Raw genomic sequence first — 51,158 nt, forward strand, 5'->3', positions numbered from 1 at the left:
ATGCAGGTCATTCAAAACGACTGTCTTTTACCTTACAAGGTTTTTCGTTTTTGGGCTTCTTTCGAGAGGGAAATATTCTTAATCTTTTCATAGCGTAAGAAGCGTTGAATGAGGCGTTGGTCGCTTACATCTGGTTTCAAATCAACCACATAGTCCAACTTGATAAACTTATTGTCAACTGACTGGACAGAGGTCAACTCAAAGCTTTTGCAGGCTGTTTCAAAGATTGCTTCAAAAAGAACTTCATAGTCTAATTCAGCAGGAATCTGAATTTGAACATAACGTCTGGTTTGACTAACCGAACTAAAGCCCATCTTTTCAAAGAGCAACCAAAAGAAGGAAATGAGGAGCGTGAAAAAAACTCCTAGAGCTAAGAAACCCATTCCTGTCGTAATCCCAATCGCTGTCGCCATGAAGATGGCTAAAAGTTCCTTGGATCCTCCTGCGGCTGATCGGAAGCGAATCAAACTGAATGTTCCTGCTACCGCGACACTGGTTCCCAGATTTCCATTTACCAAGAAAATGATAATGGAAATAATGGCTGGCAAAAGAGACAGTGTGATGACAAACTCCTTGGTATAAATAGTTTGGTGCTTATAGACCTTGGCTAAAATGATTCCCAAAATCAAGCCCGTCACGAGGGAGGCTATTAGGGCTAGGGGGTTAACCTTGATTTCAGCCGAAGAATAGATACTGTTAAATAGTTGTGTAATCATTGTTTCTCTCCTTAAACCTTGACGGCTTGAGGAACCAATTCTTTAGATTTTAAGTAGGCTTTGCCGTATTTTGAGAAGGACTGATCTTCAAGGCCGTATTTATTCAAAATTTCAGACATCCACTGAGGATATTCCCCTGGAACCTTGATCTCCATAATCACCATATCGTCCTCTAATAGAGGATAGCCGTGGCGTCCTGAGGTCAGGTCCACATCATAATCACGGAAGCGGATATTTGAATCAACGGTCACTCGAACTTTTTTGTCCTCTGAGCCTTTCATCGAGTAACGATCATAACTAATCACCATTTTCGGTTTTAGGCCCGCATAACGCTCCTGCAACAGCTCCACTTCTGTCTTGACCCGCTCATCGGAAATAGTCTGGTCTGCAAGTCCCTTCTCAATATAATTAACGACCGAAGTCAGATTTGAAACCAGTCGATACTTGAAACCAACGTCCTCCGACCTCTTCTTTATTTCCAAAAATACCTGACTATCCTTTGCTGGCTCCGCTGCATAAGTCCGCATCCGTAGCTTTTCACGACCACCTCTTCTAGCAATCGAATCCTGGATCATTTGAAAATCATCATTGTCAAAATAGACATTTGAAATGGTTGAAATCGCATAATCATCTGGAATGAGGTAAGCATGCATTTCAGCTTCTAAGCGAGCCAAGGTCGCACGGTCTAAGATGTATTTTGTTTCAACACGTTGGAAGTTCGTTTGGATTTGTTTTTGTTTCATTTTAATTCTCCTTTTATTCTACAAATGTCGTTTGAAGTTTCAAAAGAAAGAGAGCCCTTGCTCTACTACTCTCATACTTTCCGGACAGTATTTTCAAAACCTTATTCTACTTTTGTAGTTTATAATCATATTCTACAATTGTAGTTTTTAAAAGTCAAGAGAAAATTACTAAAACTTTAAAATTGACCTCAATTTATGAGTTGAAGACTAGATTCTACCAAAAATAAAGATAAAAAAATTCTACCAATCGCTGCTTCTATCAAGAAATCTTGATTGGTAGAATCTTTTATCTAATCGTCATCATCATCGTCGTCATCGTCTTTGTCATCATCACGATCTTTATCCTTACTCTTTGAAGAGCTAGTTTGAGCAGGAGGTTGGACAGGTGCTGTACTAGTGTTTGTATTTGAATTTGTCACATTATTGGTCGCAAGAGTCGGCGAGCTAACACTTCCCGTCTGACCCGCATTCACATTCCCACTTTCACTATCAGCTGGAGTCGCTGCAGAAGACGATGACGGCGGAACTTCTTTTTCAACTGTCACTGTCTTTTCGACAATGGTATGCTGCTTGGATTGGACGACTTTTCCAATCTTGGCATTGACAAGCATCTCATGAACCGTCTGTCCGTGTGAAAAGAGAATCTTATAATTGCCTTTCTCATGTGAAATCTGCACATCCTTAATGTCCTTTTCAGCAAGAGAAAGTTCCTTCAAAACTGTTTCTAAAACCTGACGCTGACTAAGTCCTTCCACTTTCTTAGACTCTAAGACAAGTTTACTATCTTGTGCGACAGGATTTTCTAAGGCAAAGACCGAGCTAGTCAAAAGCAGAAGTAGAGGAACTGCCACTACAAAAGAAGCAGACAGAAACTTTTTCGGCAGGCGGCTGTCCATGATACCAATAATCCGTCGCTTAAGATTAAACTTATCCGAGTAAAAGCAAGTCGTCAAAGCAATCCGAGTCTTCTTACTGCGGTCAATCATCGTCAGAATAGTCTCACCATAAAAAGTTCGATAAGCTGTGTCTTTTCTACTCAGAACATCGTAATCACAGTACATTTCTCCTGCTTCCTGAGTTTCCCGACAAGCGAAACGAACTACTGGATTAAACCAATGTAGGCTCTTGGCGAGAATTGCAAAAAGATTAATCAAGACATCATAGTGCTGATAATGAGTCAGCTCATGCTGGAAAATCAGCTGCAGCTCCTCCTCCGTATAGTCCAGCTCCGGTAGCACAATCAAAATATCCCTGAATCCCAGCAACATTGGGCTCTGTGTCATAGGGTAGTGGAGCAGACGAATCTTACTTTTAACGCCCATCTTTTCTTTGATCAAATGCAACTGGAACACAGTCTCTTCGTCCTCAACCTCTGTCCCCCAACGTTGCAACATCTTTTTGAAACGGATATAAGAATAGGCATATTTACCTAGGTTAAATGCACAACCAAGCAGCCAAATGGCAAAGAATATTTCAAACCAAGGTAGACCCAGAAAAGCCTCCCAGAGATTGGCCTGGGTTGCTTTCTCAGCTACTTGAGAAACAGCTTGCCCTCCACCTGTCTGGCCAGCTCTAACAGCTGTCTGAACAGTCGCCCCAGTACTCAGCCGAATCAAACCAGAGCCAAACTGAGGACGGAATGGGAATAGAAAGCTCAGCAAGATTAAAAACCAGACAAAATACTTGACCTTGACTGAAATCTTGGTCTTGAGGGCTGCAAAAAGAAGGCTCAAAAACAGAACCAAAATCGAAGTGGAAAGACTGGTTAAGAGGAAAGACAAAAGGAACTGTTTCATGGATACTACCTCATCTTACTCTTTCTGATTCAGTAAATTACGCAACTCATCCAGTTCATTTTCTGAAAAAGAATTAGATGAAAAGAGAGTCTTGACAAAGCCTCCCATGGAATGTCCGCTGTAGCGCTTCAAAAAGTCTGACGTCTCTACTTCTAAATATTCCTCTTCCGAAATTAAGGCCGTATATTGCCTTTCGCGTCCCTTTCGAACACTTTCTAAGAAACCCTTTTCCGTCAAGCGAGCCAGAACTGTCAACAAGGTCTGAGGCTTCCAATGGTTATCTTCACCTAGCTTTTCCATAATTTGAGCAGAAGTCGTTGGATTTGGCAGGTGCCAAATAATCTTTAAGATGGCAAATTCACCATCTGGTAAACGTTTAATTGAATGATTCATTGTATTTCCATCCTTTCTAAAGTCTTCTTCTAATTTTATTCTACACATGTCTAATAAAAAAGTCAATCATTATGTAAAAAAGAGCTGGGAATCACTATTTCCCGCTCTTTCTAGAAAAATAAACTCAGCAAAGTCAACATTGCCAAACCACCCTGCTTGAACAGGATTTTTGGGTCACTGGTAACTGCACCGTAAGCCGCTACCAAGATGATATAAACCATAAAAATTCCCAGCCAAACTGGATTAGGCTGCACAAAGGCCGCAATCAAGACCAAAACAGCTATAAGCCCGTTGTAAACACCTTGGTTTTTGAAAAGGGTATTGACCGACTTCTGCTCCAACTCCTCTTGTGACATACCAAAGACCCGTGCTGTCGCTGCAGAAGTCGTTGCGATAGTCTCTAAGTACATAATATAGAAAAATTCCAAGGCAACCACACTTGCCAAAATCAGTGTAAAAATAGACATTTCTTCTCCTTATAGAAATTTATGACGAAAAAAGTATAACATAGAACAAGAAAAAGCGCTAAAATTTGGTTCTAATAAAATGGACAAAGTGTATAAAGACGTCTTAAATTACATTTTTAAAATAGGCGTAGCAAAACTCAGCATTTTCTGACTAGATGTGATACAATCTTTTTGAAAAATGGAGGTAAATTATGTTAACCTATGATTTAATTGTCATCGGCTTTGGTAAGGCCGGTAAAACATTGGCAGCCAAAATGGCGGCCCAAGGAAAAAAAGTTGCTTTGATTGAGCGAAGCAAGGCTATGTACGGGGGAACCTGTATCAATATTGCCTGCATCCCAACCAAGACCCTGCTTGTCGCAGCTGAAAAAGGCCTGGCTTTCGACCAAGTCATGGCTGAAAAAAATGCTGTAACCAGCCGTCTCAACGGGAAGAACTACGCAGCAATCAGTGGCGCTGGTGTCGACATCATCGATGCGGAAGCTCATTTCCTTTCCAATAAAATCATCGAAATCACAGCTGGCGATGAAAAAGAGGAACTGACTGCTGAGACTATTGTCATCAATACCGGTGCAGTTTCCAATGTCCTGCCAATTCCAGGACTGACTGAGACCGAGCATGTCTATGACTCAACTGGCATCCAAAATCTGAAAGAACTTCCTAAACGCTTGGGAGTTCTGGGTGGCGGTAACATCGGCCTAGAATTTGCTGGACTATACAACAAACTGGGCAGTCAGGTAACTGTGCTGGATGCTGCTCCTGTCTTTCTCCCTCGAGTTGAGCCTTCTATCGCTGCTCTAGCTAAGCAGTACATGGAAGAAGACGGAATCCAGCTCCTGCAAAATGTACAAACCAAGCAGATTAAAAATGATGGTGATGAAGTTGTGGTTGTGACAGAGGATGGAGAATTCCGCTTTGATGCCTTGCTCTATGCTACTGGCCGCAAGCCGAATGTTGAGCCACTTCAGTTGGAAAATACCGACATTGAGCTGACAGAGCGCGGAGCTATCAAGGTTGATAAACACTTGGAAACAACTGTACCTGGTGTATTTGCAGCGGGCGATGTCAATGGCGGTCTGCAGTTTACTTATATCTCACTGGATGACTTCCGTATCCTTTATAGCTATCTAGCTGGCGATGGCAGCTACACACTGGAAGACCGTAAAAACGTCCCTACCAGCATGTTCATCACACCGCCTTTGGCTCAAATCGGATTGACTGAAAAGGAAGCCCAAGAGCAAGGCCTGCCGATTGCAGTTAAGGAGATTCCAGTCGCAGCAATGCCTCGTGGACATGTCAATGCTGACTTACGCGGTGCCTTCAAGGCCGTTGTCAACACTGAAACCAAGGAAATCGTCGGAGCAACAATCTTCTCAGCAGGGGCTCAGGAAATTATCAATATCCTGACTGTAGCCATGGATAATAAGATTCCTTACACCTACTTGAGCAAGCAAATCTTCACTCATCCAACTCTGGCTGAAAACCTCAATGATTTATTTGCTATCTAATGTTAAGCCCCTAATGGGGCTTTTACAATCCCTACAAAAATTTAACTACATTTCAACCTATTTTTGTGATACAATAATCCTAGTTTATTTTAAAAAGATTGAGGAAAATTATGTCTGAACTGTATGATATTACGATTGTCGGAGGCGGTCCAGTTGGCTTATTCGCTGCTTTTTACGCCCACTTACGCCAAGCCAAGGTGAAAATCATTGATTCCCTACCTCAGCTGGGTGGTCAGCCGGCCATTCTCTATCCAGAGAAGAAGATTCTGGATGTGCCAGGCTTTACTAATTTGACTGGCGAAGAGTTGACTCAGCGTCTGATTGAGCAGCTGGAGACTTTCCAGACTGAGATTTGCCTCAATGAAACGGTTCTGGATATCGTTAAATCTGATGATGACTTCACTATTACGACTTCTCAAGCCCAGCATCAGACCAAAACCATTATCATCGCCATGGGAGGTGGCGCCTTCAAACCGAGGGCTTTGGAGTTAGACGATGCTGAAAGCTACAGCAACCTTCACTATCACGTTTCAAACATCAGCCAGTATGCTGGCAAAAAGGTTGTTGTTCTGGGTGGCGGCGACTCGGCTGTTGACTGGGCGCTAGCTTTTGAAAAGATTGCGGAAACCAGTCTGGTTCATCGTCGGGACAACTTCCGGGCTTTAGAACATAGTGTGGAAGAACTCAAGGCTTCTAGCGTTGAGATTAAGACACCGTTTGTACCGAGTCGATTGGTCGGCGAAAATGGCAAGATTACCCACTTAGAAATCAGTCAAGTCAAGGGAGAGGAAAGTCAGCTTCTGCCTCTGGATCATCTCTTTGTCAACTACGGTTTTAAATCCTCTGTCGGCAATCTCAAAGATTGGGGCTTGGAGCTCAATCGTCACAAGATTTTGGTCAACAGCAAACAGGAAACTTCTATACCAGGTATTTATGCTGCTGGTGATTGCTGTTCCTATGAAGGAAAGATTGATTTAATTGCAACGGGTCTGGGCGAAGCTCCTACCGCTGTCAACAATGCCATTAATCATATCTATCCCGACCAGAAGGTCCAACCCAAACATTCTACAAGCCTATAAAAAAACAGCTGCCGAGCTTAAGCTCAGCAGCTTTTATAATTCATCTGCGATTTTATTGATTTTTCTCAAGCGATGATTGACACCACTCTTAGTCAGAGGCCGGCTCAGACTATCAGCTAGCTGCTGGATCGAATAGTCCGGATGCTGAATACGAAGTTGAGCAACCTCCTGCAGGTCTACAGGTAAACTCTCAATGCCGATATTATCGCTGATTTTGGCAATATTATTGATGGTTTTCATACTGGCTGTGACCGTGCGAGCAATGTTCGCTGTCTCCGCATTATTGGCACGATTGAGGTCATTGCGCGCTTCCCGCATGAGCTTAAGAGACTCAAACTCAGCCATGGCTTCCATAGCCCCAATGACAATGAGAAAATCCATAATATCCTCAGCCCGCTGCAGATAGGTGACAGCTCCCTTCTTGCGCTCAATGGTCTTGGCATCCAGCAGAAAACGTCGCATCAAGGCAGCTAAATCCTCAGCATGATCCAGATAAACGGACAGAATTTCCAGCTGGTATTTGCCTGAGTCTGGCTCCCGCATGCTGCCATTTGAGAGAAAGGCCCCCCTCAGATAGGCTCGGCTGGCTTCGTCATCTGACAAAATGGCCTGGTCAATACCTGCCTCAATACCAAAAAAGGAGTCAGCCAAGTGCAGGTCAGATAAGATTTCTTCCACTTTCTGATCCAGAAATACTGTATAAACGCGATTCTTGCGCAGATTAGTCTTCTGATGATGGCGAATTTCTGACTTGACCTGATAAAGATCCAACAGCAATTCATAGAGATGGCGAGCAATCTTGGCATTTTCTGTTGAAATGGATAAGGTAAGGCCAGTCGAAGAAATTCCCAAACTACCAGCCATCTTGATCATGGCAGCTAACTCATTTTTGTCTTTTACAGATAAGCTCAAAAGCTCTTCTTTTACTTTTACTGTAAAGCTCATTTGCGCACCTGTATAATCTGCATCAATTCATCAACAAGTAACTCTCCATCATGAAAAGCTCCGCCATTTTCCAAACGAAGGAAATTCGATGAAATGACACGCGGAACTTGCTCTTGCAGCCCTCGAAAATTATGCTCAACCTGAACCAGATATTCATCAAATTTATTGCTATTCATATACTCGCGCGGAACTGGCTCGATATTGACCAAGACAGTATCAATGAACTTTTTACCCAAATGACGATGCAGTACTTGAACGTGGTCGCTATCTGAAAAGTGCTCGGTTTCGCCACGTTGAGTCATAATATTGCAAACATAGGCTACTTCTGCCTTAGTATCTAAAATAGCTTGTCCGATTTCTTCGATTACGAGGTTTGGCAAGATGGAGGTAAAGAGAGAACCCGGTCCCAGCACCACCATATCGCTATCCAAAATACTCTGGACTACCTTTCTACTAGCAACAGGCTTTACATCATCATAGGTATTAGTCACATAGACCCGCTCAATCATACCAGCCTTACTGGCCAGATTACTTTCACCAACAACTTCTGTTCCATCTGTAAACACAGCATGCAGAGTCAGCGGAGTGTCGCTTGAAGGGTAGATTTTACCTGTTGTATGGAAAAACTTAGTCAGAAGCTGCATAGCATTATAGGTCGAACCCTGCATTTCGGAAATGCCTGCAATAATCAGATTCCCCAAGGGATGACCTGCTAGAACACCATCTCCTTTGGCAAAGCGATACTGGAAGACCTTCTCATAAAACTTTGGCATATCAGACATGGCGACCAAAACATTTCGCAAGTCACCCGGCGGTGTCAGCTGCTGGATGTTTTTCCGCAGCTCACCAGAACTGCCGCCATCATCTGCTACTGTGACAATGGCTGTGATCTCCACATCCTTTTTCCGCAGGCTGTTTAAAATGACTGAAATTCCTGTACCGCCGCCGATAACTGTAATTCTCGGTTTTCTCATGAGCGGTTCACCGTTTCCTTCCGGCGATTTTTGTCGCGATGACTGGCATTAACTGGCCAGTTTTTCGCTAAATCATTCGCCAAACGCTGTGCAAAAGCCACACTGCGGTGTTGTCCACCTGTACAGCCAACTGCGATAGTCAGTACAGATTTTCCTTCCTTTTGATATCCTGGCAAAATCGGCTCAATCAGGCCCAGCAAATGCTGGTAAAACTCTTCTGACTCCGCATGGTTCATGACATAGTCAAAGACATCCTTGTCCAAGCCTGTCTGGTTACGCAGCTCAGGTTTATAGTAGGGATTAGGCAGGAAACGCACATCAAAAACCAAGTCTGCATCCAGAGGCAAACCATATTTGAAGCCAAAACTCATAACCTCAATGCGGAAACTATGCAGATCAGCCTGGTTTGAAAATTGTTCAGAGATGGTCTTTCTTAGCTCCCGTGGTGTCAGTTCCGTCGTATCTACAACGTTTTGACTGAGATTTTTCAGAGGGGCTAAGAGTTCGCGCTCCAGTTTGATTCCATCTAAAATTCGTCCGTCGGCGGCCAAAGGGTGACTACGTCTTGTTTCTTTATAGCGAGCCACCAATTCCTTGTCAGCCGCATCCAAAAATAGAATTTTAAAATCAATTTCCGTGCTTCTTTCCAGCTCATCCAAAATATCCTGAATCTCCAAAAAGAAGGAGCGACTCCGCATATCAACAACCAGAGCCAACTTATCATTGTCCTTTGTTCCTTCGACCAACTGCAAAAACTTTGGTACTAAGGTCGGCGGCATATTATCAATGGTAAAATAACCCAAATCCTCAAAAGACTGGATGGCGACAGTCTTTCCGGCACCGCTCATTCCTGTCACAATCACTAATTGAATCTTGTGTTCAGCCATTCTTTCTCCCTTCATCTAACATTTTATTTCTAAAAAAGGACGGGAAACTTCTCCCGGTCCCAAACATTTATTCTACAATCTCAGCAATGACTTCGATTTCGATTTTTACATCACGAGGCAAGCGAGCCACTTCCACTGCCGAACGAGCTGGAAACTCACTCTTAAAGGCTGTTTTGTAGACCTCATTAAATGGCACAAAATCATTGATGTCACTTAGGAAACAGGTTGCCTTGATCACATGGTCAAAATCTGTTCCAGCTGCTTCCAAAATAGCTCCTACATTTTTTAAAACTTGCTGGGTCTGCTCTTCAATCGTTGCACCTACAATTTCTCCCGTCTCTGGTGACAAAGGAATCTGACCACTTGCAAATAAAAGGTTGCCAACGATTTTTCCTTGAACATATGGTCCGATTGCTGCTGGTGCTTTATCTGTTTGTACTATTTTTGCCATTGTATTCTCCTCATTTCTTTTATCTTACTTATTATATCATAAAGTCAAAAGACTGACTATTCTTGTCCTCCTTCCCATTGACTTTTAGGAAATTTTTCTTTATGATAGTAAATGCATAATTCAAAACACTTGTTTTGGACTGGTTCGCAAACTTCCCAGTATAAAAAACTAAGTACCCTTATATTCTAAAGTAATGTAATTGCGCATAGTTTTTTCTGGTGTCCTGCCACTTTGGCAGAACTAACTGAGAGGTTGAGACGGAAGTTTCAGCCTTATTTTATTTCTCAAAAGGAGGACCTATGAAAAGAAAAGTTATTATTGACTGCGACCCTGGCATAGACGACAGCCTAGCCCTGCTCTATGCCCTGCAACACCCTGACTTAGAGGTCGTTGCTTTGACCATAGTCGCTGGAAATGTCCCAGTAGAACTTGGTCTTGAAAATGCCTTTAAAATCCTAGAAAGGCTGAATCGGCTAGATATTCCAGTATATGCAGGAGCCGACAAGCCCTTGGTTCGTGATTTCGTCTCCGCTCAGGATACCCACGGCATGGATGGATTGGGGGAAAGCGGAATAGCAAGATGCAGCTCCACCCAAGCCCAGCCAAAAGCTGCTTATGACTTTCTGGCAGACTATTTCCAGAAAAATAGTGATACTTCCATCATTGCACTGGGGCCTTTGACCAATATTGCTTTGGCTTTTAGGAAAAATCCTAACCTTGGGCAACATCTAGACCGATTTGTCAGTATGGGCGGCAGCTACAAATCGCACGGCAACTGTTCACCCGTAGCGGAGTACAACTACTGGTGCGATCCGCATGCAGCCCAAGAAACTTACGAGAAAATTGGAAAAAAGATTGAAATGGTCGGTCTAGATGTCACGCGAAAGATTGTCTTGACACCCAATCTCTTGGAATATATGCGTTTTATCAATCCTGAAGTCGCTGACTTTATCGGAAAAATCACTCGCTTTTACTGGGATTTTCATTGGGAATATGAACATATCATCGGCTGTGTCATCAACGATCCATTGGCCGTTGCTCATTTTCTACATAAAGAGCTTTGCCAAGGCTTTGACTCCTTCGTCGATCTCGCAACGGAAGGTATTGCCATGGGACAAACCCTAGTTGATGCCTATCATTTTTATGGTAAGCAAGCCAATGCTAAGGTGCTGACCCAAGTAAACACCCACCTCTTCTTTCAGGATTTTCTCTCCGTGATACTCAACACGTCAAAGGAAATCATCTGCCAAGATCTAGAAACTTTAAATTTAGGATAAAATTATGAAAAAACGACACCATTTACCATTACATTTACAGCCATCTGCATCGCTCTAAACTATGTCGGTGCCAACATCGCCCTTTTTCTAAAACTTCCTATTTATTTGGATACTTTTGGAACGATATTAGCCAGCCTCGTTTTAGGACCTATTTTCGGAGTAGGAACTGCGCTTGCCAGTGCTCTTATTAGCGCTTTTACAACAGATATCTCTGCTATTTATTTCTCTCCAGTAGCCATTCTTTTGGCTCTGCTTGTCTCGGTCTTTTTCACTGCTGATTCAAAACCAATACTAAACCTTCTCTGGAAAACGGTTCTAGTCTCTCTGCCAGCTACTGCTTTGGCCTCTCTGATCACTGTGATAGTCTTCAAAGGGATTACTCCAAGTGGTTCCAGTATTATCGTACAAGGTTTACATGGCTTAGGCTTAGATTTGGTCACCAGCACCATCATCGTCCAAGCGCTGACCGACTATGCAGACCGACTCATCGTTATTGGGGTCAGCCTCGTCTTCATCCCACAACTCAAAAAAGTTATCCCAAGAATCTTTGCAAAATCCAGCAATGCATAAATCAAAAGAACTACTCAGAAAACGTTATTTCGAGTAGTTCTTTTAGTTTAACATTGTCTATTATAGGTCTTTAAGGTCAAGTTTAAAAAAGGAGTAGGAAGACTCTTCTTGAGTCCAATCCTACTCACAAGCTACATTCTGAGATTAGTTGCGTCCCTTGAGAACAGCTTCAATGATTGCCATTCTGACAAAGACGCCATTTGTCATTTGCTCTACAATTCGAGATTTTGGAGCTTCAACCAAATGATCTGCAATTTCTACATCGCGATTGACAGGCGCTGGGTGCATCAGGATTGCAGTATCCTTCATACAATCATAGCGCTCTTGCGTCAAACCGTGAAGTTTATGATAATTTTCCTTAGAGAAAATGGAGTTGTAGTCATGTCGTTCGTGCTGTACGCGGAGGAACATCATGACATCCACTTGGTCAATCACTTCGTCAATCGTTACGAATTTACCATAGTCAGCAAATTCTGCACTTCTCCACTCATCTGGACCAGCAAAGAAGAGCTCAGCGCCAAGACGTTTCAAGATTTGCATATTAGATTTGGCTACACGAGAGTGATCAAGGTCACCAGCGATGGCTACTTTCAAACCATCAAAATGACCGAATTCTTGGTAAATTGTCATCAAGTCAAGTAAACTTTGGCTTGGGTGCTGACCAGAACCATCACCACCATTTACGATAGAAGTTGTAATCGTTGGACTTTCGACCAATTCTTTATAGTAATCAACCTCAGGGTGACGGATGACACAGACATCTACACCGAGAGCTGACATAGTCAAAATCGTGTCGTACAAGGTTTCTCCCTTGTTGACTGAGCTTGTCTTGACATCAAAGTCAAGCAGGTCGCATCCAAGTTTTAATTCTGCTACTTCAAAAGCTTTGTGAGTCCGAGTTGAAGATTCAAAGAAGAGATTTGCAACGATATGCTGCTCATCATAATGAACCTTTGCGCCGTTTTTAAATTCAATCCCGCGCTTGATCAAAGCCATTACTTCTTCGTTCGTAAGGTGTTCCATAGATACAAGATTTTTAAGTGCGATTTGATTTGATGACATGATGTTATACTCCTTTTTTATTAAAAACTTTGGACAAATGTAGCAATCTCGTCAGCCTAATTTTTAGGTTCTGGCAGGATGAGGTAGAGGGCAATTCCGAGAACAGTTGACAAGGCCACTCCTGAAACTTGCAGACCTGATAGTTGCAGGGTCAGACCACCGATACCAGATACCAGAACGACACTGGCAATCAGCAGGTTCTTTTTGTTGTCAAAATTGGTTTGGGCTTCAATCAGAATTTTCAAACCGCTGGAAGCAATTACCCCGAAGAGGGCGATGGAAATGCCACCCAAAACTGGACTTGGAATTGATTGGAGCAGGGCGGACACTTTTCCGACAAAACTCATGATAATCGCCAATACAGCAGCTCCAGCAATTACATAAACACTGTAGATTTTATTGAGTGCCATCACCCCGATATTTTCACCGTAGCTGGTCACTGGCGGAGCACCAAAGATACCCGCGATAACCTGAGCCAGACCATCTCCAGCTAAAGTCTTATCCAAACCAGGCTCTTTAAAGAAATCTTTGCCTGTCAAGCTATTCAGAACCATAACATGCCCAAAGTGCTCTGTCATCGTTACAAAGGCAATCGGTGCCATTGTTAAGATTGCACTTGGATACAATTTAAAATCATAATCTAAAAACGGAAGATTCATTGGCGGAACGTGGAACCAAGAAGCTTTTGTCACATTGGCAAAAGAGATAATCTCCTGACCTGTCACCGCTCCAACAATCAGAGCGAAGATATAGCCAACAATCAAGCCCAGCAAAACTGGAATAATACCAACTATTTTCTTACCGTAGATGTTAAAGAGAATGACACAGAGGAGGGTTACCATCCCGATAGCAAAGTAGGTAATATCGTAAACCTTCTGATCTCCAACGGTCTTATACATCACATCGCCAACGGCTGTACCCGCTAGACTCAGACCAATCACCATGATGATAGGCCCTACCACTACCGGTGGCAAAATCTTATCAATCCAGGCGTTACCTGCGAATTTCACGATGAGGGCCACGATAAAATAGACCAGACCACCCGTGATAGCACCTTGCGCAACCGCAGCAATCCCATCTGTCTTCATTAGGATTTGCATGGCAGCGATATAAGCAAAGCTAGAACCCATATAAGCAGGGATTTTGTACTTAGTCACTGTTAAGTGGGCCAGCGTTCCTAAACCACTTGAAAACAGGGCTACCGCTGGGTCAATTCCCACCAGAATCGGAACCAACACTGTCGCCCCAAACATGGCGAATAAATGCTGGAATGAAAGTCCTAAGAGTAAGCCAGGCTTTGGCATATCATGGACATCGTATTTAACTTCTTGACTCATCTTGTCTCCTCCTCTACAATCAGAACTCGGTCCTGACCATCTTTTTCAGTCATTTCAACAATAATCTCTTCAAGGTGGCTCGTTGGAATATTTTTGCCAACATAGTCTGCCCGAATCGGCAACTCACGGTGCCCGCGGTCCACTAGAACAGCGAGGCTGACGCGTGATGGCCGCCCATTGCTGACAAGATTATCAATGGCTGCGCGGATCGTCCGACCTGTATAGAGCACATCGTCAACAATAATCACTTCACGGTCAGTAATGTCAACTGGAATCACTGTCGTGTCTTCCTTGACCTTGATATCGTCTCGGAAGGGCTTTGTATCCACTTCGCAAACTGGAATCTCAATTTTCTCAAGCTGAGCCAGTCGTTGTTGGATGCGTTTGGCAATGAAAACCCCTCTGGTCTTAATGCCTGCCAAAACAATTTGGCTTAAATCCTTGTTGCGCTCGATGATTTCATAGGTGATTCGCGTGATGGCACGATTCATGGTGATCTCATCGACAACTTCCTTTGTCTTCATCTAAACCTCCTAAAAACATTAAAAAAGCCTCCTTTTGCAAGGAGACCTCAGAAAATAGAGATAGGCTGAAACAAGACGCACTTGTCACACTCCACCTATCATTTTTTACTTTGCTCCTTGCCTATCTCTCTGGATAGAATTAAAGGACTATTTAATTGTTTATAACTATACCACAATTTCAATTCCATTTCAAGAAAAAAATGAACTTTTTTCACGATAAATTGCTAATCCATTTCAACAAAATAAAAAACAGAGAACATCTGTTTTCTATTTTCTACTATAATACTCTAAGCTTTCTTCTTTGAAAATGAGATAGATTTGATTCCGTAAAAAATATAACCAAAGACCAGATAGGCCACAAAGATAATCAAGCACATCTTGATAACATAAGGCCAACCGTGCTTATAGACATTAAGGAAAAAGTAGGGAAAGGGTTTATCCTTGGCATTTGGAATATCAATTTTCAAGAAAAAACCATTAATAAGGGCAAAAATCATGTAAATCAGCGGAACACTTGTCCAAGAAATGGGATCGAACCAACGATACTGCCGATTTTTATCAAATACAAGAGTATCAAAGAAAAACATGAGAGGCACGATGTAATGGCAAAGGAAATTTTCCAAGCGATAAAAATCTGTCGCAATCGGAGCTAGGAGCAAGTGATAGACCACGCAGGTAATCATGATACACATGGTCACACCGCCCTTCACGCGCAACAGCTTGGAACTCTCCCAGTTATTGTCCGTCCACATTCTAAAAATGAGATAGGCGGTGAATAACAGAACCAGAAGATTAGACAAGACAGTGTAGTACATCAGCATTCCCACGCCAAGTTTAGCAATTTCCAGATAGACCCCTACAAAAGCCAAAACAAGAAGAAGAAGGCGATAAGAAAGAATTACTTTTTTATTCATAGCGCTTCTCAGATTTTCTTGACAAATTCTGACTTGAGCTTCATAGCACCAAATCCATCAATCTTACAGTCAATATTGTGGTCACCTTCGACAATGCGGATATTTTTCACGCGCGTTCCTTGTTTGAGATCCTTTGGAGCACCCTTGACTTTCAAGTCCTTGATTAAGGTAACTGTATCACCATCAGCCAACTGGTTTCCATTCGCATCAATAGCCACTGGACCAGCTTCTCCTGCTGCAACTTCTGCAGGATCCCATTCATAGGCACATTCTGGGCAAACCAAGAGGACACCATCTTCATAAACGTATTCTGAGTTACATTTTGGGCAATTTGGTAAATTATTCATAAATTCATTTCTCCTTATAAGTGGGCAGACATTCAGAAAAAAATAAGAACTGAGTGACAGCCATATTTTACCGTCTTATTATACGATATTTTATCTTATTTGACAAATGGACAAAGAAAATCACTTGTTTTTAAAAAACTTTCTTGACTTTTGTGTCAAAACAATGTACCATTCTAGTGTATATACAGAAGTTAAAAGGAGTTTATTATGAAACCAACATCCAAAAATCAGTTTATGACACTGACCGCTTTCTTGACTGCCCTAGCCATCGTTATCCCGCTAGTCATGCCGATTAAGATTGTCATTCCGCCTGCTTCCTTCACTTTAGCCAGCCACGTTGCAATCTTTCTGGCCATGTTCATCTCACCACTCATGACAGTGATTGTCGTTCTCGGCTCTACCATCGGATTTTTCATGTCCGGTCTTCCTTTCATCATCACCCTGAGAGCCCTGTCTCACCTACTCTTCGGTACTATCGGAGCTCTTTACCTGCAAAAGCATCCTGACATATTGGACAATCAGAAAACGACTTGGATCTTTAATTTCGTGCTGGCCCTGATTCATGCCTTTGGTGAGGTAGTGGTCTGCATTCTCTTTTACACGACAACAGCCTATCCGGCTAATGCCTTCTATATCCTCTTTGGTTTAGTTGGATTTGGAACAATCATTCACAGTATGGTTGACTTTGTCATTGCAAAAATTGTCTATCAGGCTCTGAAAAAGATTCGTTAAATCTTGAATCTTCTAGAGATTTGATTTACAATGAAGTTATGACAAAAAAACGAAGAAATGATTTATTAGAGCTTTTAAAAGAAGCTCGGCAACCTTTAAATGGACAATTTTTGGCGGAACAATTTCATGTCACTCGTCAGATTATCGTTCAGGATATTGCCCTACTGCGAGCCGATGGCACTCCCATTATCAGTACCAATAGGGGCTATCTCTATAAAGAAAGCAATCAGCCCACTCATTTTCACAGACTTTTTAAACTCAAGCACATAGCGGATGATATCGAAGCAGAACTTTTGGCCATTGTTGATAATGGCGGACGAGTGCAAAATATCATGATTGAGCATCCTGTCTATGGGGAAATCCAGACCTATCTGAAATTGACCTGCCGCCGCGATGTACAACAATTTTTAAAGCAAATTTCAGAGAGCGATTTTCGTGCATTATCCGAGCTAACAAATGGAATTCATTACCATTTAATCGAGGCAGATTCTCAGCAGGACTTAGACTATATCGAGGAAGCCTTAGCTACACTGGGCTTTCTGCAAGAATAGGCACAAGGATAATATTCTAGATTGAACCAGTTTTGAAGAAAATTCAAGGCTGGTTTTTATATTTTAAATGAACAAGAAACTTTGTCAACTTCCTAGAAATAAGGTAAAATAAGAGAAAGAAATCTGTAGGGGGACAGAATGGCAGCAAAAGCTAAATACCAAATCATCATGGATAAAATTATTAGGGACATTGACAAGGGAAGACTTACTAGGGGACAAAAGATTCCCTCCGTCCGCAAGCTGGCAGACCGCTACCGTTGCAGCAAGGATACTGCTCAGAAGGCTCTGATTGAACTTCGTTATCAGGAGTACATCTATGCTGTGCCTAAGAGCGGCTACTATGTCTTGGAAAATGACCAAAATAAAAAGGAAGATATCGAGCTGGCTGTGACAGACGACCGCCATCAAGCCTATGAAGACTTCCGCCTTTGTGTCAATGAAACGCTGATTGGTAGAGAAAACTATCTTTTCAACTACTATTCCCAACAAGAAGGACTGGAGGAGTTGCGACAGTCAGTCCAGTGCTTGCTCTTGGACTCGGCGGTCTACACTTCTGCAGATAATCTGATTCTGACTTCCGGTACCCAACAAGCCCTCTACATTCTCTCTCAGATCGACTTTCCTAATAGCAAAGAGACCATTCTGGTGGAGCAGCCCACCTACCATCGGATCAACGACTTATTGCTAAACCAGAAACTACCTTATGAGACCATTGATCGTAAACCAACTGGGATTGACCTAAACGAGTTAGAGAGGATTTTTCAAACAGGACAAATCAAGTTTTTCTATACGATTCCCCGTTTCCACTATCCACTAGGACATTCCTACAGCCGTCAGGAAAAGGAAGAAATCCTTGCCCTTGCTGAGCGTTATGATGTCTATATCGTTGAAGACGACTATCTGGCCGACTTTGATAGCAAGCGAGAACTGCCTTTTTACTATCTAGATGACAGCCAGCATGTTCTCTATATCAAGTCTTTTTCCACCAGCCTTTTTCCCGCCCTGCGCATTACAGCCTTGGCCCTTCCACCTCAGATTCGAGAAACCTTTCTATCCTATAAAATAGCGGTTGACTACGACAGTAACCTCATCATGCAAAAGGCTCTTTCCCTCTATATTGACAATCTGATGTTTGAAAAAAATCGTCTGGCATTATTGAACCAACTGGAAGTTGAAAAGAATAAGGCACAATTCCTCTTGGACGACCTTCATTTCCCTCTACCCCACCAGTTGACAACCGATGGCGTGATTTTTGACCTTCAATCCCTCGCATCAGTCAGCTCCCTCAAACATAGCAAGCTGCCGCTGGACTTTTTTGAAAGCAGCTACATTCAGACTTGCCCCTACCACTATGCTAAGATACGGTTTGATGATTTGAAAGAAAATCTGGAAAAATTGAAAGACTATCTAAAAAAGTTGTAGGCATATTGTCCTACAACTTTTGTTTGAATTTCTCCTTGTTTATCAGGCATCCATCATCCCAGCCTGCAGCTGATACATTTTCTTATAGGTCCCGTTTTGTGCTAGAAGCTCTTCGTGGCTACCAGACTCAATGATGCGCCCTTTATCTAAAACGTAGATGCAATTGGCATCCTGAATCGTAGATAACCGATGGGCAATGGCAATAGTGGTTCGACCCTGCCGCATTTTCCGGAGGGAATGCTGGATCAGCTCCTCAGTTTCTGAATCGATATTGGCAGTGGCTTCGTCCAAAATCAAGATTTTAGGCTTGGTTGCGATGGTTCTGGCAAAAGCCAAAAGCTGTCGTTGGCCACTAGAGAAGGTGGAGCCGCGCTCAGTAACCGGATTATCATATCCCTGAGGTAGTTGGCTGATAAAGTCATGGACATCAACAAAGCGAGCTGCTTCTTCGACCTCTGCTTGTGACAGACTCTCCTGATACATGCAGATATTGGAGGAAATACTGCCGTGGTAGAGAAAGGGATCCTGCAATACAAGACCGATATTGCGGCGTAACTCTGCTTGACTATAGTCTTTGATGTCTCTGCCATCGATAAGAATCCTACCTTTTTCAAATTCATAAAAGCGCAGGAAAAGATTGATAATAGAAGATTTTCCCGAACCCGTTGACCCGACAAAGGCAATCGTCTCACCTTGCTTAACGCTAAAGGAAATGTCCTTTAGAATCTCCCGCTTTCCGTCATAGGAGAAGGTCACGTGCTGAAAGTCAATATTTCCTGCCTGAATCTCAGGTCCCTCTTCTGCTTGCTCAGGCTCAAAGTCTCGACGATCCATGAGTTCAAAAACGCGCTCCGCAGCCACCATGGATGTCTGAAGAACAGAGTAATTTTGCATGACATCAATCAGGGGATTGAAAAGCTGATTGACATACTGGATAAAAGCATACATGACACCAGCAGTCACTCCAGCTACTTGCCAGCTCAAGCCAAAATAAGTCAGAATAAGAGCATAAGCCAAGATTTTCAGCAAGGACATAGCTGGGCGCAGAAAGAGGCTGTTCACATTCAGATAGCGATTGCTAAAGTCTAGGTGTTCTCCATTGATTGCTTCAAATTCTTCGATTAGCCGCTTTTCCTGACTAAAAGCTTGAATGATCCGCATCCCTTCAATGCTCTCAGAAAGTTTGACATTGAGGTCGCTTAGTTTAGCTCGAACTTGCTTGAGCAAGCAATTGGACAGGCGCTGATACAGGATAATCGAGCCAAGCATGACAGGCAAAAAGAGGACAATCAGTAGAGTCAGCCGCCAATTCAGAGCCAGCATAGTTGCAATTGTCACCACCAAGATAAGCATGGAGCTGAGGAAGTTTGAAAAAATACTGCTAAACATATCAGCCACTGACTGGGTATCGTTGGTCAAGCGAGAAACGATAGCCCCTGCTGCAGTCTGATCAAAATACACCATCCCTAATTGCTGCATATTCGCAAAAGTTTCCTGCCGAAGATCACGGACAATGCTATAAGCCACTCGTGCAAAAGCATACTGCCCCAGAAAAGTAAGGAGCACTCGCAAAAGAAAGAGGCCATAGTAAATTCCCAGCAGATAGAGCCCATTTGTCGCTGCCTCTCGGCTGACAAACTGGTCAATATAAAACCGAGCTAAAAGCGGTAAGGCAGTTGTCACCAGAGTCGTTGCGAAAATAAAAGCTAGAGCCAGCAGGCTAATCCATTTGTAGCGCCACATATAGCCTAGGAGGCGTCTAAAAGTTGATTGTTTTGTCATTTTACAGACTCCTCCTCAAAGCGTTCATATAATTGCTGATTTTGATAGGTTTGAGCATACCAACCCTGTGCTTCTAGAAGTTCTTGGTGGCTACCTCGTTCCTTAATACGGCCATTCTCCAGCACTAGGATCAAATCTGCATGGACAATGGCTGACAGACGATGGGCAGTGATAATGGTCGTCTTACCAGCTCGTTCCTGCTTGAGATTTTCTAAAATCACATGCTCGGTCTTGGCATCCACTGCTGACAAGGAATCATCCAAAATCAAAATTTCTGGGTTGGTGATGAGGGCTCTGCTCATAGCCAAACGCTGCTTTTGACCACCAGAAAGCGAGACGCCCCGCTCTCCAAGTAGCGTATCCAAACCATTCGGCATAGCCTTAATATCTTCATAAACACCACACAGCTGGGCTGCTCGGATGACTTGCTCTTCTGATAGTTCTGGATTGGCAAAGCGGATATTGTCCCGAATGGACAGGGCAAAGATTATCTGATCCTGAGGCACATAACCAATCAGACCTCGCAGATCCTTGAGAGCATACTCTCGGATATCGTGGCCACTCAGATAAATTGCTCCTTCTTGAATATCCTGCTCCCGTAGCAAGAGACGCAGCAAGGTGGTCTTTCCAGATCCAGTCGGCCCGACAATCCCCAAGGTCTGCCCTTTTTCTAATGTAAAGTGAATATCCTTCAAAGTCACTTCGTTCTCATAAGCAAAGTAATCTATCTCATAGTCCAGTCGGCCATTTTGAATACTAGCAAGTGGCTGCTGGGCTTCCTCTACATCCGACTCCTCAGCCAGCAAGCTCTCAATCCGTTCATAGGAAACGGCTCCCCGCTGGCTGATATTCACTAGATAACCCATCGCTTGCAGTGGCCAAACCAGCATATCCAGATAAGTCATAAAAGTAACCAGCTCACCGACTGTAAATTGACCTTGAGAGATAAATATTCCCCCAAAAATCAGGGTCAGAACATAGGATAAGCCGACAAAAATTAGCACCATCGGGTCAAACAGGGAATTGTACTTAGCAGCCAAGATGTTCTTTTGGTAGACTTCTTGGTTGATAGCTGCAAAGGACTGAGTCTCTGCATTCTGATAGCCGAAAGACTTGGTCACTTTAATTCCCGCCACGCTTTCCTGAACTTTATTGTTGAGATCTGAAAAAGCCTCCTGAGCCGCTTTAAAGCTCTCGTGATTCTTCCGACCAATCAAGCTGGTCCCCCAAGACAGAAAGGGCAGAGGAAGAATAGCAATCAGGGTCAGTCGCCAGTCCAAGAGCAAAAACATGGTGATGAGGGTCACCAAGGCCGTAATAGAAGCATCTACCGCTGACATAACACCACCGCCAGCCACGCTAACCACCGCATTGATATCATTGGTCGCATGGGCCATGAGGTCACCCGTTCGGTATTTTTGATAAAAACTTGGCGACATCCGCGTAAAATGCTCAAAAAGCCGAAAGCGTAAGATGCGTCCCAGATTATTGGCCGTGCCAAAGATATAGAGCCGCCAGACATACCGCAAACCATACATGATAAAAGCAGACAAAATCAAAAGAAGAAGATTATAAATAAGTTCTTCAGTGGTCAGACTCTGCCTAGCAATCCTGTCTATGACCTGCCCAATGACTCGTGGAGGAATCAGATTAAAAACACTGACCAGAGACAAGGCCAAAATGCCGATCATATAACGCCGCTTCTCCAATTTAAAAAACCAGTCCAGTTTTCTGATAAGATTCATTTTGTTTCCTCATTCCAAACAAAGGACGGACAGCCCTTAATCCGACTGTCCGTTTCTCACTATCTCTATTATACGCTATTTCATCTAAAAATGAAACTCAGGCAAACTATGCTCATCTTTTCTTAGTCAGGACAAAGCTGGTGTCCAACAAATCAAAAAGTTGCTGGTCGGGCAAGGTTCCATCTAAGGGCAGGCTGAGCCAGTATTTTTTATTCATATGAAAGGCGGGATAAATTCCCTTTTGCTGAATAAGTTCCGCAACTCGGTCACTCTTGACATTGAGAACCTCGATCGCACCATTGCGCTCCTTTTCAAACTTAGACCAATCTGTCGTCAAAAAAGCTCCGTACCATTTCTTGCTATCCTGATGGCGAAAAACAGCGGCTCTATTAGAGCCTTTGCGAGAAGAATTTTCCCAAAGATACTCCAACTGCCCCTGATAAGTAGTCGCCACATAGCTACTCAGTCGCTGACTTTGCTCATAAAGAAAACCTACTTCCTCAAAGCAATGCTGCCGAATATCCAGCAAAACCTCCTGACAGGCCGCCCTGACTTGTCCGACAAACTCTCCAGCCATATTTTCCATCTTGACTTGCCGGTATTCGTCACCTGTATCTAAATCAAGCACCTGAAAATCCAGCTTTCCATCAGAAATCAGCACATCTATCTGGAAGTCGCCAGCCATAATCTTAGTCGAATATCTGTATTCTGCACCAGACCTGACAAAGCCATAATCCAGCAAACTTTCTTCCTTCAGCCTGTATTTTTCAAATAAATCCAGCATGAGCTTTCCTGCTAAAATACTACTTTGGTGCCATGCAATTGATCAACACCTAGAGCGTCAACAATCTCGTCACGATTTTCTAGATTAATTCCACCACCAGGTAAAATCTCTATCCGCCCTGCCGCATGCTCAACCAACTCATCCAGCCAAGCCAAATGCTCTAGAATGGACTCTGACGCTGGCCCACCATGAGTCAAGATCCGCTTAACACCGTGTTCAACCAGCCAGTCTAACTCTCCGAACTGATACTCAGCAGGAATAGCATCAAAAGCCATATGGAAGACCACATCCAGTCCCTGAGCTGCCTCAAGCAGTCGCTCCATCTTAGGATAATCGATCTCGTTATTTTCCGCTAAAACACCAAAAACGAGGCCATGGCTCCCTGCCTCACGTGCCTTCTGAATGTCCGAAAGCATTATCTCGATTTCCAAATCTGAATAAACAAAATTCCCACCACGAGGACGAATCATGGTCATCACAGTCGCATCATAAGGCTTGACCATTCGTACTGCAGCCTCGATGACACCGTAGCTAGGCGTTGTTCCACCAACTGTTAGGTTATCACACAGTTCAACCCGCTTCGCTCCAGCTTCTAAAGCCTTGTCTAGCAAGGTGATATTCTCCGCACAAAATTCATAAATCATGGCACTACCTCTTATTTACTATATTGATTTTCTGCTTTTTATTATATCACAAAATTTCCTTTAACATGCGCTTCTAGCATATTGGCCACCGCCTTTTCTCAATCATTTTATATTCATAGTCTTGCAAAAAATCCTATTCTTTAAGTTTATAAGGCTTATTTTCACCTATTTTCATTATGACCATCTTCCAAGCCTTTTCAACTAGTGAAATGGTGACTTACGGGTGTCTTTTGTTCAAGATTGTGATAAAATAGACTTAATCTATGAAAACAAGGAGCTTTTATGAAATACCCTAATCTTTTAGATCGTTTCCTGACCTATGTCAAAGTTAACACACGCTCAGACGAAACGTCTACTACTACACCCAGTACCCAGAGTCAGGTGGACTTTGCTAATAATATCCTTATCCCTGAAATGAAACGGGTTGGCTTGGAAAATGTCTACTACCTGCCCAACGGATTTGCAATTGGGACTCTGCCAGCCAACGATCCTAGCTTTACCCGCAAGATTGGCTTTATTTCCCACATGGATACGGCGGATTTCAACGCAGAAAACATCCAGCCACAGGTCATTGAAAATTATGACGGCGGTGTGATTCCGCTTGGGCAATCTGGCTTTAACTTAGATCCTGCAGACTTCGCCAGTCTCCATAAATACAAGGGCCAAACTCTGATTACGACTGACGGAACAACCCTTTTGGGAGCAGACGACAAGTCAGGTATTGCTGAAATCATGACTGCTATCGAATACCTGTCTGCCCACCCAGAGATCAAGCATGGAGAAATCCGAGTGGGCTTTGGTCCAGACGAGGAAATCGGTATCGGAGCTGATAAGTTTGACGCGGAAGACTTCGATGTGGACTTTGCCTACACAGTGGATGGCGGACCTCTAGGTGAGCTCCAGTACGAAACCTTTAGCGCTGCTGGCGCAGAATTGACCTTCCAAGGTCGCAATGTCCATCCAGGAACTGCTAAGGACCAGATGGTCAATGCACTTCAGCTGGCTATTGACTTCCACAACCAGCTGCCAGAAGACGACCGACCAGAGAAGACCGATGGCTACCAAGGCTTCTACCACCTGATGAACTTGACCGGTACTGTCGAAGAAGCTCAAGCCAGCTACATTATTCGTGACTTTGAGACAGAGGCTTTTGAAAATCGCAAAGCTGCTATGCAGGCTATCGCTGATAAGATGAACCAAGAGCTAGGCAGCGAGCGTGTTATTTTGACCCTTAAAGACCAGTATTACAACATGAAGCAGGTCATAGAAAAAGACATGACACCTATCCATATCGCCAAAGCAGTCATGGAAAGTCTGGACATCCAGCCTGTCATCGAGCCTATCCGTGGCGGAACTGATGGCTCTAAAATTTCCTTTATGGGCATTCCGACACCTAACCTCTTTGCCGGCGGCGAAAACATGCACGGCCGCTTCGAATATGTCAGCCTAGAAACCATGGAACGCGCTGTCGATACCATCATTGGCATCGTCTCTTATCAAGAATAAATAAAAAACAGAAATTCATAACGAATTTCTGTTTTTTTATGACTTTAAAAACTAAGAGCCAAGCTAATACCAACTGCTCCAAGAGCAAAAAAGGAGAAGACCAATTGGTCCTCTCCAAAGTTTGGCATGTATCAGGCCGTTATACTCGACAAAAACTGTATTGACAGATTCAATTAAGCTTCTGTACCGTTAATGACTTCTATAATCTTCTCAATAATCTCATTATCTAGATACTGTTCGAACTGAGGTAAGTATTCATAATAGTTCTTATAAGTATCGGCCTGACCTGCCAGAATTAAAGCTCTGAAGCCTTGGTAGGCAACTTCAAAATTCCCTATTTTGACACCATTTTCTAACAATTCAAATGGAATCCAATAGTCATAAACCCTATTCCAGCTGAAAAGGCTATCTGGATTCAATTCTAAATCCTTGGCCATATAAGCATAAGCAAAAGCAATGTGATGCTGCCCTGCCTCTCTATATAATTTAGCTAATTGAGACCATGCTTCAGCGCGATTAGGGTTAATCTGGATAGCTTTTTCCAAATACTCTCGTCCTTCAAGAGCTTTCCCTTCATTTTCATAAATTTGTGCTATTTCTAGACACGAATAATAAGCTTCCTCTGACCATCCATCCGTCATAACTGCACGTTTTTTGAACCAAGACAAGGCCTCCTGGTATAAACCTGCATCACGATAAGATCTCGCACAATAAAAGGTATATCTAGGCTCTAAATCAGGGTCTTGATTATTATAAACAGCATTTGCAAGTACAGTTGCATCATGATAATATTTATCATCATCTAGACTTCGTGCACCTCTTGTTCTTGCAATGACTGAATAAGGTCCTACAAGATTTCCATAACTGGCACCTTCAGGCAATTCAATAAATTCATGCACAACTCCTCGCCAATAAATTTCTGGATTATTTTTAACAAGAGCTACACGACGAAATGAAAGAACTCCACTCTCATCTGAAAAATTGAGATAATAGGCATCTGCTTCAAGATCAGTAGAAATTTTTAAACTACCTTCAACGAAATCATCTGCATCAAAGATTAGAATATAGTCTCCCTTTCCTCTTGCATAATTTAGGGCTAAATTTCTATTATGTGCAAAGTTTTGCCATTCATCTTTGTGCAATTCTCCTGGAATTCCCACCTCACTAAAAAAGTTCAAGATAAGGTTTTCCGTTCCATCTGTGGAGCCAGTGTCAGAAATGACCCAGTAGTCAAATGTGATTGAATTGACCAAATTTTGGAGTGTTTCCAAAATTATATGGGCTTCATTTTTTACAATCATATTCAATACAATTGATGACATTCAATTCCTCCAAAACATTAATACAACAAAACTAGAGGCTAGTAGAATTTTAATAATCCTAATAGCCTCTGTTTTACTCTAAACTTGATATTGCTTAAATTTTATAAATAGAATATCTTAGAGTTCTTCTTCTTTTCGCTTAGAAACACCTAAGGCAGCTAGAAGTGCAGCTGATAGAAGTCCTGCGCCTACCAGACCTACTTCATGGTTGCTATTATCACCAGTCTTAGGAAGGGTTCCTGACTTAGCTACTACTTTGGTTGTTCCTGCAGGTTTTGTTGGCTTAGCTGGAACTGTTGGAGCTGTTGGAACTACTGGTTTTATTGGATTAGTAGGGCCAGTTGGACCTGTAGGACCGGTTGGACCAGTTGGGCCTGTAGGACCGGTTGGACCTGTAGGACCAGTTGGACCGGTTGGGCCGGTTGGACCAGTTGGACCTGTAGGACCAGTTGGACCGGTTGGGCCGGTTGGGCCGGTTGGACCTGTAGGGCCGGTTGGACCTGTAGGACCAGTTGGACCTGTAGGACCAGTTGGACCTGTAGGACCTGTAGGGCCGGTTGGACCTGTAGGGCCGGTTGGACCTGTAGGGCCGGTTGGACCTGTAGGACCGGTTGGACCGGTTGGGCCGGTTGGGCCGGTTGGACCGGTTACACCCTTGCCATCTTTACCGTCCTTACCGTCCTTACCATCTTTACCATCTTTTCCGTCTTTGCCGTCCTTACCATCTTTACCATTTCTGATAATTGTAGAAGATGTTACTTCATCAGAATCAACCTTACCATTGTTATTCTTATCAATTCCAACAAGAATAGTAACACTACCATCTTCATTTTCAACGAGCGTTACAAGTGAGCTTTGACCATCTTTACCGTCTTTGCCGTCCTTGCCATCTTTACCGTCTTTTCCATCTTTAACGATTGTAGCAGAGGTTACTTCATCTGGATCAAGCTTACCATTACCATTTGTATCAAAACCAATCTTAATGGTGTGTGTTCCATTTTGGTTGTCAACTACTTCTGCTAATGGTGTCTTACCATCTTTACCGTCTTTCACGATAGTTGTTGAAGTCACTTCGCTTGGATCAAGTTTACCGTCACCGTTCTTATCGAGTCCAACTTTAACAGTATGAGTACCGTCGTTGTTGTTAACTACTTCAGTTAATGATGATTTACCATCTTTTCCATCTGCACCAGTTGCACCTGTCGCTCCTGTAGCACCAGTTGCGCCATCTTTCACGATAGTCGTTGAAGTTACTTCACTTGGATCAAGCTTACCGTCGCCGTTCTTATCGAGACCGACCTTAACAGTGTGCGTACCATCGTTGTTGTTAACTACTTCAGTTAATGATGATTTACCATCTTCACCCTTAGCTCCTGTGGCACCTGTTGCCCCAGCTTTGCCATCCTTACCATCTTTGATGATAGTTGAAGATGTCACTTCGTCTGGATCAAGCTGACCGTTGCCGTTCTTATCAAGTCCGACTTGAACAGTGTGAGTGCCATCGTTATTGTCTACAACCTTAGCCAATGATGGTTTACCATCCGCTCCTGTTGCACCGTCTTTAACGATAGTCGTTGACGTTACTTCACTTGGATCAAGTTTACCATCACCATTCTTATCAAGACCAACTTTAACAGTATGCGTACCGTCGTTGTTGTTAACTACCTCAGTTAATGATGATTTACCATCTTCACCCTTGGCTCCGGTCGCTCCTGTAGCTCCAGTTGCGCCGTCTTTAACGATAGTTGTTGACGTTACTTCACTTGAATCAAGTTTACCATCGCCATTCTTATCAAGTCCGACCTTAACAGTATGCGTACCGTCGTGGTTATCAACTACTTCAGTTAATGATGATTTACCATCTTCACCTTTATCGCCTTTAGCTCCGGTCGCTCCTGTAGCACCAGTTGCGCCGTCTTTAACGATAGTCGTTGAAGTTACTTCACTTGGATCAAGTTTACCGTCGCCGTTCTTATCAAGACCAACTTTAACAGTATGCGTACCGTCGTTGTTGTTAACTACTTCAGCTAATGGAGATTTACCATCCTTACCGTCTTTAACGATGGTAGATGAGGTCACTTCGTCTGAATCCAACTGACCGTTGCCGTTCTTATCAAGTCCGACTTGAACAGTATGAGTGCCATCGTTGTTGTCTACAACCTTAGCCAATGATGGCTTGCCATCTTCACCCTTAGCTCCAGTTGCGCCTGTAGCACCAGTTGCGCCATCTTTCACGATAGTCGTTGACGTTACTTCACTTGGATCAAGCTTACCGTCGCCGTTCTTATCAAGTCCGACTTGAACAGTATGAGTGCCATCGTTGTTGTCTACAACCTTAGCCAATGATGGCTTGCCATCCGCTCCGGTTGCGCCTGTAGCACCGGTAGCACCAGTTACGCCGTCTTTCACGATAGTTGTTGAAGTTACTTCGCTTGGATCAAGCTTACCATCACCATTCTTATCAAGACCAACTTTAACAGTATGCGTACCATCGTTGTTGTTAACTACTTCAGTTAATGATGATTTACCATCTTCACCCTTAGCTCCGGTGGCGCCAGTTGCTCCTGCTTTGCCATCCTTACCATCTTTGACGATGGTTGAAGATGTTACTTCATCTGAATCCAACTGACCGTTGCCATTCTTATCAAGACCAACTTTAACAGTATGAGTACCGTCGTTGTTGTTAACTACTTCAGCTAATGGAGATTTACCATCCTTACCGTCTTTAACGATGGTAGATGAGGTTACTTCGTCTGAATCCAACTGACCGTTGCCGTTCTTATCAAGTCCGACTTGAACAGTGTGAGTGCCATCGTTATTGTCTACAACCTTGGCCAATGATGGCTTGCCATCCGCTCCGGTTGCGCCTGTAGCACCAGTTGCACCGTCTTTAACGATAGTCGTTGAAGTTACTTCACTTGGATCAAGTTTGCCATCGCCATTCTTATCGATTCCAACTTTAACAGTATGAGTACCGTCGTTGTTGTTAACTACTTCAGTTAATGATGATTTACCATCTTCACCCTTAGCTCCTGTTGCACCTGTTGCACCAGTTACGCCATCTTTGACGATTGTTGTTGAAGTTACTTCACTTGGATCAAGCTTACCATCACCATTCTTATCAAGACCAACTTTAACAGTATGAGTACCGTCGTTGTTGTTAACTACTTCAGCTAATGGAGATTTACCATCCTTACCATCTTTAACAATGGTAGATGAGGTTACTTCGTCTGGATCCAACTGACCATTGCCGTTCTTATCAAGTCCAACTTTAACAGTATGTGTGCCGTCGTTGTTGTCTACGACTTGAGCCAATGATGGCTTACCATCTTCTCCTTTAGCTCCAGTCGCGCCGGTCGCACCGGTTGCGCCAGCTTTTCCATCTTTGACGATAGTTGAAGATGTTACTTCATCTGGATCCAACTGGCCGTTATTGTTCTTATCGAGTCCGACTTGAACAGTATGGGTGCCGTTGTTGTTGTCTACAACCTTAGCTAGTGGAGATTTGCCATCCTTACCGTCTTTAACAATGGTTGATGAGGTTACTTCATCTGAATCCAACTGACCATTGCCGTTCTTATCCAGACCAACTTTAACAGTGTGAGTGCCGTCGTTGTTGTCTACTACTTGAGCCAATGATGGTTTACCATCTTCTCCTTTTGCTCCTGTAGCTCCAGTTTCACCTTTATCGCCTTTGGCTCCGGTCGCGCCTGTAGCCCCAGTTGCGCCAGCTTTTCCATCCTTACCATCTTTAACAATGGTAGATGAGGTTACTTCGTCTGGATCCAATTGGCCGTTGCCGTTCTTATCCAGACCAACTTTAACAGTGTGAGTGCCGTCGTTGTTGTCTACTACTTGAGCCAATGATGGTTTACCATCTTCTCCTTTTGCTCCAGTCGCACCTGTTGCTCCAGTTTCACCTTTATAGCCCTTAGCTCCTGTTGCACCGGTAGCACCTGTAGCTCCAGTTGCACCAGCTTTTCCATCTTTAATGACTGTAGAAGATGTCACTTCATCTGGATCAAGCTGACCATTGTTGTTCTTATCGAGTCCGACTTGAACAGTATGGGTGCCATTGTTGTTATCAACAACCTTAGCTAGTGGAGATTTCCCATCCTTACCATCTTTAACAATGGTAGATGAGGTTACTTCGTCTGGATCCAATTGGCCGTTGCCGTTCTTATCAAGACCAACTTTAACAGTGTGCGTGCCGTCGTTGTTGTCTACTACTTGAGCCAATGATGGTTTACCATCTTCTCCTTTTGCTCCTGTAGCTCCAGTTTCACCTTTATCGCCTTTGGCTCCGGTCGCGCCTGTAGCTCCGGTCGCGCCAGCTTTTCCATCCTTACCATCTTTGATGATTGTAGATGATGTTACTTCGTCTGGATCAAGCTCACCATTTCCGTTCTTATCAAGACCGACTTGAACTGTGTGTGTGCCATTGTTATTATCGACAACCTTAGCTAGCGGAGATTTACCGTCCTTACCGTCTTTAACGATGGTAGATGAGGTTACTTCATCTGGATCCAATTGGCCATTGCCGTTCTTATCAAGGCCAACTTTAACAGTGTGAGTGCCGTTGTTATTATCGACAACTTGGGCTAATGATGGCTTGCCATCTTCTCCTTTGTCGCCCTTAGCTCCGGTCGCGCCTGTAGCACCAGTTTCACCTTTATCGCCTTTAGCTCCGGTTGCGCCTGTAGCACCAGTGGCACCGGTTGCACCAGCTTTTCCATCCTTACCATCTTTGATGATTGTAGATGATGTTACTTCGTCTGGATCAAGCTCACCATTTCCGTTCTTATCAAGACCGACTTGAACAGTATGGGTGCCGTTGTTGTTGTCTACTACCTTAGCTAGTGGAGATTTACCATCCTTACCATCTTTAACGATGGTTGATGAGGTTACTTCATCTGGATCCAATTGGCCGTTGCCGTTCTTATCCAGACCAACTTTAACAGTGTGAGTGCCGTCGTTGTTGTCTACTACTTGAGCCAATGATGGTTTACCATCTTCTCCTTTTGCTCCTGTAGCTCCAGTTTCACCTTTATCGCCTTTAGCTCCGGTCGCACCTGTAGCACCAGTGGCACCGGTTACGCCAGCTTTTCCATCCTTACCATCTTTGATGATTGTAGAAGATGTCACTTCATCTGGATCCAATTGGCCATTGCCATTCTTATCCAAACCGACTTGAACTGTGTGTGTGCCATTGTTATTATCGACAACCTTAGCTAGCGGAGATTTACCGTCCTTACCGTCTTTAACGATGGTAGATGAGGTTACTTCATCTGGATCCAATTGGCCATTGCTGTTCTTATCCAGACCAACTTTAACAGTGTGAGTGCCGTTGTTATTATCGACAACTTGGGCTAATGATGGCTTGCCATCTTCTCCTTTGGCTCCTGTTGCTCCTGTTGCGCCAGCTTTTCCATCCTTACCATCTTTGATGATTGTAGATGAGGTTACTTCGTCTGGATCAAGCTCACCATTTCCGTTCTTATCAAGACCGACTTGAACAGTGTGAGTGCCGTTATTGTTATCAACAACTTTAGCCAATGGAGACTTGCCATCTTTTCCGTCTTTAACGATAGTAGATGAGGTTACTTCATCTGGATCGAGCTGGCCGTTGCCGTTCTTATCAAGACCAACTTTAACAGTGTGTGTACCGTCGTTGTTGTCTACGACTTGAGCCAATGATGGCTTGCCATCTTCACCTTTGGCACCAGTTGCGCCTGTTGCTCCAGTTTCACCTTTATCACCCTTAGCTCCTGTGGCACCTGTTGCGCCAGCTTTTCCATCCTTACCATCTTTGATGATTGTAGATGATGTTACTTCGTCTGGATCAAGCTCACCATTTCCGTTCTTATCAAGACCGACTTGAACAGTGTGAGTGCCGTTATTGTTATCAACAACTTTAGCCAATGGAGACTTGCCATCTTTTCCGTCTTTAACGATAGTAGATGAGGTTACTTCATCTGGATCGAGCTGGCCGTTGCCGTTCTTATCAAGACCAACTTTAACAGTGTGTGTACCGTCGTTGTTGTCTACGACTTGAGCCAATGATGGCTTGCCATCTTCACCTTTGGCACCAGTTGCGCCTGTTGCTCCAGTTTCACCTTTATCACCCTTAGCTCCGGTTGCACCTGTGGCACCAGTAGCACCGGTTGCGCCAGCTTTTCCATCCTTACCATCTTTAACAATGGTAGATGAGGTTACTTCGTCTGGATCCAATTGGCCATTGCCGTTCTTATCAAGTCCAACTTTAACAGTATGAGTACCGTCGTTGTTGTCTACGACTTGAGCCAATGATGGCTTGCCATCTTCACCTTTTGCTCCTGTAGCTCCAGTTTCACCTTTATCGCCTTTAGCTCCGGCCGCACCTGTAGCACCAGTGGCACCTGTTTCACCTTTGTCACCTTTTGGTCCTGCTGCGCCTGTAGCTCCGGTTGCACCGGTTGCGCCGGTTGCGCCCTTATCGCCTTTTGGTCCTGCTGCGCCTGTAGCTCCGGTTGCACCGGTTGCGCCGGTTGCGCCCTTATCGCCTTTTGGTCCTGCTGCGCCTGTGGCACCTGTTTCACCTTTATCGCCTTTAGCTCCGGTCGCGCCGGTTGCGCCAGTTGCACCTTTATCACCTTTTGGTCCTGCTGCACCTGTGGCTCCGGTTGCGCCAGTTGCGCCCTTATCACCTTTTGGTCCTGCTGCGCCTGTGGCTCCGGTTGCGCCTGTTGCGCCTGTAGCCCCCTTATCACCTTTTGGTCCTGCTGCACCTGTGGCTCCGGTTGCACCTGTCGCACCCTTATCACCCTTAGGTCCAGTTGGTCCCGCATTACGTTTGACAACCATGATGGTATCTACAGGATCAACGTAATTATGTCCTTTAAATCCTCTTACAGTTCCACCATTTTTAAGTGTCTCAAGTTCTTGAGCTGTAAACTTAGGATTCGGTACGTCATTTAGGTTTTCTGGTTTTGGTCCTACAACAATAACTTGTCCGTCTTTACCTTGTTGGTAAACAATCTGAGAACCAGTTTGATTGTCGAAGGCGCGTTTTTGATCTGGAGTGGCATTCTCATAATCTACGACTCTGACATTATGTGGAATATCCATAACAAATCTGTCATAAGATTTTTCTGGTTCTGGTGCTGGAACTTCATTGACATATGCTGCAGGAGTATAAGTCAAATTAGGGTTCGTTACGACGTTATTCGCTTTTACGTTGGTATTAAATGAGAACCATTGGCGAATTGGACGTGGCCAGTGCTGACCAGGGTTAGTGGTAGCAATATCAAAGCTCAATGATGTACCACTTGTAACTTTTGCAGCACCCGCTCCCCAGAATTCATTTGGATTACCTTGTTGGTCCCATTGATATTCAGTTTGGCCTTTATAAGAGTTATTCTTACCATTTGCATAGTACCAACCATTTGCCTGTGGAACGATAGAAGAACCTACAATTTGTACATTCTGCATATTTGAGCTCAAATTACCATAAATTTCAGCGTAAATATCATTCCCGTGGTGGTTACGTGAAGCGAAAGAAACAACACCAGGTGTTCTGCCAAAGTCTACCTTAGTGCCATCCGCATAATAGAATTCCCATTCCATATGCAATTGGTTACCAGTTCCTTTACGATCATAGCTGGATCCATTCCAAACTGTCATAGTTGGATCTTTATGGATAGCCATTACCATACTATCATCATAAGCAGAACTCTTCTTAGGCGTATATCGAGCAATAGCTTTCGTAATAGGTCGACCACCGGCAAATGAGTTATGCAAGGTGTACTCTACTGTTGTGGTTCTACCAACTTGCGTATGAACCATGTAGTAACCGTCTGTTTGGTCCTTGATGATTCGCTCAGCTGCTGGCTGACTCGTATCAGCTCTAGTGATGACTGCATTTGGTTGGGTCGTTGTCCCGTCTCGCCACTCACTGTAGCTTCGACTGTCCAAAGCTTCACGAACATATTGATTTCGAGATAAGAGGGTACTGTCTTTGACAAACCAGTCTCCTTGTGCCAGCCTAATCTTAGCCGTTGCATTTGGCTCATCAGAGAACACGAGGTTTTGAGGAGCAATTTGTTGCAAACTTCCTTCTTGACCAGTTAGTTGTTGAGCTCTTTGTTTAGCCGTCAAGTAATCAGAGATTTTTCTATTCATTGCCTGAGCTTCAGTATTTTGAAGATCCGCTGCTTGACGTTCTAACCTGCGTCTTTCTTCGTCAGTTGTTGCGGTTCCAAAATTTCTAAGCTGGTTCGGTGTAACTGGCAAGTTCTCTGATGCTGCTCTATCCAACTGAGTTTTCAAGGCATTAGCTTGAACTGTAGCTAGATTACCATCTTGAGTAACAGTATAGTCAGATCCTTGACGAGTAGCACCAGTATTTCGGAATCCTGATGTACCACTAACACTTCTGAATCCTGATGTGCCTGAACGCTTAGGTTGTGCGGCTGCATTAGTTTCAGAACTTGCTGTTTTTGGCTCTGATTTTTCTTCTTTTGGCTCAGCCTTTTCTTCTGCTTTAGCTTCTTTCGGAGCGCTTGTTTCTTCTGAATTTTCATCTTTTGAAACAGCTGCTTCTTCTGCTTTAGCTACTTCTTCAGTGCTAGGCGCAACTTGATCTTTAGCTTCAGTTGCTTGAGCATTTGCATTTGCTGACGCAGCATTCTTTTCAGGTTCGGCTTGTGCTTCAGTTGCCGGTTTCTCAGACTCTTTTTCATCTGAAACTCTAGCAGCTTCTGCTACTTGAGCTGCTTGGTCTTGTGCAGAAGGACTAACTTCTTGCGCACTTGCAACTCCCCCTCCTAGAAAGAAAATACTTGATCCTAGAAAAACTGAACATGCACCCCATGCTCTCGTCTTACGAATTGTAAAACGTTGCCTTTCTATTTTCTTCCAGTCTTGTCCCATGTATTGGAACCCTCCTTATTATTTAAAATTGTCACTCCCCTAAGTGTACCATATAAGTACGATTTAAGCAATGATAATCCCCTGTTTTTACTCTATCATTTTTTACCAAAATGTTTAAATTTGGAGTGTTTTTATTTCAAGATGTATGCTATGTTATATAGGTTTTTTCTATGCCTTTGGAGACAAAATTTCTGACCATTTTTAACTTCAATATTTATTTGATTATTCACCTTATATAAAAAATCCTGAAAATATATTTCAGGATGCTAATATGCTATATACCATCAAAGAAAGACTTTTTTAGGTTTGTAATATTCTTCTCTTTTCTCTAAAATGGCAATGAGCTTACCTTTATGAAAGCCTGCTAAGACAATCTCAGCATTTTCAATGGGGATAAAACGACCGTGGCGCACTTCTTCGAGCTGTTCAGCCGTCAGTTCAATCTTTGGTAGATCACCTGTCCCCAACTCCAGAGGTTGTAGAAAGGAGAAATCCTCCACTGATACTCGCTCCGCTATTTCATCCAAGGTCAAGGCATCATTCAAGCTCATACCTGCTGAGGAAGTCCGTGTCAGCTGAGACATATGACTGGCAAAGCCAAGCTTGGCTCCCAAATCAACAGACAGGGTTCGAACATATGTTCCCTTGCTGCACTTGACCCGAAAGCGAAAACGAGCTTGCTCATCTTCATAGGAAATAGGACTTGTGCGCTCGAAACTATAGATGGTCACCTGCCGCTCTGGGCGCTCCACTTCTTGACCTGCACGCGCATACTCATAAAGCTTGCGGCCATTGACCTTGACTGCTGAGTACATGGGCGGAATCTGGCGAATCTCACCAGTCATGGACTCCATCGCTTCATCGATGAGAGCTTCTTCTAAAAGCTCCGTCACCGGCGTCCGCTCTAGGATGTCTCCGCTGGCATCCTCTGTCGTCGTTGAGCAACCCAGAGTAATCTCCCCCTCGTAGACCTTGCCTTCCTCCTGCATAAACTCGACCAAACGTGTCGCCTTACCTATAGCAATCGGAAGCACCCCTACTACATCTGGATCCAAGGTGCCTCCGTGACCAATTTTCTTCGTTCCCAAAATTTTACGCAGCTTAAAGACCGCATCATGCGAGGTCATGCCCGCTTCTTTTCTTAAGTTGATAATTCCGTTCATTGTCTTGTTTTCTTACTTCTCCTTTAAAGCTTCAAACTTAGCTTTCATAGTAGGGTTTTTGCGCGTCAGTTTTTTGACAGAGACATCGTCCAGTTTGTTATTAGCCAAGCGCAGCTGGTTTTCAGAGGTCGTCAGGAATTTCTTAATTTCTTCCATCCGGCGGATAGCCTTGTCGATCTCCTCGATAGCCTTGCCAAAGTTTGTCGAAGCAGACTGATAGTTCTTGGCAAAAGCAACTTTAAAGGCATCCAAATCTTCCTCAAAATGCGTAATATCAATGTTTTGCTCCCGCACCAAGGCCAGCTCCTGCTTGTACTGGAGCGAGTTGAGCGCAGCATTACGCAGGAGGGTAATCATGGGGAGGAAGAACTGAGGTCGGATAACATACATCTTCTCATAGGCATAGGACACATCGACAATACCCGAATTGTAGAGCTCGCTGTCAGCCTCCAGAAGTGTCACCAGAATGGCATACTCGCAACCCTTCTCCCGCCGGTCCTTATCCAGCTCTTTGAAAAAATGCTCGTTTTTCTTCTTGGTCGCTGTCTCATCGCCTTCATTTTTCATCTCAAACATGATGGAGAGGATTTCTACACCATTTTCATCCACCTCGCGGTAAATGTAGTCACCCTTGCTGCCGGTTCTGGCATCATTGTCCTTGCCAAACTCCGCTTGTGGAAACATAGCCATACGATTCTTGTTAAACTCGTACTCACAGTGCTGTTCCAAACTCTCACCAATCATCTTAGTGGACTGCTTGGCTTTAAAATCCTTGTAGAACTCTATGGTCTCATCTTTCTGCCGCAGCTCTACCTCATAGCGCTCTTTGAGCGAGGTCTGAGCCAGCGCTGCTTCCTTTTCTTGCAAGACTAGCTGATTCTTAACCTCGTCTCGCTCTTTTTCCAGCGCAGACAAGGTCTTTTGGAGTTGATTTTCATGCTCCAAGCGCAGAGTTGTCAGCTGACTTTCCAATTTCTGAACTTCCTTATCTTTCTCCTGCAATTGAAGACTTGCTGCCTGCTCCGCCTCTTTCTTTGCCAATTCCTGCTGGGTCTCAAACTGAGCAATTTGACTTTGAAGCTTGCTAATTTCCTGTTCTTTCTGCGATAGGAGAGCTTGTTGGGCATTCTGGTTTTTTTGCTCTGCTAAAGCCAGTTCCTGCTCAATCCGAGCATGAATCTCCTTGTCAAACTCTGCTGTCCGAACCTGCGACAAAAGCTCACTGTACTGGCTTTCATTGACTGTAAAAACCTCCCCGCAGTTGGGGCATTTGATTTCGTTCATGGCTACCTCATTCAAGATTTTTCTCTACTTCATTATATCATTCTTCCCTTTAAATGAAAAACAGCAAGCCGCTGGCCTGCTGTTTCAGGTTATCACTCCTCCATCTCAATCCGCCAGCTGGCAGCTGTTTTTCTTTCTTGGATAAATTTACTATAGATACCTTGTTTAGCTAGTAAGTCTTGGTGTTTGCCTTGCTCGACAATGCGGCCTTGATCCAGCGCCAAAATCTGGTCTGCATGCTCAACCGTCTTGAGTCGGTGGGCAATCATGATGATAGTCTTATCACGAGTCAGAGCCTGAATAGCCTGCATGAGGGCTTCTTCATTTTCTGGGTCGACATTGGCTGTTGCTTCATCCAGAATGATAATAGGCGCATCCTTGATAATAGCCCGCGCGATGGAAATGCGCTGACGCTCACCTCCAGAAAGACTGGCACCTCCTTCACCAATCTTGGTATCATAGCCATCAGGCAGTGAGAGGATAAAGTCATGACAGGCAGCTTTCTTGGCAGCCTCTATCACTTCTTCCTGACTGGCCTCCGGCTTGCCAAAACGAATGTTATTGGCAATGGTATCCTCAAAGAGATAGACACTTTGGAAGACAAAGCTGAAATTACGAATCAGGCTGTCATAGCTGTAATCCCTGACATCATGCCCGTCCAGACTGATACTTCCCTGGTCCACATCCCAGAAGCGGGCGATGAGGTTGCAGAGCGTTGTTTTGCCTGATCCAGAAGGTCCGACCAGAGCAGTTGTTGTTTTCTCTGGAATGGTGAGGGAAACCCGGTCAATAATTTTCTTATTTCCATAAGAGAAGCTAACATCTCTTAGCTCAATGCGACTGCTCTTAGGCTCAATATCCTGACCGCTGATGTCCATCGGCTGGATAGCCAAAACTTGATTGACCATATCAACCGACAAATCAACAATGCGCAGGAGAGAAGAGAAAGAGCCAACGCCGTCTAGATTTTCATAAATCATAAAGCCACTGACAATCATCATAATGGTTACCAGCAGCTCCATACTGCCATTGAGATAAAAGTAGATAGAGAAAAGCCCCATAAAGAGACCGGTCAGCTTGGTCACCATACCCTGGAGAGCAATGTAAGGTGAGGTCACAAGTGTCATTTTGGTATCTAGCTGACTCTTGCCTTCAATAGCCTTGGACAGCTTCTTGACAGAACGGTTGACCAGATTGTAGTTCTTAACTTCAACAATACCTTGGCTGTACTCCAAAACAACGGCTACCAGGTCCATATCCGCCTGATACTTGTCATCAGAAACCTTGCCAACTTGCCAACGCATGAGAGTATTGGGCAGGAGAAAGAGGACGAGACCCACCAAGAGAACCAGTCCAACCCGCCAGTCATAGAGAAAGACCAAAATAGTGATGAGACCAGTCGTCAGAAAGCCCTGCACAGTCATCATAACCACTCGCGTAGCTACGTCAGACAGCCCTTCCAGCGTATTAGTCGTAACACTGGTAATCTTGCCCAAGCTATTTTGATTAAAGTAACCCATGGGCAAATAGCGCATGTGCTCGGCAATTTCAATCCGCTTCTGAGCACAGGTATGATAGCCCGCTTCCGTCTGCAGCATGGTAATTTTCAGGGTAATCCAGACGTTTAGCACAGTGGATACCAGCATGATACCTAAAGCCAGCCAGAATGTCTGCATAGAGAGATTCTTCTCAATCAGTCCCATAACAACTAGGCCGATTGCTGGAATACGCAGAGCAATGATAAAGGACTTGATGATACCCAGATAAATAGATTGATAAAATTTCCTACGATCCTCTGCCGTACAGAAATCAAAGAATTTCTTCAGTATATTAAGCATGAGTCAGCCCTCCTTCCATCTCACTATTATCCTTGGTAGCAATATGGGCCTGCCACATGGAAGCATAAAGCGGACTTGCTGTCAGCAATTCTTCATGCCGACCTCTAGCTTCAATCCGACCATCATTGACCAAGACTATCTGGTCTGCACTCATAATCGTAGACAGCCTGTGGGCAATGACAATCAAGGTCCGTCCCTCAATCAAACGAGCTAGACTGGACTGGATCTGTGCTTCATTTTCTGGATCTGTATAAGCAGTCGCTTCATCCAAGATAAGAATCGGTGCATCCTTGAGCATGGCACGGGCGATAGCAATCCGCTGACGCTCCCCACCAGATAGATGACTGCCGCCAGAGCCTACTTGAGTTTCAAAGCCGTCTTCTAAGTTCATGATAAAGTCATAACAGCCACAGCGACGGGCAATTTCGATGACCTCTTCGTCAGAAGCTGCTGGATTTCCCATCCGGATATTTTCCATAATAGTCTCGTCAAAGAGATAGTTATCCTGAGTCACGTAAGCGATCTGCCGACTGTAATAGTCTAGCGGAAGCTGACGAATGTCCAAGCCACCATAGGTAATCTGACCAGAACTGACATCCCAGAAAGAAGCTAGAAGCTTGGCAATTGTAGACTTACCTGAGCCTGATGGCCCAACTAAAGCATTGATGCTGCCAGCCTTAATATCTAGCGAAATACCATGCAGTACTTCCTCTTCATCTGTATAGCCAAAGCTGACATCCGTCATGACCAGATCCCTTCCTTTTGGAAGTTCTCTCAGCTCCTGAGGCCTTTTCAAATCAGGCTTTTCCAAAATATCAATGACTTGACCAAAAATAGTCCCGATTTTCCGTAAATCGTCCATATAGCTAGCCACTAAAATCAGAGGAGTCAGAAGACTGAGCGACAGAATAATCATCAGAATGAAATTGCTAGCTGTCAAGCTACCTTGGAGATAGAAATAACAGCCAGCCGGCAGTAGAAAGAGCAAGCCTGATGGCAGAAAAGCAGTCACAATCCCCATCTCTAGATTAAACTTGCGCATCCACTCAATAAAGCAGTCTGCTCCTTCTCTAGCAGCCGTCACAAACTTATCGTATGAAAATTTTTCCTTGCCAAAGACCTTGATGACCTCAATCCCATTAATATATTCCACCGCTGTATCATTGATTTTTTTGGTCTTGACCAGAGTATTTTGATAGTCTGCTTCGCTATTGACAGCCATCCGCATATAGGCCAGCGCCACGATGGGAATAGTCAGGAGAGACAGCAAGGTCAGCCGCCAATCGATGACCAGCATGGCAATGAGAACAATAATCGGACCAAAAATCCCAGCGGTAAACTCTGGAATCAGGTGAGCCAAGGTCGTTTCGGTCGCATCCACCCGCTCAACGATAATGTTTTTATAACTGCCTGATGACTGACTAAGCACTGTACCTAGAGGCAGCCTAGCTAGCTTGTCTGTCAGGCGACGCCGCATTTCCGCTAGAATCTTAAAAGTAGCCGTATGCGACAGCATGGTGGAAATACCGTGAAAGCCCCAGTAGCCAATCCAAGCTAGACCCGCCCATGCCGACTGCAGCAGGTAGAAATCCCAGTTTTTATTGCCAGCCAAGAGCTGATTAATCATTCCACCAATAAAGAAATAAGGCAGAAATCCTGAAATTACAGAGGCAAAGGCAAAGATCAGACTGAGCACAAAATATATCTTATGAAGGGAAACAAAGTCCCAGATCCAAGCAAGAACAGATTTTTTCTTCATAGAATTTCCTTCTTTCTATCAAAAACCTAGCAAACCTCCCCAGTCAAACAAGTCCATGATGGAATGGCAAAATTCCAGCGCCTGCTCTTGGGACCAATCTTGAGCCAAGGGCTCAAATACAGCTGTGTAATAAGCTGTCATGCACGATCGCAGAAACTCGTGTTTGACCAAATAATTGATCTTCCCCTCTTTGTAAGCCAGCTCCAAATAGCGATAAGTCTCGTCTGCTGCCAAATGAGGCAGACGCATCCTGAAGTCCTCTTGCGAAGAGCCCTGAGATTTAAAGAGCAAAAGCTGCATAATATCCTTATGCTCATAGAGAATCCGCATCAGGGACTGGAGATCTTCCAAGCGATGGGCCCACATGTCAGACAGGTGTCCCTCTTCTAGGAAAGCATAGTCACGTCGCTTCTGCTCTTGTCCATACTGGTCTAAGGCTGTCAGAGTAGGCTCAAGTAGAGCAGTAAAGAGACTGTCCTTACTCTCATATCGCTTATAAAGAGCCCCAGTCGTCAAGCCAGCCGCGCGACAAATTCTCCGCAGTGAAGCATCCTGATAGCCATAAGCCAAGAACTCACTCCTCGCGCTTTCCAAGATTTTTTCATTTAACTCATCTGTTTCTTTTTTCATGGTTTCAATTCGATAACACTGTTATCGCCTTTCTTCTTTTATTATAAATTCTGACAATTTAACTGTCAAGGAAAAACAAAAGAAATATGGACTGAGCTGTTGATTGTAAAATCTACTTCTTCTTAGAGCAAAGTCTCCATCTATGTCATCCACAGGTTTACTTTCACTTGACTTAGTAAGGATAAGTTTTTTGAAAAACAAAAAGACACTCGTACTGGCTTTAAACAAGCCATCTACGAGTGTCTCTCTGCACTACTTATATGATGATATATCATATCGCTTTACGATTCTATTTTTTCTTCAAAAGAAGCAAAATGACAATTACCCTACTTACCAAGTTCCTGCGTCCGTTGATATGCCGCTTGAACGGCGGCCATGACTGTTCCTCGAAAGGCATTTTCTTCCAAACTAGCCACCCCGGCAATGGTCGAACCGGCTGGACTGCAGACCTGATCTTTGAGCTGGGCCGGATGTTGGCCACTGACCTGACTTAGCTTGGCAGCGCCTAAAAGGGTCTGATTGGCTAGATGCAGCGATACGTCGCGACTGAGTCCTGCTCGGACACCTGCATCCGCTAAAGCCTCTATAAAGAGATAAACGAAGGCTGGTCCACAACCAGCAAGAGCTGTCGCCGCATCCAACTGCTTTTCCTCTAGTTTGACTAGAAGGCCAGCAGATGACAGAAGCTCCCGCAACAAGTCTTCATCCGCTTGATTCGCCTGCTGGGATAAAGTATAGGTAATAACGCCCTCGCCAACAGCTACTGGTGTATTAGGCATGAGCCGAATCCAACGATGGTGGTGAGGTGTCAATTTTTCCAATCTTTCCAAGGGCAGACCAGCAGCCATGGAAACCAGTAAAAGAGACTCCCGTTTTTCTAGAATTTCCTGATACTCAGCCAACAAGTCAGCAAATTGAGCTGGCTTTATGCCCAGAAAAATCACCTCTGCCTGAGCAAAAACTTCTGCATTACTGACCGGCTGGCCACCAACTTCCGCAGCAATCTTTTCAGCCTTTTCAAGACTGCGATTAGCCAGGAGTAATTCGCTTCTATATCTTTCATCTTGGGCAACTAGGCGAGCAAGACTGCCGCCCATATTTCCCAGACCGATAAATCCAATTTTCATCTTTATTTCCTCACTTGACCAGTTCCTTGGATGACGTATTTATAGCTGGTCAATTCTTTTAGTCCCATAGGACCTCTGGCATGCAGTTTCTGTGTGGAAATCCCCATTTCGCAGCCAAGGCCAAATTGACCACCATCTGTAAAGCGGGTTGAGGCATTGACATAAACTGCTGCGCTGTCCACCTGCTCTGTGAAGTAAGCTGCCGCTGCATCGTTCTCCGTCACAATAGCATCCGAGTGATGAGTGCTGTGAGCTTCAATATGCTCCACCGCTTCTTCCAGCGAGGAAACCAGCTTGACAGCTAAGACATAATCCAAAAATTCGGTATCAAAATCTTCCGATTTAGCATGTGTTCCTGAGATATACTGAGCTGCTTTCTCATCCAAACGTAATTCAACAGACTTTTCTTGTGCAGCCTCACGATCTGTCACCAGTATCTTCTGCAAACGTGGCAAAAAGTCAGCTGCAATCTCTTCATGAACCAGTAGTACTTCCATGGCATTGCAGACAGAGGGGCGACTGGTCTTGGCATTCTCAATAATCGTCAAAGCCTGATCTTGGTCAGCATCCTTATCTACATAGATATGGACAATTCCAGTGCCTGTCTCAATCACTGGCACAGTAGCATTTTCCACGACCGCCTGAATTAGTCCCGCACCACCACGCGGAATGAGCAAATCGAGATAGCCCTTAGCTTTCATCATATCCTGAGCTGAAGCCCGACTGGTATCAGAAACCAACTGGATACAATCCGGCGAAATCTTGGTCTGAGCCAAACCTTCTTTCAAAGCTGTGACAATAGCTAGCGCTGTCTGATAGGCATCCTTTCCGCTTCTGAGAACGACCGCACTGCCACTCTTTAGAGCCAGAGCCGCAGCGTCTGAAGTAACATTAGGCCGGCTTTCGTAGATAATACCAATTACGCCCATAGCCACCCGCTTTTTACTGATGACAAGGCCGTTATCAAGCTCGGTCCTTTCCAAGACTTGCCCTACAGGATCCTCCAAGTCAATCAGCTGGCGAATACCTTCTGCCATGGCAGCAATCCGCTCCTCATCTAGATAGAGGCGGTCCAGCATGACATCTGAAATCTTACCCTTAGCCGCTGCCATATCCAATTCATTGGCTGCTAAAATATCAGCCCGAGAAAGCCAGAGTTGCTTTGCCATTTCTTCCAAAGCATGGTTTTTTTCAGCCGTTGTAGCTGTGTTGATGGATTTTTTTGACTTTTTAACAATTTCAAATAATTCTTGTGTTGAGGTCATAGCGCCTCCTTTCGTAAGATACAATAATTCTTTTTAGTATTCGTGAAAATGTCGCAGAGTTCGGTTATGAAATACTCTTAATAAGTAAGCTCCTATCTCCACTTAAAATTCAGAAAAGAGCAGTTGGAGTTCTGGAGTAATAGAAATCCAATCGTCACGATGAATGACAACTCCCTTTGGTTTACTAGACCGCAGCATGTCCTTGAGGGCAGGTTTACCAAAGCGCACGCGCCCCTTTCCTAAAATCGCACCAGTCTCTTCTTCGTACACCGTTACCGTATCTTGGTAAGAAAAATGCCCCTCTAACCTAACAATTCCTGATGCCAGAAGGCTTTTACCATCGTAGCTGAGTGCCTGTGCCGCACCTTGATCCACATAGATAGCGCCTTGGCTCTTAGAATAGAAGGCTAGCCACTGTTTTTGCGTCTTCAAGCCCTTATCCTGCGCTGAGAAAAAGCTCCCGTCTCGAGTCTGGCTCGCCGCCTCCAATAAAGCATTGCTTTTAAGTGACGAACAAATATAAACTGGTACACCAGACATGGTCGCCAAAGTTGCTGCTTTGATCTTAGTCAGCATGCCACCAGTGCCATTGCTGGAGCCCGCACCGCCTGCCATGTCAATCAAATCACTAGAGATTGTCTCAATTCTTTCAAGCCGACGGGCCGTTGGATCTGAAGCTGGGTTAGCAGTGTAAAGCCCATCAACATCTGTCAAAAGTACCAAAAGATCCGCCTGAACCATGGCTGCCACCTGAGCACTGAGCGTATCATTGTCTCCCACCTTTAGCTCCTCGATTGAAACTGTGTCATTTTCATTGATAATGGGAATGGCACCTCGATTAAGGAGGACTGACAAAGCTTGGTGGGCATTTTTGTAACGCCGTTTATCCGCAAAATCATCCTGCGTCAGCAAAATCTGGGCAGATACAATCTTCTTCAAGAGCAGATTGGTGGTGTACTCCTCTAGGAGAAGGCCCTGACCAACAGCAGCCGAAGCCTGTTTGTCAGCTACTTTGGTTGGGCGTTTCTTAAAGCCCAGAGAAGAAAAACCTGCCGCAATGGCTCCAGACGATACCAAAATCAACTCATGTCCTGCTTCATGCAAGACCGATAATTGATGCGTGATTTCCCGCACCTTTGCCCGTGACAAGCTGCCGTCAGGATTTGTCAATGAGCTCGTTCCAACTTTAAATACAATACGCTTTGCTTTCATAGCTTCTCTTTTCCTTACTAGATTTTCTTATTATACCATAAGGACAGGAAAATTAAAAAACAATCTTTCCCCATTTCTGCTCTCCTAGCAATAGAAAATATGCTATAATATTCACAAATACTATTGGAGAAAAACTATGATTAAACTAATTGCCCTTGATATGGACGGAACCTTGCTGACTGAGGAAAAAAAGATTCCTCAAGCTCATATTGATGCTATCCACCAAGCTATCCAAGCCGGAGTCAAGCTGGTTCTCTGTACAGGTAGACCGCTCGTGGGTGTCAAGCCCTACTATCAGGAGTTGGGCTTGGAGAATGAAAATGAATATGTCATCGTAGACAATGGTTGCGCTATCCATCAGACTAGCGATTGGCAGGTCGTTGACTGGCAAGAATTAAATCCAGATGATATTCGCTACTTATACAGTTTGGCGGAGCAGAGCCAAGTGCAGTTGACCTTGTTTGATGAAGAGCATTACTTCGTCGTAGGGGAAAAGGCCAGCAAAATTGTGACAGATGATGCGGCTCTTGTCTTTACGACTCCTACTGAAATCAGCCTTGAAGAAGCTTGCAGCGGTCAGCATCGAATGTTTCAAGCCATGTTCCTAGGAAATCCAGAGCAGGTAGACGATTTTGAGACCAAGTTCGCTCAAGAACTCTGCCAACGATTCAGTGGCGTCCGCTCCCAACCTGTCATCTACGAGGCGATGCCGAAAGGTGTCACCAAAGCCTTTGCCCTAGAGCGTCTAGCACAACGCTTAGAGATCAATCCTGAGGAAATCATGGCACTGGGCGATGCGAATAACGATATTGAAATGCTGCAGTTTGCTGGCTTGGGCATTGCCATGGGGAATGCTAGCAACCATGTCAAAAACTTGGCCGACTACGTGACAGATAGCAATGAAGAAAATGGCGTCGCCACAGCTATTGCTAAGTTTATTTTAGAGCACTAATCCTGTAGATCATCCCATTTCCATAATTAAAAAGACAGTTGTAGGAGAGAGAGCAACTGTCTTTTTTTGATATAAATCAACTAAGTTTAGAGAGTGAACTGTTTTCCTTTGGCTTAAAACAATTCTTTGTATAAAGCAATGGTTTCTTCCAAAGTCGGCATGAAAGGATTGCCAGGTGCGCAAGCATCAATCAAGGCATTCTTAGAAAGGTATTCAAAGTCAAAGTCCTTTTCTTCAATACCAAGCTCGGTCAGTTTCTTAGGAATACCGACCGTTTCGGACAAGGTTTCGATTTCCGAAATGGCATATGCTGCACATTCTTCATCAGTCTTGCCTTCGGTATGCAAGCCTAAAGCTTTAGCTACATTTCTAAAGGCTGCTGGTACACGTTTGGCATTTTCACGCTCAACTACTGGTAGGAGCATAGCACAGCAAACGCCATGAGGCAGATGATAGACCGCACCAAGCTGGTGAGCCATCGAATGCACGTAGCCCAGACCTGCGTTGTTAAAGGACATGCCGCCAAGGAAAATAGCATTAACCATAGCTTCACGGGCTTCTATATCATGACCATTAGCGACTGCTCGCGGCAAATATTCCTTAATCAACTCGATGGCACCGATAGACAACTTCTTGGTTACGCCATAAGCACCAGGAGTTACCAAGGCCTCAACAGCATGAGTCAAAGCATCCATCCCCGTCGCTGCTGTTAAATTAGCTGGTTTGGAAATCATGAGCTCTGGGTCATTGACAGAGATGAGAGCCAGACTATTTTTATCAACCATCACCATCTTAACCTTGCGTTCTTCGTCCGTGATAACATAGTTGATAGTGATTTCGGCAGAAGTCCCTGCCGTGGTGTTGATGGCTACAACTGGCAGACCCTTTTCTTTAGACTTGTGGAGCCCTTCATAATCCTGCGGCTTGCCCCCATTTGTCGCCATGATGGAAATACAGCTAGCAGCATCCTGAGGAGAGCCACCGCCGACACTGATGATAAAATCACAGTCATTTTCTTGAAGAGTAGCTAATCCATCATAAACATTCTTACAAGATGGATTTGGATCTACACCTTCAAAAACCACATATTCAATGCCTTCTGCTTCTAGCGGTTTGATGACTTTTGGTAAAATGTCACTGGATGCAATGTAGTGGTCTGTAACGATGAGAGCTTTCTTGAAGCCAAGCTCTTTGACATGACCGCCAAATTCATTGATGACACCCTTACCAATCAAATTGACTGATGGAACGTAGAAAACTGACATAATGATTTCCTCCTTAATTGAGCACAAGGCTCTATTGTATATGTTAATATAATTTTACTACTTTCTCTTCTACTTTTCAAATAATTATACAAGTCAAATTAGAAAAAAAGAGGCTGGGACAAAAAGATTTTGATTTTAGGAACTCTTTATTATAATTTTTTGAAATCGATAGATTAGATAAAAAGCGAACAAAACAGAATTCTGAATGCCAGATAACTAGTTTTGTACGCTTTTTATATTTAAGGTTAGACTTTTGTCCCAGCATCTAGCCTTCGTTAAGAAATATAATAACGAAGGGTGAAAGTGATCAAGAACGATTTTAGCATTAGGGAGTGAAGCTGCTTGGCCAAGTCATAGTAAGGACTAAACATATCCATAGTAAGGATTTTCACCTGACAACGAACAGCTCTATCCTAGCGAAGAAAGTGATTTCGAATAATAGCTTGTGTTCTTCCCTCAAGAACAGTAATGATATTTAGCTTGTCAAAATCTTGCGCAATAAAACTCATCTTCATCTCCAGATTGAAACAGTCACTCCCCTGAGTGTTTCAACGTCCCAATACATAATCTAAGGAAGACGAGAAAAATCATGCTTAAAATGAAAATCATTAAGTTTGCGGATGACAGTTGAAGTTGAGAAGGAAAGTTGATGGGCAATATCAGTCATAGAAGTTTTTTCAATCAACTTTTTAGCAATCTTTTGGTTGATGATGCGAGGTATTTGGTGATTCTTTTTGACGATGGAAGTCTCAACGACTATTATTTTAGAGCACTGATATCACTTGAATCGACGCTTTCTAAGAAGAATTCTAGTAGGCATGCCAGTCGTTTCAAGATAAGGAATCTTTTACATATGCTACTATCTTCGTTATAGCTAACTTTAATTCTCATTTATTAAGTATACCTAAGTTTTATGTTTAAATTTTGTATAGAATAGCTGTACCTCTTAATAGAGTTATGATTACGCTTTCAATTAAGCCTCATTTATAATACTATTATGGTAATAGAAAAAATTCTTAGTTCGCTAAAGACCTTTATCCGAGATCCAGAGGAAATAGAAATTTTATCCATTAAAAATACTTTTCATAAGTTACTTACTTAATATTAACAGAATTCCAATATTGTATAATTAAATCAAATATGAAGCTGGGACTAGGAGGATTTATTATGGTTAATAATCTAGCTGTTGAAGTCACAAATCTTTCAAAAGAATTTTTACTAGGACAAGATAAAACTGTCTCTATTTTGAAAGATATTTCTTTATCTGTCAATTATGGAGAATTTGTATCAATACTTGGTGTCAGTGGTTCTGGAAAGTCTACTTTATTGAGTTGTTTATCAAGTTTATCTGAACCAACAAGTGGCGAAGTTGTTATCAATGGTGTGAATCCATACACTTTAAAAGAAGGGAAACTTGCTAAATTTAGAAGGCAAGATATTGCAATTATTTTTCAAAACTATAATCTGGTACCCGCTCTACCTGTACTAGAAAATGTTACACTTCCTCTGAGACTCTCAGGAAAGAGTGTTGATAGCAATAAAGTAAAAAAATGTTGAATAGTTTGAATTTTAAAGCAGAACTATCATCATTAGTTGCTACCTTATCAGGTGGAGAACAGCAAAAAGTGGCTATTACTCGTGCAATAATAGCTGATAGTAAAATTATTTTTGCTGATGAGCCAACAGGAGCTCTGGACAGCGTCTCAAGAAAACTTATTTTTGAAACACTTCGTAATTTAGCGAGTCAAGGAAAATGTGTTTTTATGGTCACTCATGATATTGAGTTGGCTTCAAAAACTGACAGAGCACTCATTTTAAAAGACGGAAAAATATCTCGACAAATTATTAAACCTTCAGCTGATGAGCTCTACCAAGCGCTTGAAAGTAGTAAAGATTAATTTGAGGAGGATTTATTATGCTAAAATTAATCATTTACCAATTTCAGTACTCAAAAAGACAATGGTTAGGAACAATACCATTACTATTTGTATCTAGCCTGATTGTTGGAACATCTTTATTTGGTATTGCTAGTGCAATAAAGACTGCTAATATTAACGCTTCACAACTTTTTCAAATGCTAATAGTTTTTGGCGGGACTACTCTATTTTTCCTTATTTCAAATAATATAAGACTGCTAATAGATATCTTTAAAAAGGATTACCAATTATGGGCTATCTTAGGCGCAAGCAGAACTCAGCTATCTTTACTAGTATCTGGACAGTTTTATTTAAAGGCAGTGATTGTTAGTAGTATTGGTACAATACTTTCATTCTTCATGGCAGATAGTTACTATAAATTTTTACAAAATTTATTAGGAAGAGATGAGTTACCTGATTTAGTTATTACAGCCAACATTCAATCAATTTTATTGAGTGTTTTTATAGTCCCAACAATTGTCGGGATAGGGGCTTACTTTTATTCAAGTCGAATACTTAAAATATCATCAATATTAAAACCAAAAAAGAAAAAAAGAAAGGTTACCGTAACTGGTTTTGTTAACATCTCTGTTCGTTTATTCCTATGGTTACTATGTATAGGTTTTATTGTTTCAGCAGGTTTTAGCAGAAATAAAGAAATAATTGCAACACAGTCAAGCATAATATTATTTTTATTAATTATTCACATCCTTATTATTCAATCACTATCTCCATCAATTCAAATGTTTATAATAAAATTTTTAATGAGGATATTTCCAACTGAAAATTATGTAATCAATACAGGCTTTTGGAATCTACTATCCAATCCTAGCTATTTGAAAAGTATACAAACTTCAATGAGCATGGGAGTAACTCTCATTTCTGGGTTTATTCTTTACACCCAAAATATGTATTCATTCATGAATACAGCAAACGGTGTACAAGAAGCAAGAGCTTCCTTTATTGCTTATCTGTCTGCTCCAATTATTCTGATTATTACTAGTTCTATTTCTCTTACAATTTTATCTTCTAATAAAGATATTGAGGACATTAAACAGTTAAAGACACTAGGAGTATCAAGATTACAACTTTTTAAAATACGTATAGCCGAGGCAATAATACATTCGGTATTAATTTTATTAGTATCAGTAGTTTTCAATTTAATTATTTTACTTTTAGTTAACTTTATTGGCCAACTTTTAGGCCGTAGTTTAGTAGATATATCAGGTTTCTGGCAACCGAGTCTTATAGTTATTTCTTTGTTAGTTATTTTTTATAGTATTACAAAAGGATTTTATTTATTTCAAGATAGATAAATTGGAATAGTTACTGATTCAAAAGAACACACTTATTGACAGT

39 protein-coding genes, 2 pseudogenes and 1 riboswitch are annotated in these 51,158 nt (G+C 43.3%); of the genes and pseudogenes, 11 read left to right on the forward strand and 30 right to left on the reverse strand.

Annotated elements, in window-relative coordinates:
* Positions 1-32: 32 nt before the first annotated feature.
* The 5 genes from HMPREF9960_RS01385 to HMPREF9960_RS01405 all read right to left on the reverse strand — a co-directional run bounded on the left by HMPREF9960_RS01385 (position 33) and on the right by HMPREF9960_RS01405 (position 4,115).
* Positions 33-716, reverse strand: a complete 684-nt coding sequence (locus tag HMPREF9960_RS01385; RefSeq protein WP_005590222.1) for a DUF4956 domain-containing protein — start codon at positions 714-716, stop codon at positions 33-35.
* A gap of 11 nt (positions 717-727) precedes the next feature.
* Positions 728-1,459, reverse strand: coding sequence for a polyphosphate polymerase domain-containing protein (locus HMPREF9960_RS01390; RefSeq protein WP_005590221.1), 732 nt, complete (start codon positions 1,457-1,459; stop codon positions 728-730).
* Positions 1,460-1,749: 290 nt separating this feature from the next.
* Positions 1,750-3,255, reverse strand: a complete 1,506-nt coding sequence (locus HMPREF9960_RS01395) for a M56 family metallopeptidase (protein WP_005590219.1) — start codon at positions 3,253-3,255, stop codon at positions 1,750-1,752.
* Between the two features lie 15 nt (positions 3,256-3,270).
* Positions 3,271-3,648 carry a BlaI/MecI/CopY family transcriptional regulator gene (locus HMPREF9960_RS01400; RefSeq protein WP_005592027.1) on the reverse strand — a complete coding sequence of 126 codons (378 nt, stop codon included), beginning with the start codon at positions 3,646-3,648 and terminating at the stop codon, positions 3,271-3,273.
* A 110-nt stretch (positions 3,649-3,758) separates the two neighbouring features.
* Positions 3,759-4,115 (reverse strand): DUF1304 domain-containing protein, encoded by a 357-nt coding sequence (locus HMPREF9960_RS01405; protein ID WP_005590216.1) that lies wholly within the window; start codon positions 4,113-4,115, stop codon positions 3,759-3,761.
* A gap of 191 nt (positions 4,116-4,306) precedes the next feature.
* On the opposite strand from HMPREF9960_RS01405, the gene HMPREF9960_RS01410 reads away from it, so the two are divergent.
* Entirely contained in the window at positions 4,307-5,623 is a 1,317-nt protein-coding gene (locus tag HMPREF9960_RS01410; RefSeq protein ID WP_005590214.1) for an FAD-containing oxidoreductase, read from the forward strand.
* Between the two features lie 110 nt (positions 5,624-5,733).
* The gene (locus HMPREF9960_RS01415) at positions 5,734-6,702 is read left to right on the forward strand and encodes an NAD(P)/FAD-dependent oxidoreductase (RefSeq protein ID WP_005590212.1); all 969 of its coding nucleotides are present in this window, start codon (positions 5,734-5,736) and stop codon (positions 6,700-6,702) included.
* A 33-nt stretch (positions 6,703-6,735) separates the two neighbouring features.
* Here the strand turns inward: HMPREF9960_RS01415 and whiA are convergent, their stop codons facing one another.
* The 4 genes from whiA to HMPREF9960_RS01435 all read right to left on the reverse strand — a co-directional run bounded on the left by whiA (position 6,736) and on the right by HMPREF9960_RS01435 (position 9,959).
* A complete protein-coding gene (gene whiA / locus HMPREF9960_RS01420; protein ID WP_005590210.1) occupies positions 6,736-7,647 on the reverse strand; it encodes a DNA-binding protein WhiA in 912 nt (303 codons plus the stop codon).
* The gene (locus tag HMPREF9960_RS01425) at positions 7,644-8,621 is read right to left on the reverse strand and encodes a YvcK family protein (RefSeq protein ID WP_005590209.1); all 978 of its coding nucleotides are present in this window, start codon (positions 8,619-8,621) and stop codon (positions 7,644-7,646) included. The genes whiA and HMPREF9960_RS01425 overlap by 4 nt, the downstream gene beginning before the upstream one ends.
* Positions 8,618-9,508, reverse strand: a complete 891-nt coding sequence (gene rapZ, locus HMPREF9960_RS01430; RefSeq protein ID WP_005592021.1) for an RNase adapter RapZ — start codon at positions 9,506-9,508, stop codon at positions 8,618-8,620. The genes HMPREF9960_RS01425 and rapZ overlap by 4 nt, the downstream gene beginning before the upstream one ends.
* Positions 9,509-9,575: 67 nt before the next feature.
* Positions 9,576-9,959, reverse strand: a complete 384-nt coding sequence (locus tag HMPREF9960_RS01435; RefSeq protein WP_005590207.1) for a RidA family protein — start codon at positions 9,957-9,959, stop codon at positions 9,576-9,578.
* A gap of 133 nt (positions 9,960-10,092) precedes the next feature.
* Positions 10,093-10,137, forward strand: a riboswitch (PreQ1 riboswitch).
* A gap of 121 nt (positions 10,138-10,258) precedes the next feature.
* On the opposite strand from HMPREF9960_RS01435, the gene HMPREF9960_RS01440 reads away from it, so the two are divergent.
* Both HMPREF9960_RS01440 and HMPREF9960_RS01445 read left to right on the forward strand, forming a co-directional pair.
* A complete protein-coding gene (locus HMPREF9960_RS01440) occupies positions 10,259-11,236 on the forward strand; it encodes a nucleoside hydrolase (RefSeq protein ID WP_005590206.1) in 978 nt (325 codons plus the stop codon).
* 27 nt (positions 11,237-11,263) lie between these two features.
* Positions 11,264-11,806, forward strand: a complete 543-nt coding sequence (locus tag HMPREF9960_RS01445; RefSeq protein WP_037586015.1) for a hypothetical protein — start codon at positions 11,264-11,266, stop codon at positions 11,804-11,806.
* A 144-nt stretch (positions 11,807-11,950) separates the two neighbouring features.
* Here HMPREF9960_RS01445 and HMPREF9960_RS01450 read toward each other — a convergent pair whose 3' ends face one another.
* The 5 genes from HMPREF9960_RS01450 to HMPREF9960_RS01470 all read right to left on the reverse strand — a co-directional run bounded on the left by HMPREF9960_RS01450 (position 11,951) and on the right by HMPREF9960_RS01470 (position 15,990).
* Complete coding sequence (locus HMPREF9960_RS01450) at positions 11,951-12,868, reverse strand: aspartate carbamoyltransferase catalytic subunit (protein ID WP_005590202.1); 918 nt, start codon at positions 12,866-12,868, stop codon at positions 11,951-11,953.
* A gap of 56 nt (positions 12,869-12,924) precedes the next feature.
* On the reverse strand, positions 12,925-14,205 hold the full coding sequence (locus HMPREF9960_RS01455) for a uracil-xanthine permease family protein (protein WP_005590200.1): 1,281 nt from the start codon (positions 14,203-14,205) through the stop codon (positions 12,925-12,927).
* A complete protein-coding gene (gene pyrR / locus HMPREF9960_RS01460; RefSeq protein WP_005590199.1) occupies positions 14,202-14,729 on the reverse strand; it encodes a bifunctional pyr operon transcriptional regulator/uracil phosphoribosyltransferase PyrR in 528 nt (175 codons plus the stop codon). Before pyrR ends, HMPREF9960_RS01455 begins: the two co-directional genes overlap by 4 nt.
* Before the next feature lie 287 nt (positions 14,730-15,016).
* Positions 15,017-15,643, reverse strand: coding sequence for a Pr6Pr family membrane protein (locus HMPREF9960_RS01465; protein WP_005590198.1), 627 nt, complete (start codon positions 15,641-15,643; stop codon positions 15,017-15,019).
* Between the two features lie 8 nt (positions 15,644-15,651).
* Entirely contained in the window at positions 15,652-15,990 is a 339-nt protein-coding gene (locus HMPREF9960_RS01470; RefSeq protein ID WP_005590197.1) for a zinc ribbon domain-containing protein YjdM, read from the reverse strand.
* Between the two features lie 207 nt (positions 15,991-16,197).
* Between HMPREF9960_RS01470 and HMPREF9960_RS01475 the strand changes: the two genes are divergently transcribed.
* The 3 genes from HMPREF9960_RS01475 to HMPREF9960_RS01485 all read left to right on the forward strand — a co-directional run bounded on the left by HMPREF9960_RS01475 (position 16,198) and on the right by HMPREF9960_RS01485 (position 18,695).
* A complete protein-coding gene (locus HMPREF9960_RS01475; protein ID WP_005590196.1) occupies positions 16,198-16,722 on the forward strand; it encodes an ECF transporter S component in 525 nt (174 codons plus the stop codon).
* 38 nt (positions 16,723-16,760) lie between these two features.
* A complete protein-coding gene (locus HMPREF9960_RS01480) occupies positions 16,761-17,273 on the forward strand; it encodes a transcription repressor NadR (RefSeq protein ID WP_005592025.1) in 513 nt (170 codons plus the stop codon).
* Between the two features lie 138 nt (positions 17,274-17,411).
* On the forward strand, positions 17,412-18,695 hold the full coding sequence (locus HMPREF9960_RS01485; RefSeq protein ID WP_005592020.1) for an aminotransferase-like domain-containing protein: 1,284 nt from the start codon (positions 17,412-17,414) through the stop codon (positions 18,693-18,695).
* A 42-nt stretch (positions 18,696-18,737) separates the two neighbouring features.
* On the opposite strand, the gene HMPREF9960_RS01490 is transcribed toward HMPREF9960_RS01485, so the two are convergent.
* The 4 genes from HMPREF9960_RS01490 to HMPREF9960_RS01505 all read right to left on the reverse strand — a co-directional run bounded on the left by HMPREF9960_RS01490 (position 18,738) and on the right by HMPREF9960_RS01505 (position 23,650).
* Positions 18,738-20,477, reverse strand: coding sequence for an ABC transporter ATP-binding protein (locus HMPREF9960_RS01490; protein ID WP_005590191.1), 1,740 nt, complete (start codon positions 20,475-20,477; stop codon positions 18,738-18,740).
* Complete coding sequence (locus HMPREF9960_RS01495) at positions 20,474-22,222, reverse strand: ABC transporter ATP-binding protein (RefSeq protein ID WP_005590189.1); 1,749 nt, start codon at positions 22,220-22,222, stop codon at positions 20,474-20,476. Before HMPREF9960_RS01495 ends, HMPREF9960_RS01490 begins: the two co-directional genes overlap by 4 nt.
* A gap of 112 nt (positions 22,223-22,334) precedes the next feature.
* Positions 22,335-23,006 (reverse strand): MmcQ/YjbR family DNA-binding protein, encoded by a 672-nt coding sequence (locus HMPREF9960_RS01500; protein ID WP_005590187.1) that lies wholly within the window; start codon positions 23,004-23,006, stop codon positions 22,335-22,337.
* An 11-nt stretch (positions 23,007-23,017) separates the two neighbouring features.
* Positions 23,018-23,650: a copper homeostasis protein CutC gene (locus HMPREF9960_RS01505; protein ID WP_005590186.1), complete on the reverse strand. Its 633-nt coding sequence runs from the start codon at positions 23,648-23,650 to the stop codon at positions 23,018-23,020.
* Between the two features lie 282 nt (positions 23,651-23,932).
* On the opposite strand from HMPREF9960_RS01505, the gene pepT reads away from it, so the two are divergent.
* Positions 23,933-25,156 carry a peptidase T gene (gene pepT / locus HMPREF9960_RS01510; protein ID WP_005590184.1) on the forward strand — a complete coding sequence of 408 codons (1,224 nt, stop codon included), beginning with the start codon at positions 23,933-23,935 and terminating at the stop codon, positions 25,154-25,156.
* 173 nt (positions 25,157-25,329) lie between these two features.
* On the opposite strand, the gene HMPREF9960_RS01515 is transcribed toward pepT, so the two are convergent.
* The 10 genes from HMPREF9960_RS01515 to proB form a co-directional block, all read right to left on the reverse strand.
* The gene (locus HMPREF9960_RS01515; RefSeq protein ID WP_005590182.1) at positions 25,330-26,478 is read right to left on the reverse strand and encodes a glycosyltransferase; all 1,149 of its coding nucleotides are present in this window, start codon (positions 26,476-26,478) and stop codon (positions 25,330-25,332) included.
* A 117-nt stretch (positions 26,479-26,595) separates the two neighbouring features.
* Positions 26,596-35,388, reverse strand: coding sequence for a collagen-flanked surface repeat-containing protein (locus HMPREF9960_RS10905; RefSeq protein WP_005592026.1), 8,793 nt, complete (start codon positions 35,386-35,388; stop codon positions 26,596-26,598).
* Positions 35,389-35,672: 284 nt separating this feature from the next.
* On the reverse strand, positions 35,673-36,551 hold the full coding sequence (gene truB / locus HMPREF9960_RS01525; protein WP_005590179.1) for a tRNA pseudouridine(55) synthase TruB: 879 nt from the start codon (positions 36,549-36,551) through the stop codon (positions 35,673-35,675).
* 12 nt (positions 36,552-36,563) lie between these two features.
* Entirely contained in the window at positions 36,564-37,835 is a 1,272-nt protein-coding gene (locus HMPREF9960_RS01530; RefSeq protein WP_005590178.1) for a DUF2130 domain-containing protein, read from the reverse strand.
* A gap of 92 nt (positions 37,836-37,927) precedes the next feature.
* A complete protein-coding gene (locus tag HMPREF9960_RS01535; protein WP_005590177.1) occupies positions 37,928-39,673 on the reverse strand; it encodes an ABC transporter ATP-binding protein in 1,746 nt (581 codons plus the stop codon).
* The gene (locus tag HMPREF9960_RS01540) at positions 39,666-41,432 is read right to left on the reverse strand and encodes an ABC transporter ATP-binding protein (RefSeq protein ID WP_005590175.1); all 1,767 of its coding nucleotides are present in this window, start codon (positions 41,430-41,432) and stop codon (positions 39,666-39,668) included. The genes HMPREF9960_RS01535 and HMPREF9960_RS01540 overlap by 8 nt, the downstream gene beginning before the upstream one ends.
* 18 nt (positions 41,433-41,450) lie before the next feature.
* Entirely contained in the window at positions 41,451-42,062 is a 612-nt protein-coding gene (locus HMPREF9960_RS01545; protein ID WP_005590174.1) for a TetR/AcrR family transcriptional regulator, read from the reverse strand.
* A gap of 326 nt (positions 42,063-42,388) precedes the next feature.
* Entirely contained in the window at positions 42,389-43,189 is an 801-nt protein-coding gene (proC, locus tag HMPREF9960_RS01550; RefSeq protein WP_005590172.1) for a pyrroline-5-carboxylate reductase, read from the reverse strand.
* 2 nt (positions 43,190-43,191) lie between these two features.
* Positions 43,192-44,454 carry a glutamate-5-semialdehyde dehydrogenase gene (locus HMPREF9960_RS01555; protein WP_005590171.1) on the reverse strand — a complete coding sequence of 421 codons (1,263 nt, stop codon included), beginning with the start codon at positions 44,452-44,454 and terminating at the stop codon, positions 43,192-43,194.
* A gap of 102 nt (positions 44,455-44,556) precedes the next feature.
* Positions 44,557-45,666, reverse strand: coding sequence for a glutamate 5-kinase (proB, locus tag HMPREF9960_RS01560; protein ID WP_005590170.1), 1,110 nt, complete (start codon positions 45,664-45,666; stop codon positions 44,557-44,559).
* A 136-nt stretch (positions 45,667-45,802) separates the two neighbouring features.
* Here proB and HMPREF9960_RS01565 point away from each other — a divergent pair, with 136 nt between their 5' ends.
* Complete coding sequence (locus tag HMPREF9960_RS01565) at positions 45,803-46,618, forward strand: Cof-type HAD-IIB family hydrolase (protein ID WP_005590169.1); 816 nt, start codon at positions 45,803-45,805, stop codon at positions 46,616-46,618.
* Between the two features lie 113 nt (positions 46,619-46,731).
* Here the strand turns inward: HMPREF9960_RS01565 and HMPREF9960_RS01570 are convergent, their stop codons facing one another.
* Both HMPREF9960_RS01570 and HMPREF9960_RS09875 read right to left on the reverse strand, forming a co-directional pair.
* Positions 46,732-47,883: an iron-containing alcohol dehydrogenase gene (locus HMPREF9960_RS01570; RefSeq protein WP_005590167.1), complete on the reverse strand. Its 1,152-nt coding sequence runs from the start codon at positions 47,881-47,883 to the stop codon at positions 46,732-46,734.
* Between the two features lie 297 nt (positions 47,884-48,180).
* A pseudogene (locus HMPREF9960_RS09875) lies at positions 48,181-48,730 on the reverse strand (transposase); the annotation flags it as partial.
* A gap of 320 nt (positions 48,731-49,050) precedes the next feature.
* Here HMPREF9960_RS09875 and HMPREF9960_RS10970 point away from each other — a divergent pair.
* A pseudogene (locus tag HMPREF9960_RS10970) lies at positions 49,051-49,781 on the forward strand (ABC transporter ATP-binding protein).
* 17 nt (positions 49,782-49,798) lie between these two features.
* The gene (locus HMPREF9960_RS01590; RefSeq protein ID WP_005592019.1) at positions 49,799-51,115 is read left to right on the forward strand and encodes a hypothetical protein; all 1,317 of its coding nucleotides are present in this window, start codon (positions 49,799-49,801) and stop codon (positions 51,113-51,115) included.
* Positions 51,116-51,158: the final 43 nt, after the last annotated feature.

The sequence above is a fragment of the Streptococcus cristatus ATCC 51100 genome (assembly GCF_000222765.1).
Taxonomy (GTDB): Bacteria; Bacillota; Bacilli; order Lactobacillales; family Streptococcaceae; genus Streptococcus; species Streptococcus cristatus.

Excerpts from the sequence above, each read along its gene's own strand:
- proB (WP_005590170.1), bottom strand. The coding sequence starts at position 45,666 with ATGAAAGCAAAGCGTATTGTATTTAAAGTTGGAACGAGCTCATTGACA.
- proC (WP_005590172.1), bottom strand. The coding sequence starts at position 43,189 with ATGAAAATTGGATTTATCGGTCTGGGAAATATGGGCGGCAGTCTTGCT.
- HMPREF9960_RS01565 (WP_005590169.1), top strand. The coding sequence starts at position 45,803 with ATGATTAAACTAATTGCCCTTGATATGGACGGAACCTTGCTGACTGAG.
- HMPREF9960_RS01515 (WP_005590182.1), bottom strand. The coding sequence starts at position 26,478 with ATGTCATCAATTGTATTGAATATGATTGTAAAAAATGAAGCCCATATA.
- HMPREF9960_RS01535 (WP_005590177.1), bottom strand. The coding sequence starts at position 39,673 with ATGCTTAATATACTGAAGAAATTCTTTGATTTCTGTACGGCAGAGGAT.
- HMPREF9960_RS01475 (WP_005590196.1), top strand. The coding sequence starts at position 16,198 with ATGAAACCAACATCCAAAAATCAGTTTATGACACTGACCGCTTTCTTG.
- HMPREF9960_RS01570 (WP_005590167.1), bottom strand. The coding sequence starts at position 47,883 with ATGTCAGTTTTCTACGTTCCATCAGTCAATTTGATTGGTAAGGGTGTC.
- HMPREF9960_RS01435 (WP_005590207.1), bottom strand. The coding sequence starts at position 9,959 with ATGGCAAAAATAGTACAAACAGATAAAGCACCAGCAGCAATCGGACCA.
- HMPREF9960_RS01485 (WP_005592020.1), top strand. The coding sequence starts at position 17,412 with ATGGCAGCAAAAGCTAAATACCAAATCATCATGGATAAAATTATTAGG.
- HMPREF9960_RS01465 (WP_005590198.1), bottom strand. The coding sequence starts at position 15,643 with ATGAATAAAAAAGTAATTCTTTCTTATCGCCTTCTTCTTCTTGTTTTG.
- HMPREF9960_RS01480 (WP_005592025.1), top strand. The coding sequence starts at position 16,761 with ATGACAAAAAAACGAAGAAATGATTTATTAGAGCTTTTAAAAGAAGCT.
- HMPREF9960_RS01490 (WP_005590191.1), bottom strand. The coding sequence starts at position 20,477 with ATGACAAAACAATCAACTTTTAGACGCCTCCTAGGCTATATGTGGCGC.
- HMPREF9960_RS01405 (WP_005590216.1), bottom strand. The coding sequence starts at position 4,115 with ATGTCTATTTTTACACTGATTTTGGCAAGTGTGGTTGCCTTGGAATTT.
- HMPREF9960_RS01470 (WP_005590197.1), bottom strand. The coding sequence starts at position 15,990 with ATGAATAATTTACCAAATTGCCCAAAATGTAACTCAGAATACGTTTAT.
- pepT (WP_005590184.1), top strand. The coding sequence starts at position 23,933 with ATGAAATACCCTAATCTTTTAGATCGTTTCCTGACCTATGTCAAAGTT.
- whiA (WP_005590210.1), bottom strand. The coding sequence starts at position 7,647 with ATGAGCTTTACAGTAAAAGTAAAAGAAGAGCTTTTGAGCTTATCTGTA.
- HMPREF9960_RS01400 (WP_005592027.1), bottom strand. The coding sequence starts at position 3,648 with ATGAATCATTCAATTAAACGTTTACCAGATGGTGAATTTGCCATCTTA.
- HMPREF9960_RS01440 (WP_005590206.1), top strand. The coding sequence starts at position 10,259 with ATGAAAAGAAAAGTTATTATTGACTGCGACCCTGGCATAGACGACAGC.
- truB (WP_005590179.1), bottom strand. The coding sequence starts at position 36,551 with ATGAACGGAATTATCAACTTAAGAAAAGAAGCGGGCATGACCTCGCAT.
- HMPREF9960_RS01410 (WP_005590214.1), top strand. The coding sequence starts at position 4,307 with ATGTTAACCTATGATTTAATTGTCATCGGCTTTGGTAAGGCCGGTAAA.
- HMPREF9960_RS01415 (WP_005590212.1), top strand. The coding sequence starts at position 5,734 with ATGTCTGAACTGTATGATATTACGATTGTCGGAGGCGGTCCAGTTGGC.
- HMPREF9960_RS01385 (WP_005590222.1), bottom strand. The coding sequence starts at position 716 with ATGATTACACAACTATTTAACAGTATCTATTCTTCGGCTGAAATCAAG.
- HMPREF9960_RS01425 (WP_005590209.1), bottom strand. The coding sequence starts at position 8,621 with ATGAGAAAACCGAGAATTACAGTTATCGGCGGCGGTACAGGAATTTCA.
- rapZ (WP_005592021.1), bottom strand. The coding sequence starts at position 9,508 with ATGGCTGAACACAAGATTCAATTAGTGATTGTGACAGGAATGAGCGGT.
- HMPREF9960_RS01505 (WP_005590186.1), bottom strand. The coding sequence starts at position 23,650 with ATGATTTATGAATTTTGTGCGGAGAATATCACCTTGCTAGACAAGGCT.
- pyrR (WP_005590199.1), bottom strand. The coding sequence starts at position 14,729 with ATGAAGACAAAGGAAGTTGTCGATGAGATCACCATGAATCGTGCCATC.
- HMPREF9960_RS01450 (WP_005590202.1), bottom strand. The coding sequence starts at position 12,868 with ATGTCATCAAATCAAATCGCACTTAAAAATCTTGTATCTATGGAACAC.
- HMPREF9960_RS01590 (WP_005592019.1), top strand. The coding sequence starts at position 49,799 with ATGCTAAAATTAATCATTTACCAATTTCAGTACTCAAAAAGACAATGG.
- HMPREF9960_RS10905 (WP_005592026.1), bottom strand. The coding sequence starts at position 35,388 with ATGGGACAAGACTGGAAGAAAATAGAAAGGCAACGTTTTACAATTCGT.
- HMPREF9960_RS01495 (WP_005590189.1), bottom strand. The coding sequence starts at position 22,222 with ATGAATCTTATCAGAAAACTGGACTGGTTTTTTAAATTGGAGAAGCGG.
- HMPREF9960_RS01545 (WP_005590174.1), bottom strand. The coding sequence starts at position 42,062 with ATGAAAAAAGAAACAGATGAGTTAAATGAAAAAATCTTGGAAAGCGCG.
- HMPREF9960_RS01540 (WP_005590175.1), bottom strand. The coding sequence starts at position 41,432 with ATGAAGAAAAAATCTGTTCTTGCTTGGATCTGGGACTTTGTTTCCCTT.
- HMPREF9960_RS01530 (WP_005590178.1), bottom strand. The coding sequence starts at position 37,835 with ATGAACGAAATCAAATGCCCCAACTGCGGGGAGGTTTTTACAGTCAAT.
- HMPREF9960_RS01395 (WP_005590219.1), bottom strand. The coding sequence starts at position 3,255 with ATGAAACAGTTCCTTTTGTCTTTCCTCTTAACCAGTCTTTCCACTTCG.
- HMPREF9960_RS01455 (WP_005590200.1), bottom strand. The coding sequence starts at position 14,205 with ATGAGTCAAGAAGTTAAATACGATGTCCATGATATGCCAAAGCCTGGC.
- HMPREF9960_RS01555 (WP_005590171.1), bottom strand. The coding sequence starts at position 44,454 with ATGACCTCAACACAAGAATTATTTGAAATTGTTAAAAAGTCAAAAAAA.
- HMPREF9960_RS01390 (WP_005590221.1), bottom strand. The coding sequence starts at position 1,459 with ATGAAACAAAAACAAATCCAAACGAACTTCCAACGTGTTGAAACAAAA.
- HMPREF9960_RS01500 (WP_005590187.1), bottom strand. The coding sequence starts at position 23,006 with ATGCTGGATTTATTTGAAAAATACAGGCTGAAGGAAGAAAGTTTGCTG.